The 55,027-nt window shown below is 64.4% G+C and carries 54 protein-coding genes (2 of these 54 only partly in view); 31 read left to right on the forward strand and 23 right to left on the reverse strand.

The features are described 5' to 3' along the window. Positions 1–768 carry the 5' portion of a thermonuclease family protein gene (locus ABNP31_RS24555; protein ID WP_085663465.1) on the reverse strand. 54 nt of this gene lie to the left of the window's left edge, so 768 of the gene's 822 nt are visible here — the first part of the coding sequence; it begins with the start codon at positions 766–768; the stop codon falls past the left edge of the window. A 2-nt stretch (positions 769–770) separates the two neighbouring features. After that, entirely contained in the window at positions 771–986 is a 216-nt protein-coding gene (gene rpmE, locus ABNP31_RS24560) for a 50S ribosomal protein L31 (RefSeq protein WP_003257833.1), read from the reverse strand. Between the two features lie 167 nt (positions 987–1,153). Between rpmE and ABNP31_RS24565 the strand changes: the two genes are divergently transcribed. From ABNP31_RS24565 to ABNP31_RS24575, 3 genes are all read left to right on the forward strand, one after another. Continuing rightward, positions 1,154–3,373 carry a primosomal protein N' gene (locus ABNP31_RS24565; protein ID WP_238067028.1) on the forward strand — a complete coding sequence of 740 codons (2,220 nt, stop codon included), beginning with the start codon at positions 1,154–1,156 and terminating at the stop codon, positions 3,371–3,373. A gap of 229 nt (positions 3,374–3,602) precedes the next feature. Further along, positions 3,603–5,339 carry an arginine--tRNA ligase gene (argS, locus tag ABNP31_RS24570; protein WP_013974613.1) on the forward strand — a complete coding sequence of 579 codons (1,737 nt, stop codon included), beginning with the start codon at positions 3,603–3,605 and terminating at the stop codon, positions 5,337–5,339. 1 nt (position 5,340) lies between these two features. Then, positions 5,341–6,039 carry an SPOR domain-containing protein gene (locus tag ABNP31_RS24575; protein ID WP_025340965.1) on the forward strand — a complete coding sequence of 233 codons (699 nt, stop codon included), beginning with the start codon at positions 5,341–5,343 and terminating at the stop codon, positions 6,037–6,039. 144 nt (positions 6,040–6,183) lie between these two features. On the opposite strand, the gene ABNP31_RS24580 is transcribed toward ABNP31_RS24575, so the two are convergent. Further along, positions 6,184–6,603 (reverse strand): TM2 domain-containing protein, encoded by a 420-nt coding sequence (locus ABNP31_RS24580; RefSeq protein ID WP_350012846.1) that lies wholly within the window; start codon positions 6,601–6,603, stop codon positions 6,184–6,186. A 166-nt stretch (positions 6,604–6,769) separates the two neighbouring features. Here ABNP31_RS24580 and ABNP31_RS24585 point away from each other — a divergent pair, with 166 nt between their 5' ends. Next, positions 6,770–7,405, forward strand: coding sequence for a C40 family peptidase (locus tag ABNP31_RS24585; protein ID WP_085663462.1), 636 nt, complete (start codon positions 6,770–6,772; stop codon positions 7,403–7,405). A gap of 127 nt (positions 7,406–7,532) precedes the next feature. Here the strand turns inward: ABNP31_RS24585 and ABNP31_RS24590 are convergent, their stop codons facing one another. Then, a complete protein-coding gene (locus ABNP31_RS24590; RefSeq protein WP_085663461.1) occupies positions 7,533–8,531 on the reverse strand; it encodes a type IV pilus twitching motility protein PilT in 999 nt (332 codons plus the stop codon). A gap of 65 nt (positions 8,532–8,596) precedes the next feature. Here ABNP31_RS24590 and ABNP31_RS24595 point away from each other — a divergent pair, with 65 nt between their 5' ends. From ABNP31_RS24595 to ABNP31_RS24635, 9 genes are all read left to right on the forward strand, one after another. Next, positions 8,597–9,283, forward strand: coding sequence for a YggS family pyridoxal phosphate-dependent enzyme (locus ABNP31_RS24595; protein WP_085663460.1), 687 nt, complete (start codon positions 8,597–8,599; stop codon positions 9,281–9,283). Positions 9,284–9,321: 38 nt separating this feature from the next. After that, a complete protein-coding gene (gene proC, locus ABNP31_RS24600; RefSeq protein WP_085663459.1) occupies positions 9,322–10,140 on the forward strand; it encodes a pyrroline-5-carboxylate reductase in 819 nt (272 codons plus the stop codon). Positions 10,141–10,150: 10 nt separating this feature from the next. Then, the gene (locus ABNP31_RS24605; RefSeq protein WP_013974619.1) at positions 10,151–10,741 is read left to right on the forward strand and encodes a YggT family protein; all 591 of its coding nucleotides are present in this window, start codon (positions 10,151–10,153) and stop codon (positions 10,739–10,741) included. Positions 10,742–10,840: 99 nt separating this feature from the next. Then, positions 10,841–11,980 (forward strand): homoserine O-succinyltransferase MetX, encoded by a 1,140-nt coding sequence (gene metX / locus ABNP31_RS24610; protein ID WP_085663458.1) that lies wholly within the window; start codon positions 10,841–10,843, stop codon positions 11,978–11,980. Between the two features lie 7 nt (positions 11,981–11,987). After that, positions 11,988–12,608, forward strand: a complete 621-nt coding sequence (gene metW / locus ABNP31_RS24615; RefSeq protein WP_015272149.1) for a methionine biosynthesis protein MetW — start codon at positions 11,988–11,990, stop codon at positions 12,606–12,608. A gap of 22 nt (positions 12,609–12,630) precedes the next feature. Continuing rightward, positions 12,631–13,065 (forward strand): DUF4426 domain-containing protein, encoded by a 435-nt coding sequence (locus ABNP31_RS24620; RefSeq protein WP_025340971.1) that lies wholly within the window; start codon positions 12,631–12,633, stop codon positions 13,063–13,065. After that, the gene (gene rdgB, locus ABNP31_RS24625) at positions 13,062–13,658 is read left to right on the forward strand and encodes an RdgB/HAM1 family non-canonical purine NTP pyrophosphatase (protein ID WP_003257822.1); all 597 of its coding nucleotides are present in this window, start codon (positions 13,062–13,064) and stop codon (positions 13,656–13,658) included. Before ABNP31_RS24620 ends, rdgB begins: the two co-directional genes overlap by 4 nt. Continuing rightward, positions 13,655–14,830 carry a radical SAM family heme chaperone HemW gene (hemW, locus tag ABNP31_RS24630; protein ID WP_085663457.1) on the forward strand — a complete coding sequence of 392 codons (1,176 nt, stop codon included), beginning with the start codon at positions 13,655–13,657 and terminating at the stop codon, positions 14,828–14,830. Before rdgB ends, hemW begins: the two co-directional genes overlap by 4 nt. Positions 14,831–14,839: 9 nt before the next feature. Further along, positions 14,840–15,166: a DUF3392 domain-containing protein gene (locus ABNP31_RS24635; RefSeq protein WP_003257821.1), complete on the forward strand. Its 327-nt coding sequence runs from the start codon at positions 14,840–14,842 to the stop codon at positions 15,164–15,166. A gap of 798 nt (positions 15,167–15,964) precedes the next feature. On the opposite strand, the gene trmB is transcribed toward ABNP31_RS24635, so the two are convergent. The 4 genes from trmB to ABNP31_RS24655 all read right to left on the reverse strand — a co-directional run bounded on the left by trmB (position 15,965) and on the right by ABNP31_RS24655 (position 18,220). Then, positions 15,965–16,687 (reverse strand): tRNA (guanosine(46)-N7)-methyltransferase TrmB, encoded by a 723-nt coding sequence (gene trmB, locus ABNP31_RS24640; protein WP_013974624.1) that lies wholly within the window; start codon positions 16,685–16,687, stop codon positions 15,965–15,967. Between the two features lie 9 nt (positions 16,688–16,696). Further along, the gene (locus tag ABNP31_RS24645) at positions 16,697–17,491 is read right to left on the reverse strand and encodes a thiazole synthase (protein WP_013974625.1); all 795 of its coding nucleotides are present in this window, start codon (positions 17,489–17,491) and stop codon (positions 16,697–16,699) included. A 53-nt stretch (positions 17,492–17,544) separates the two neighbouring features. Then, the gene (gene thiS, locus ABNP31_RS24650; RefSeq protein ID WP_003257817.1) at positions 17,545–17,745 is read right to left on the reverse strand and encodes a sulfur carrier protein ThiS; all 201 of its coding nucleotides are present in this window, start codon (positions 17,743–17,745) and stop codon (positions 17,545–17,547) included. 103 nt (positions 17,746–17,848) lie between these two features. Then, on the reverse strand, positions 17,849–18,220 hold the full coding sequence (locus ABNP31_RS24655) for a DUF423 domain-containing protein (protein WP_015272153.1): 372 nt from the start codon (positions 18,218–18,220) through the stop codon (positions 17,849–17,851). Positions 18,221–18,284: 64 nt separating this feature from the next. On the opposite strand from ABNP31_RS24655, the gene mtgA reads away from it, so the two are divergent. Next, positions 18,285–18,995, forward strand: coding sequence for a monofunctional biosynthetic peptidoglycan transglycosylase (mtgA, locus tag ABNP31_RS24660; protein WP_085614596.1), 711 nt, complete (start codon positions 18,285–18,287; stop codon positions 18,993–18,995). 181 nt (positions 18,996–19,176) lie between these two features. Here mtgA and rpoH read toward each other — a convergent pair whose 3' ends face one another. From rpoH to ftsY, 4 genes are all read right to left on the reverse strand, one after another. Continuing rightward, on the reverse strand, positions 19,177–20,031 hold the full coding sequence (rpoH, locus tag ABNP31_RS24665) for an RNA polymerase sigma factor RpoH (RefSeq protein WP_003249083.1): 855 nt from the start codon (positions 20,029–20,031) through the stop codon (positions 19,177–19,179). 111 nt (positions 20,032–20,142) lie between these two features. Further along, the gene (gene ftsX / locus ABNP31_RS24670; protein WP_013974629.1) at positions 20,143–21,165 is read right to left on the reverse strand and encodes a permease-like cell division protein FtsX; all 1,023 of its coding nucleotides are present in this window, start codon (positions 21,163–21,165) and stop codon (positions 20,143–20,145) included. Further along, positions 21,162–21,833: a cell division ATP-binding protein FtsE gene (gene ftsE, locus ABNP31_RS24675; RefSeq protein WP_013974630.1), complete on the reverse strand. Its 672-nt coding sequence runs from the start codon at positions 21,831–21,833 to the stop codon at positions 21,162–21,164. The genes ftsX and ftsE overlap by 4 nt, the downstream gene beginning before the upstream one ends. Positions 21,834–21,835: 2 nt before the next feature. Continuing rightward, positions 21,836–23,362: a signal recognition particle-docking protein FtsY gene (gene ftsY, locus ABNP31_RS24680; RefSeq protein ID WP_085663456.1), complete on the reverse strand. Its 1,527-nt coding sequence runs from the start codon at positions 23,360–23,362 to the stop codon at positions 21,836–21,838. Between the two features lie 230 nt (positions 23,363–23,592). Here ftsY and ABNP31_RS24685 point away from each other — a divergent pair, with 230 nt between their 5' ends. The 6 genes from ABNP31_RS24685 to ABNP31_RS24710 all read left to right on the forward strand — a co-directional run bounded on the left by ABNP31_RS24685 (position 23,593) and on the right by ABNP31_RS24710 (position 30,897). After that, positions 23,593–24,948, forward strand: a complete 1,356-nt coding sequence (locus tag ABNP31_RS24685; RefSeq protein WP_025340974.1) for a M16 family metallopeptidase — start codon at positions 23,593–23,595, stop codon at positions 24,946–24,948. Then, positions 24,941–26,431, forward strand: a complete 1,491-nt coding sequence (locus tag ABNP31_RS24690) for a M16 family metallopeptidase (RefSeq protein ID WP_025340975.1) — start codon at positions 24,941–24,943, stop codon at positions 26,429–26,431. The genes ABNP31_RS24685 and ABNP31_RS24690 overlap by 8 nt, the downstream gene beginning before the upstream one ends. Further along, complete coding sequence (gene rsmD, locus ABNP31_RS24695; RefSeq protein WP_025340976.1) at positions 26,431–27,033, forward strand: 16S rRNA (guanine(966)-N(2))-methyltransferase RsmD; 603 nt, start codon at positions 26,431–26,433, stop codon at positions 27,031–27,033. Before ABNP31_RS24690 ends, rsmD begins: the two co-directional genes overlap by 1 nt. A gap of 131 nt (positions 27,034–27,164) precedes the next feature. Next, positions 27,165–28,448 carry a M16 family metallopeptidase gene (locus ABNP31_RS24700; protein ID WP_238067030.1) on the forward strand — a complete coding sequence of 428 codons (1,284 nt, stop codon included), beginning with the start codon at positions 27,165–27,167 and terminating at the stop codon, positions 28,446–28,448. Positions 28,449–28,519: 71 nt separating this feature from the next. Beyond that, complete coding sequence (locus ABNP31_RS24705) at positions 28,520–29,845, forward strand: M16 family metallopeptidase (protein WP_350012847.1); 1,326 nt, start codon at positions 28,520–28,522, stop codon at positions 29,843–29,845. A 59-nt stretch (positions 29,846–29,904) separates the two neighbouring features. Beyond that, positions 29,905–30,897 (forward strand): hydrolase, encoded by a 993-nt coding sequence (locus tag ABNP31_RS24710; protein WP_085664346.1) that lies wholly within the window; start codon positions 29,905–29,907, stop codon positions 30,895–30,897. Between the two features lie 140 nt (positions 30,898–31,037). Here ABNP31_RS24710 and ABNP31_RS24715 read toward each other — a convergent pair whose 3' ends face one another. Next, positions 31,038–31,892, reverse strand: coding sequence for a sulfurtransferase (locus ABNP31_RS24715; protein WP_350012848.1), 855 nt, complete (start codon positions 31,890–31,892; stop codon positions 31,038–31,040). 47 nt (positions 31,893–31,939) lie between these two features. Next, complete coding sequence (locus ABNP31_RS24720) at positions 31,940–32,605, reverse strand: TetR/AcrR family transcriptional regulator (protein ID WP_025340981.1); 666 nt, start codon at positions 32,603–32,605, stop codon at positions 31,940–31,942. A 151-nt stretch (positions 32,606–32,756) separates the two neighbouring features. On the opposite strand from ABNP31_RS24720, the gene ABNP31_RS24725 reads away from it, so the two are divergent. The 5 genes from ABNP31_RS24725 to ABNP31_RS24745 all read left to right on the forward strand — a co-directional run bounded on the left by ABNP31_RS24725 (position 32,757) and on the right by ABNP31_RS24745 (position 37,254). Continuing rightward, the gene (locus ABNP31_RS24725) at positions 32,757–34,187 is read left to right on the forward strand and encodes a coniferyl aldehyde dehydrogenase (RefSeq protein ID WP_350012849.1); all 1,431 of its coding nucleotides are present in this window, start codon (positions 32,757–32,759) and stop codon (positions 34,185–34,187) included. A 10-nt stretch (positions 34,188–34,197) separates the two neighbouring features. Further along, positions 34,198–34,683, forward strand: a complete 486-nt coding sequence (locus tag ABNP31_RS24730) for a twin-arginine translocation pathway signal protein (protein WP_350012850.1) — start codon at positions 34,198–34,200, stop codon at positions 34,681–34,683. Positions 34,684–34,703: 20 nt separating this feature from the next. Beyond that, the gene (locus tag ABNP31_RS24735) at positions 34,704–36,302 is read left to right on the forward strand and encodes a GMC family oxidoreductase (protein WP_350012851.1); all 1,599 of its coding nucleotides are present in this window, start codon (positions 34,704–34,706) and stop codon (positions 36,300–36,302) included. Positions 36,303–36,414: 112 nt separating this feature from the next. Continuing rightward, on the forward strand, positions 36,415–36,894 hold the full coding sequence (gene coaD / locus ABNP31_RS24740; protein WP_014861498.1) for a pantetheine-phosphate adenylyltransferase: 480 nt from the start codon (positions 36,415–36,417) through the stop codon (positions 36,892–36,894). Positions 36,895–37,002: 108 nt separating this feature from the next. Further along, a complete protein-coding gene (locus ABNP31_RS24745; protein WP_013974644.1) occupies positions 37,003–37,254 on the forward strand; it encodes a YfhL family 4Fe-4S dicluster ferredoxin in 252 nt (83 codons plus the stop codon). A 168-nt stretch (positions 37,255–37,422) separates the two neighbouring features. Here ABNP31_RS24745 and mutM read toward each other — a convergent pair whose 3' ends face one another. Beyond that, complete coding sequence (gene mutM, locus ABNP31_RS24750; RefSeq protein WP_010955661.1) at positions 37,423–38,235, reverse strand: bifunctional DNA-formamidopyrimidine glycosylase/DNA-(apurinic or apyrimidinic site) lyase; 813 nt, start codon at positions 38,233–38,235, stop codon at positions 37,423–37,425. Between the two features lie 3 nt (positions 38,236–38,238). Next, positions 38,239–39,057: an HDOD domain-containing protein gene (locus ABNP31_RS24755; protein WP_350013434.1), complete on the reverse strand. Its 819-nt coding sequence runs from the start codon at positions 39,055–39,057 to the stop codon at positions 38,239–38,241. Between the two features lie 191 nt (positions 39,058–39,248). Here ABNP31_RS24755 and ABNP31_RS24760 point away from each other — a divergent pair, with 191 nt between their 5' ends. From ABNP31_RS24760 to ilvD, 3 genes are all read left to right on the forward strand, one after another. Beyond that, positions 39,249–39,788, forward strand: a complete 540-nt coding sequence (locus ABNP31_RS24760) for a type 1 glutamine amidotransferase domain-containing protein (RefSeq protein WP_013974647.1) — start codon at positions 39,249–39,251, stop codon at positions 39,786–39,788. Positions 39,789–39,880: 92 nt separating this feature from the next. Then, entirely contained in the window at positions 39,881–41,077 is a 1,197-nt protein-coding gene (locus tag ABNP31_RS24765; protein ID WP_238067036.1) for a class I SAM-dependent rRNA methyltransferase, read from the forward strand. A 271-nt stretch (positions 41,078–41,348) separates the two neighbouring features. After that, positions 41,349–43,190, forward strand: coding sequence for a dihydroxy-acid dehydratase (ilvD, locus tag ABNP31_RS24770; RefSeq protein ID WP_025340988.1), 1,842 nt, complete (start codon positions 41,349–41,351; stop codon positions 43,188–43,190). Positions 43,191–43,947: 757 nt separating this feature from the next. Here the strand turns inward: ilvD and ABNP31_RS24775 are convergent. Continuing rightward, positions 43,948–45,003 carry a phosphorylcholine phosphatase gene (locus ABNP31_RS24775; protein ID WP_025340989.1) on the reverse strand — a complete coding sequence of 352 codons (1,056 nt, stop codon included), beginning with the start codon at positions 45,001–45,003 and terminating at the stop codon, positions 43,948–43,950. A gap of 244 nt (positions 45,004–45,247) precedes the next feature. On the opposite strand from ABNP31_RS24775, the gene ABNP31_RS24780 reads away from it, so the two are divergent. Further along, positions 45,248–46,639 (forward strand): L-cystine transporter, encoded by a 1,392-nt coding sequence (locus tag ABNP31_RS24780; protein ID WP_085664338.1) that lies wholly within the window; start codon positions 45,248–45,250, stop codon positions 46,637–46,639. A gap of 34 nt (positions 46,640–46,673) precedes the next feature. On the opposite strand, the gene ABNP31_RS24785 is transcribed toward ABNP31_RS24780, so the two are convergent. Next, positions 46,674–47,192 (reverse strand): dihydrofolate reductase, encoded by a 519-nt coding sequence (locus ABNP31_RS24785; protein ID WP_085664337.1) that lies wholly within the window; start codon positions 47,190–47,192, stop codon positions 46,674–46,676. A 111-nt stretch (positions 47,193–47,303) separates the two neighbouring features. Here ABNP31_RS24785 and ABNP31_RS24790 point away from each other — a divergent pair, with 111 nt between their 5' ends. Together ABNP31_RS24790 and ABNP31_RS24795 are read left to right on the forward strand one after the other, a co-directional pair. Continuing rightward, positions 47,304–48,695 (forward strand): DUF2868 domain-containing protein, encoded by a 1,392-nt coding sequence (locus ABNP31_RS24790; RefSeq protein WP_350012852.1) that lies wholly within the window; start codon positions 47,304–47,306, stop codon positions 48,693–48,695. Next, positions 48,688–50,052, forward strand: a complete 1,365-nt coding sequence (locus ABNP31_RS24795; RefSeq protein WP_350012853.1) for a GTPase/DUF3482 domain-containing protein — start codon at positions 48,688–48,690, stop codon at positions 50,050–50,052. The genes ABNP31_RS24790 and ABNP31_RS24795 overlap by 8 nt, the downstream gene beginning before the upstream one ends. 125 nt (positions 50,053–50,177) lie before the next feature. On the opposite strand, the gene ABNP31_RS24800 is transcribed toward ABNP31_RS24795, so the two are convergent. The 5 genes from ABNP31_RS24800 to ABNP31_RS24820 all read right to left on the reverse strand — a co-directional run. Then, positions 50,178–50,726 carry a phosphonate degradation HD-domain oxygenase gene (locus ABNP31_RS24800; protein ID WP_350012854.1) on the reverse strand — a complete coding sequence of 183 codons (549 nt, stop codon included), beginning with the start codon at positions 50,724–50,726 and terminating at the stop codon, positions 50,178–50,180. 133 nt (positions 50,727–50,859) lie between these two features. Continuing rightward, positions 50,860–51,885, reverse strand: coding sequence for a putative 2-aminoethylphosphonate ABC transporter substrate-binding protein (locus ABNP31_RS24805; RefSeq protein WP_085592463.1), 1,026 nt, complete (start codon positions 51,883–51,885; stop codon positions 50,860–50,862). 18 nt (positions 51,886–51,903) lie between these two features. Further along, positions 51,904–53,628, reverse strand: a complete 1,725-nt coding sequence (locus ABNP31_RS24810; RefSeq protein WP_350012855.1) for a putative 2-aminoethylphosphonate ABC transporter permease subunit — start codon at positions 53,626–53,628, stop codon at positions 51,904–51,906. 1 nt (position 53,629) lies between these two features. Next, a complete protein-coding gene (locus tag ABNP31_RS24815; protein WP_025340998.1) occupies positions 53,630–54,688 on the reverse strand; it encodes a putative 2-aminoethylphosphonate ABC transporter ATP-binding protein in 1,059 nt (352 codons plus the stop codon). 219 nt (positions 54,689–54,907) lie between these two features. Further along, positions 54,908–55,027: the 3' end of a LysR family transcriptional regulator gene (locus ABNP31_RS24820; RefSeq protein WP_238067041.1), read on the reverse strand. It continues 750 nt past the right edge of the window; only the last 120 of its 870 coding nucleotides appear in the window; its start codon lies off the right edge, out of view — the gene reads right to left on this strand; its stop codon occupies positions 54,908–54,910.

Genomic DNA, 55,027 nt, shown 5'->3' on the forward strand with positions numbered 1-55,027 from the left:
TCGCTGCCCGGGCTTGAGGCCGCCCTTGCGGGAACGATCCAGCACCCAGCCACGCGCCTCGACCTGGCGTCCCTTGAGGTTATCGAAGAAGCTGGCGGGGAAGTTGCGCTGCAGACGAGCGGGAACCTGCAGCACCACCGCACTGTCCAGGTTCAGCCAGACCCCGCCACGGTTGCGCTCCACGTCTTCGATGCGGCCCGCAATGACCGCGAAACCCGACTGCCGGACATCCCCGGCACGCACCACCGGCGAACGACGCCACAGCCCGGAGCCAGCCTTGCGCGCAGCCTGCTCGGCAAGCTGCTGGCAAGCGCTGAGGCGCACATTTGGGGCAACCGCGACGCGATAGCCCAAGCCCTCGCTGAGCAGCTGTGCTTCGATATTGTCGCCATTGCGGCCGTAGATATGCGCCAGCGTGCGGCCGTATTTGTCCTTGGCCTCTACGCCCGGCTCCAGCCCGACACGCCCGTCGCTGGCCTTGACCAAGGCCTGCAAACGCTGCCTGGCGGCCTCGGCATAGGGCTCGCTGGTGCGCCCGTTACGGCCGATTTCCGGGGCATTGATGCCGATCAGTCGCACGCTGCGGCCATCGACCAGACGCAAGGTATCGCCATCGACCACCTGGCGCACCGCCACCTGCTGAGGGCTGCCTGGTAGCGGGCAGAACGCCAGGGCCGGGAAATGCCAGATGACGCCCATAAAAAAGGCGCCCACAAGGGGCGCCTTTTTTTGCAGCAATGCGAAACCCGAGGGGTTCGCCATGCGCATGATTACTTCTTGGTACCGAACATACCGAAGCGATCGGCGAACTTCTGTACGCGACCACCGGTGTCCAGGACTTTCTGCTTACCGGTGTAGAACGGGTGGCACAGGTTGCAAACGTCGATCGCCAGGGTGCTGCCCAGGGTCGAACGGGTTTCAAACTTGTTGCCGCAGCTGCAGGTGACTGCAACTACTTCGTAGTTCGGATGAATATCTGCTTTCATGGTCACTTCCTCGAGCTGCGTGCCGCCACCCAACACCAATTGTTGAATACCGCACGTAATTAGGCGGCGAATAATACCAGAGCATCACGCCAACGCAAGTTGTCGCTTGCACCGACCGTCGTCTGCTAGGCTCGCCAGTCTTTGAAACGCCCTCCGAGACTTTCCGCGTGTCCGACGTCATCCTGCGCCTTGCCCTGCCCTCCCCGCTGCGTCGCCTGTTCGACTACAAGGCGCCGGCAAGCATGGCGCGCCAGGCCTTGACCCCGGGCATGCGCATTCGCGTGCCATTCGGCCGCCGCGAAATGATCGGCGTGCTGGTGGAGGTGTGCGAGCAGAGCGAAGTGCCCGCCGACAAGCTCAAGCCGGCCAGCGCCCTGCTCGACCCGGTGTCGCCGATCCCGCCGTCGCTGTTCAAGTTGTGCCTGTGGACCGCCCAGTACTACCAGCACAGCCTGGGTGACACCCTGAGCTGGGCCTTGCCGACCCTGCTGCGCCAGGGCGAACCCGCCGAGATGCGCCAGGAGCGCTTCTGGCACGTCGCCCCCGGCGCCCGCCTGGAAGACCCGCGCATCGCCCGCGCACCACGCCAGCGCGATGCCCTCAAGACCTTGGCCCAGCACCCGCACGGCGTGGCCCACAGCTTGCTGGCCAAGCTCAACCTGAACAAGGACAGCCTCGACCTGCTGCTGGCCAAGGACCTGGTGCAGATCGAGGTCCGCCGCCACCTGCCGTCGCTGCGCCACGAACACTGGCTGGCACAGCCGGAACTGCCGCTCAACGAAGAGCAACGCGACGCCTTCGACGCCGTGCGCGAAGGCTTTGGCGGCTTCGGCGCCTTCCTGCTGGCCGGTGTCACCGGCAGCGGCAAGACCGAGGTGTACCTGCAGCTGATCCGCGAAACACTGGAAGCCGGCAAGCAGGCCCTGGTGCTGATCCCGGAGATCAACCTCGGCCCGCAGACCCTGGCCCGCTTCGAGCAACGCTTCAACGCCCGCATCGCCCTGCTGCATTCGGCGGTGAACGACCGCGAACGCCTGGATGCCTGGCTGGCAGCCCGGGACGGCGAGGCCGACATCATCATCGGCACCCGCTCGGCGCTGTTCACGCCGATGAAGAACCCCGGTCTGATCATCATCGACGAGGAGCACGACGGTTCCTATAAACAGCAGGAAGGCCTGCGCTACCATGCCCGCGACCTGGCACTGGTGCGCGCCCACCAGGAAAACGTCCCGATCCTGCTCGGTTCTGCCACGCCATCGCTGGAAACCCTGCACAACGCCCTGACCGGTCGCTACCGCCTGCTGCGCATGAACCAGCGCGCCGGCGGTGCCCGCCCGCCACGCATGCTGCGCCTGGATGTGAAGAGCCTGCCGCTGGACAGCGGCATCAGCGGCCCACTGCAGCAGGCCATCCGCCAAACCCTGGAAGCGGGCCAGCAAGTACTGGTGTTCCTCAACCGCCGCGGTTTCGCCCCGACCTTGCTGTGCCACGATTGTGGCTGGCTGTCCGAATGCCCGCGCTGCGATGCGCGCATGACCGTGCACCAGCGCTCCGGCGTGCTGCGTTGCCACCATTGCGGCTATGACGAGAGCCTGCCGCAGCAGTGCCCGCAGTGCAACCACGTTGACCTGCGCCCGGTCGGCGCCGGCACCGAGCGTGCCGAGGAACGCCTGAAAGTGCTGTTCCCGGATTACCCGATCCTGCGTGTGGACCGCGACAGCACGGCGCGCAAGGACGCCATGCACAACCTGTTCAGCACCATCCAGCGCGGCCAGCCGAGCATCCTCGTCGGCACCCAGATGCTCGCCAAGGGCCATCACTTCCCGCGGGTGACCCTGGTGGCTATCCTCGATGCCGATGGCGGGCTGTTCTCCGGCGATTTCCGCGCCAGCGAACGCATGGCACAGCTGATCGTGCAGGTTGCCGGGCGGGCCGGGCGGGCCGAGGAACCCGGCAAGGTCATCATCCAGACCCACCTGGCCGACCATCCGCTGCTGGTGCAGCTTACCGAGCAGGGCTACTTCGCCTTCGCCGAGCAGGCCCTGGACGAACGCCGCGCCGCCGGGCTGCCGCCTTACTCGCACCTGGCGCTGCTGCGCGCCGAAGCGCACAAGCCCGGGCAGGCCGAAGGTTTCCTCGACGAGGCCTGCGCCGCCGCCGAGCGCCTGGTGGCCGAACAGCGCCTGCCCGGCATCGAGTTGCTGGGGCCGGTACCAGCACCGATGGAGCGCCGCGCCGGGCGCTTCCGCGCGCAACTGTTGATACAGGCCAATACGCGGGCGCCTTTGCATCGACTGATCAGCGCCTGGTTGCTAGTGTTGGAGCAGATGCCGAGCGGGCGCCAGGTGCGGTGGTCGCTGGATGTCGATCCAGTCGACCTGTACTGACGTTGGGGCTGCTCTGCAGCCCATCGCGGCACAAGGCCGCTCCTACACGGGGGCGCGTAACGCCTGTAGGAGCGGCCTTGTGTCGCGATGGGCCGCAAAGCGGCCCCGGCATTCTCAAGGCAAGCAACCCCCAAAGGTTGGCAACCCGCCCCCAGCCACGGATAATGCCCAGTTTTTCCACCTGCGCATCCAAGCGCTCCACCGCGCTTGCGGTCGAAAAGAGATCCCCATGAAAGACACCATTCGCCAGCTGATCCAGCAAGCCCTCACCCAACTCGTCACCGACGGTGTGCTGCCTGAAGGGCTGTCGCCGGCGATCCAGGTGGAAAACGCCCGGGACAAGACCCACGGCGACTTCGCCAGCAACATCGCCATGATGCTGGCCAAGCCGGCCGGCATGAAGCCGCGCGACCTGGCCGAGAAACTGATCAATGCCCTGCCGGCCAGCGCCGACATCAGCAAGGTCGAGATCGCCGGCCCCGGCTTCCTCAACTTCTTCCAGAACACCGACGCCCTGGCCAACCGCCTGGATGCCGCACTGGCCGACGCCCACCTGGGCGCGCGCAAGGCCGGCCCTGCGCAAAAGGTTGTGATCGACATGTCGGCACCCAACCTGGCCAAGGAGATGCACGTCGGCCACCTGCGTTCGACCATCATCGGTGACAGCGTGGCGCGCGTGCTGGAGTTCCTCGGCGATGACGTGATCCGCCAGAACCACGTGGGCGACTGGGGTACCCAGTTCGGCATGCTGCTGGCCTACCTGGAAGAAAACCCGATCACCAGCGACGAGCTGTCGGACCTGGAGAACTTCTACCGCGCCGCCAAGAAACGCTTCGACGAGTCCGAAGAATTCGCCACCCGCGCCCGCGGCCTGGTGGTCAAGCTGCAGGCCGGCGACCCGGACTGCATGGCCCTGTGGACGCGCTTCAAGGACATTTCGCTGTCGCACTGCCAGAAGACCTACGAGCTGCTCAACGTCAAGCTGACCATGGCCGACGTGATGGGTGAAAGCGCCTACAACGACGACCTGGCCAACGTGGTCGCCGACCTCAAGGCCAAGGGCCTGCTGGTCGAAGACCAGGGCGCGCAGTGCGTGTTCCTCGACGAGTTCAAGAACAGCGAAGGCGAACCACTGCCGGTGATCGTGCAGAAGGCCGACGGCGGCTACCTGTACGCCACCACCGACCTGGCTGCCGTGCGCTACCGCAGCAACGTGCTCAAGGCAGACCGCGCCCTGTACTTCGTCGACCAGCGCCAGGCCCTGCACTTCAACCAGGTGTTCGAAGTTGCACGCCGCGCAGGCTTCGTCGGCCACCCGATGCAGATGGAGCACATGGGCTTCGGCACCATGAACGGCGCCGATGGCCGCCCGTTCAAGACCCGTGACGGCGGCACCGTGAAGCTGATCGACCTGCTCACCGAGGCCAAGGAGCGCGCCTACGCGCTGGTCAAGGAAAAGAACCCGAGCCTGGCCGACGAAGAGCTGCGCCACATCGGCGAAGTGGTTGGCATTGGCGCAGTGAAGTACGCCGACCTGTCCAAGCACCGCACCAGCGACTACAGCTTCAACTTCGAGCTGATGCTCAACTTCGAAGGCAACACCGCGCCTTACCTGCTGTACGCCTACACCCGCGTGGCCGGCGTATTCCGCAAACTGGGCAAGGGCTTCGATGAAGTCGACGGCAACATCGTGCTGCAGGCTGCCCACGAGCAAGACCTGGCCGCGCGCCTGGCGCAGTTTGGCGAAATCCTCAACAACGTCGCCGACAAGGGCACGCCGCACGTGCTGTGCAGCTACCTGTACGACCTGGCCGGCCTGTTCTCCAGCTTCTACGAGAATTGCCCGATTCTTGCCGCCGAAACCCCGCAGCAGCAGCAGAGCCGCCTGCGCCTCGCGGCGCTGACCGGCCGCACTCTCAAGCAAGGTCTGGAACTGCTCGGCCTGGAAACCCTGGAGCGCATGTAAGTTGGCTGCCAAGAAAAAACCCGCACCCAAACGCGGCGCCAGCCGCCAGACGGCGCCGGCCAAGCAGCCGATCCCCGGTTGGGTATGGCTGGCGGTTGGCCTGACCGTAGGCGCGTTCATCGTGTTCCTGATGAAGCTCGAGCCCGGTGGCGAAGACATCAAGCGCACCAAGCCCGAGCAGCAGAAGGCCGAGAAAGTGGCCGAAGCCGGCAAGCCGGCGCAGGCCACCCCGCAGCAGCCGGTGAAGCCGAAGTACGACTTCTACACGCTGCTGCCGGAGTCGGAGGTGATCGTGCCGCCGGAGGCCGTGCCAGAGAAGACGCCACCCGTCCCGGCCCAGCCGGTGACCCCGGTGACGCCGGCTGAAGCGGCGAAAATCGACACGGCGCGAGCCCAGGCGGCGCTGATGGGCCAGACCCCGCCACCGGCACCACCGGTGATCAAGCCGGCGGCAACCACCCAGTTCTTCCTGCAAGCCGGTTCGTTCCGCAAGCAGGCCGATGCCGACAAGGTGCGCGCGCAGATCATCCTGCTGGGTCAGTCGGTGAAGGTGGAGTCGGGCACGGTCAAGGACGAAACCTGGTACCGCGTACTGGTGGGCCCGTTCAGCAACCGCGAGCAGCTGACCGGGGCGCAGAAGCAACTGGCTGGGGCAGGTTTCAGCAACCTGCTGCTGCAACAGCGGCAGACCCGTCAGTAACCTGCGTTTGCGGCCCTGTGGGAGCGGCCTTGTGTCGCGAAAGGTCCGCAAAGCGGCCCCAGGATTTCAGCGGTGCTGCTGAGCATGCTGGGGCTGCTTTGCAGCCCTTTCGCGACACAAGGCCGCTCCCACAAGGGCTGTGCGTCAACCCCGCCCCGCATTCCGCTCGGAAACCTGGCTGTTCAGCGTCCAGAAGTCATACAGCACCCCCACCAGGAACAGCCCGCCGGTAAAGAAGTAGATGATCGCGGTGATCCACTTGCCCTGATACAGCCGGTGCAACCCAAACACCCCGAGGAAGGTCAGCAGGATCCAGGCGATGTTGTAGTCAATGCGCCCGGACTGGAACCTGAAGTCGGCTTCACGGTCCATGGACGGGATCAGGAACAGGTCGATCAACCAGCCGATGCCCAGCAGGCCCAGGGTGAAGAACCAGATGGTGCCGGTTACTGGCTTGCCGTAATAGAAACGATGCGACCCGGTAAAGCCGAAAATCCATAGCAGGTAGCCAATGGTCTTGCTGTGGGTGTCGTGAAACGGCGCCCCCTGTTGATAACTGTTCATTCATAGCCCCCGTGGGTTATCCGAAAATTTTCTAAGAAAAAATGTGACTTTCTTGTCGCAGGCCGACGTACGGCACCTGGACAATCGACCAACGGATCAAAGATTGATCAAAAAGCTGTTATAAAGTTGCGCGCCCAACACATAACTATTCATAAGAGCTTCATCTATGCCGCCTTTACTCAAGACATGGCTGACCCTCTGCCTATTATTGCCCCTGGCCGCCCACGCCACCAATCGTGAGCAACGTCTTCCCAATGGTTTTACCGGCTACACCACCAATGCCTCGGTAAGACACGCACCGGTCAAGCAGACCGCGCTGCGCACCCGCCCAAGCAATGCCGCCAGCAGCCGCAGCGTGCCCGGTGTACCGGTCGCCGCCATGTCGCCGAAGCAGAGCAGCGATGTGCTCAGCCGTGCGGTGAATGTGCTCGGCACCCCTTATGTCTGGGGCGGCAGCAGCCCGAAGAAAGGCTTCGACTGCAGCGGGCTGGTCAAATACGCTTTCAACGACGTCGCCGACGTCGACCTGCCGCGCACCTCCAATGCCATGGCCCAGGGCCACGGCGTCAAGGTAGCCAAGGGTGACCTGAAGCCAGGTGACCTGATTTTCTTCAACATCAAGAGCCGCCGGGTGAACCACGTTGCCATCTACCTGGGCAACGACCGCTTCATCCATGCTCCACGCCGTGGCAAGCGGGTAAGCATCGACACCCTGAGCAAGCCTTACTGGCAGAAGCATTACGTGGTGGCCAAGCGAGTGCTGCCGAAAGAACAGCAGCAGCTGAACCTGGCCAAGCGCTGATCTGATCGGCGCTCTCCTGTCCGGGCCTCTTCGCGGGTAAACCCGCTCCCACAGGTACACCACAGCATTCGAAGGCTGTGTTATCCATGTGGGAGCGGGTTTACCCGCGAAAGGGCCAGCACAGGCACTATAGATCGCTGATCAGCCCCCTCTCCTTCAACCCCCGCATCGCCCCTTCCATCGTCCGCATCCCGTCCGCACCACCCGCCTGCATCACCGAACACAACTGCGCCATCCGCCCTTCCCGAACCAGGTTACGCACCGCTGGCGTCACCACCAGCACTTCCCGCGCAGCAACCCGCCCACCGCCCGCACGCCTGACCAGCACCTGCGCCACCACCAGGCGCAACGACTCGGCCAGCATCGCCCGCACCAGCGGCTTCTCTTCGGCAGCGAACACCTCCACCAACCGGTCAATACTGCTCACCGCCGAACGCGTATGCACGGTCGCCAGCACCAGGTGTCCGGTCTCGGCCGCGCGCAAGGCCAGGCGAATGGTTTCCAGGTCGCGCAGCTCACCGATCATGATCACATCCGGGTCCTGACGCAGGGCACTGCGCAGCCCCTGGGCGAACCCACCACAATGGCGGCCGACCTCACGCTGGTTGACCAGGCTGCGCTGGCTACTGTGGATAACTTCGACAGGGTCTTCGAGGGTGATGATATGCAGAGCCCGACCGCGGTTCAGCTGGTCAAGCAGTGTCGCCAAGGTGCTGGTCTTGCCGCTGCCGGTCGGCCCACCCACGAGGATCAAGCCATCGCTGCATTGCGCAACAGCTTGAAACACATCCCCCAGGTCGAGTTCATCGAGCGTGGCGATATGCCCCGGGATCAGGCGGAAGGTGGCCGCAGGGCCATGCAACTGGCGAAACAGGTTCAGCCGAAAGCGCCCCAGCACCGGCAATTCCAGCGCCAGGTCCAGCTCATCACCCTGGGCCCACTGTCGGCGCTGGTCTTCATCCAGCATGGGTGCCATGCCCTCGGTCAAGGCGGCAGGGCCCAAGGTCGGCAGGGCCATGCGCTGCAGCTCGCCATCCAGGCGCAGCATCGGTATCTGGCCCGCCGCCAGGTGCAGGTCGGAAGCCCCCGCATCCACGGCCCGGGCCAACAGGTCGGTCACATCCATGAGACTCCCCAAAGGCCTTCAAGTAGGTAGAATGCCGCAAACCCCACAGCCGCCGGCATCAGTCCATGTCCACCCTAGCAGACAACCTTTCCGCTATTTCCGCCCGAATCGCCGGCGCTGCCCAGGCTGCCGGGCGTGATCCGGCCAGCGTCCAGTTGCTGGCCGTGAGCAAGACCAAGCCAGCCAGCGCCATCCGCGAGATCCACGCCGCCGGCGTGTGCGATTTCGGGGAAAACTACCTACAGGAAGCGCTGACAAAGCAGCAGGCACTCGGCGACCTGCCCTTGATCTGGCACTTCATCGGCCCCATTCAGTCGAACAAGACCAAAGCCATCGCCGAGCATTTCGACTGGGTACATTCCGTGGACCGCCTGAAAATCGCCCAACGCCTCTCGGAGCAGCGCCCGGCCGGGCTGGCGCCACTGAACATCTGCCTGCAGGTGAACGTCAGCGGCGAAGACAGCAAGTCCGGCTGCGCCCCCGCCGACCTGCCGGCCCTGGCCAAGGCGGTAGCCGCGCTGCCCAACCTGCGCCTGCGCGGGCTGATGGCCATCCCAGAACCCACTGATGACCGCGCCGCCCAGGAAGCCGCCTTCGCCACCCTGCGCCAGTTGCAGGAAGGCCTTGGCCTTGGCCTGGACACCCTTTCCATGGGCATGAGCCACGACCTGGAAGCGGCCATTGCACAGGGTGCGACCTGGGTGCGTATCGGTACCGCCCTGTTCGGTGCCCGCGACTACGGGCAGCCCTGATTCCATGCTTTACTCACTCTTTCCCACAAGGACCTGACATGAGCAAGACTCGTATTGCCTTCATCGGCGCCGGCAACATGGCCGCCAGCCTGATCGGTGGTCTGCGTGCCCAGGGCCTGGACGCCTCGCAGATCCGCGCCAGCGACCCGGGCGCCGAGACCCGCAGCCGCATCCAGGCCGAGCACGGCATCGAAACCTTCGAGAACAACGCCCAGGCCATCGATGGTGCCGACGTCATCGTCCTGGCGGTCAAGCCCCAGGTCATGAAAGCCGTGTGCCAAGCCCTGCAACCGAACCTGCAGGATGGCCAGCTGATCGTTTCCATCGCTGCCGGCATCACCTGCGCCAGCCTGCAAAGCTGGGTCGGCGCTCGCCCTGTGGTGCGCTGCATGCCCAACACCCCGGCACTGCTGCGCCAAGGCGTCAGCGGCCTGTACGCCACCGCGGAAGTATCCAGCGAACAACGCCAGCAGGCCGAGCAACTGCTGTCGGCCGTGGGCACCGCCCTGTGGCTGGAGCAGGAACAGCAACTGGACGCCGTGACGGCTGTCTCCGGCAGCGGCCCGGCGTATTTCTTCCTGCTGATCGAAGCCATGACCGCGGCCGGCGAAAAACTTGGCCTGCCACGTGAAACCGCCTCACAGCTGACCCTGCAGACAGCGTTGGGCGCCGCACGCATGGCGGTTGCCAGCGATGTCGACGCTGCCGAGCTGCGCCGCCGTGTCACCTCGCCTGCCGGCACTACCGAAGCGGCGATCAAGTCGTTCCAGGCCAGCGGCTTCGAAGGCATCGTCGAACAGGCGCTGCAGGCTGCGGCTACACGTTCCGCCGAGCTGGCCGAACAACTGGGCAAATAAGGAGCCTTAGATGAATGCACTGTCCGGCGCCGCGATCTTCGTGGTGCAAACCCTGGTCAGCCTGTATCTGGTGATCGTCCTGCTGCGCTTCGTCCTGCAGCTGGTCAAGGCCAACTTCTACAACCCGCTGTGCCAGTTCGCCGTGCGCGCCACACAACCGCTGCTCAAGCCGATCCGCCGGGTCATCCCAAGCGTTGGTGGGCTGGATACCTCGTCGCTGCTGTTGTCGGTGGTCATCCAGGCGTTGCTGATGGCTTTCGTGCTGATGGTCACCTACGGCACCTTCGGTGACATCCTGCACCTGCTGATGTGGGCCATCATCGGTATCACCTCGCTGTTCCTGAAGATTTTCTGGGTCGCGATGATCGTCATGGTGATCGTATCCTGGGTTGCTCCCAACAGCCACAATCCGGCGGCCGAGCTGGCCTACCAGATCAGCGAACCGGTGCTGGCGCCGTTCCGCCGCATCGTGCCCAACCTGGGCGGCATGGACATCTCGCCGATCTTCGCCTTCCTCGCGATCCAGGTGATCCAGTCGTTTGTCATGCCGCCGCTGGCCGCCTATGCCGGCATGCCACAAGAGCTGTGGCGGATGATCTGAGCCTCACCTGACCCTGGTTGCTTCCAGCGACAAGCCTCTGCTTGCCGCTGGGGGTAGCGCTCTTTAGACTTACGCCTCCGTCAAGCGTGAGCAGGGTCGATGTCCACTGTCTTTCCCGAAGATTCCGTCGGTCTGGTAGTACCGCAAACCGCCCGGTTCGATGAACCGCTGGCACTGGCTTGTGGCCGCTCCCTGGCCAGTTACGAACTGGTCTACGAGACCTATGGCACCCTGAACGCCAGCGCGAGCAACGCCGTGCTGATCTGCCATGCGCTTTCCGGCCACCACCATGCCGCTGGCTACCATGCCACCACCGACCGCAAGCCGGGCTGGTGGGACAGCTGCATCGGCCCTGGCAAGCCGATCGACACCAACCGCTTCTTCGTGGTCAGCCTGAACAACCTGGGCGGCTGCAACGGCAGCACCGGCCCCAGCAGCATCAACCCGGCCACCGGCAAGCCCTATGGCGCCGACTTCCCGGTGCTGACCGTGGAAGACTGGGTGCACAGCCAGGTGCGCCTCGCCGAGCGCCTGGGCATCCAGCAGTGGGCCGCCGTGGTCGGTGGCAGCCTGGGTGGCATGCAGGCGCTGCAGTGGACCATCAGCTACCCCGAGCGCGTGCGCCATTGCGTCGACATCGCCTCGGCGCCCAAGCTGTCGGCACAGAACATCGCCTTCAACGAAGTGGCACGCCAGGCCATCCTCACCGACCCCGAATTCCACGGTGGTTCGTTCCAGGACCAGGGCGTGATCCCCAAGCGCGGCCTGATGCTGGCGCGCATGGTCGGCCACATCACCTACCTGTCGGATGACTCGATGGGTGAAAAATTCGGCCGCGAGCTGAAGAGCGACAAGCTCAACTACGACTTCCACAGCGTCGAATTCCAGGTCGAGAGCTACCTGCGCTACCAGGGCGAGGAGTTTTCCGGGCGCTTCGACGCCAACACCTACCTGCTGATGACCAAGGCGCTGGACTACTTCGACCCCGCCGCCGCCCAGGGTGGCGACCTGGCGGCCACCCTGAGCCACGTCAAGGCGGATTACTGCATCATGTCGTTCACCACCGACTGGCGCTTCTCCCCGGCCCGTTCGCGCGAGATCGTCGACGCCCTGATGGCCGCGCGCAAGAACGTCTGCTACCTGGAGATCGACTCGCCTTACGGGCACGACGCCTTCCTGATCCCCACGCCTCGCTACATGCAGGGTTTCTCGAACTACATGAACCGCATTGCCATCTGAGGACAGCATGAGAGCCGATCTGGAAATCATCCACGACTGGATCCCCGCCGGTAGCCGGGTACTCGACCTGGGCTGCGGCAGCGGCGAACTGCTGGCCTCGCTGCGCGACCGCAAGCAGGTCACCGGCTATGGCCTGGAGATCGACGCCGACAACATCGCCGCCTGCGTGGCCAAGGGCGTCAACGTCATCGAGCAAGACCTGGACAAGGGCCTGGGCAACTTCGCCAGCAACAGTTTCGACGTGGTGATCATGACCCAGGCCCTGCAGGCCGTGGAGTACCCCGACCGCATCCTGGACGAGATGCTGCGCGTGGGCCGCCAGTGCATCATCACCTTCCCCAACTTCGGCCACTGGCGTTGCCGCTGGTACCTGGCGACCAAAGGCCGCATGCCGGTTTCGGACTTCATGCCGTACACCTGGTACAACACGCCAAACATCCACTTCTGCACCTTCGCCGACTTCGAAGAGCTGTGCCACGAGCGCCGCGCCAAGGTGCTAGACCGCCTGGCGGTCGACCACTTGCACCGCAACGGGTGGGGTGGCCGGCTTTGGCCTAATCTTCTAGGTGAGATCGGCATCTACCGCGTCAGCAGCCCGGGCCTGCAAGAACATCAGCTCGCGGTCTGACGCCCACCGGAGGAATCACCCCATGCGTCGCCTAGCCCTGTTCCTGATCAGCCTGTGCCTGGCCCTGCCGGTACTGGCTGCCGATGCTGCCCGTCCCGAGCGCAAGGAAGTGTTTGGCGACGTGACGGTGCACTACAGCGCGTTCACCTCGAGCATGCTGACACCGGAGGTGGCCGCAGCCACCGGCTTGGTACGCAGCAAGAACCAGGGCGTACTCAACATCGCCGTGCTCAAGGCCAACAAGCCCGCCACGGCGGTGGTCAGCGGCACGGTCAAGGATCTGACCGGGCGCAGCAGCCCGCTGTCATTCAAGCAGATCACCGAACAGGGCGCGGTGTACTACATCGCCCAGTTCAAGATCGACCAGCCAGAAACCGTCACCTTCGACCTGAATATCGAAACCGGCGGCATCAGCAACTCCCTCAGCTTCAATCAGGACGTTTTCCCAGGCGAATGATGAATTTCCAGCAACTCGTATTGGCCAGCCACAACGCCGGCAAACTCAAGGAACTCCAGGCCATGCTCGGCGCGTCCGTGCAACTGCGCTCGATCGGCGAGTTCAGCCAGGTCGAGCCGGAAGAAACCGGCCTGTCGTTCGTCGAGAATGCCATCCTCAAGGCGCGCAACGCCGCACGCATTTCCGGCCTGCCGGCCCTGGCCGACGATTCGGGCCTGGCGGTGGACTTCCTCGGCGGCGCGCCGGGCATCTACTCGGCGCGCTATGCCGACGGCAAGGGTGACGCGGCGAACAACGCCAAGCTGCTCGAAGCACTGAAAGACGTGCCTGAAGCCGAGCGCGGCGCACAGTTCGTCTGCGTCCTGGCACTGGTGCGCCATGCCGACGACCCGCTGCCGATTCTGTGCGAAGGCCTGTGGCACGGGCGCATCATGTTCGAGGCCAGTGGCGAGCACGGCTTTGGCTACGACCCGCTGTTCTGGGTACCGGAGCGCAGCTGCTCCAGCGCCGACCTGGCCCCTGTGGACAAGAACCAGCTCAGCCACCGCGCCCGCGCCATGGCCCTGCTGCGCCAACGTCTGGGCCTGGCATGATCGAAACGCTGTCCACCCCCGGCGCGGCGGGCTTCACCAGCCTGCCGCCGCTGGCGCTGTACATCCACATCCCGTGGTGCGTACGCAAATGCCCTTACTGCGACTTCAACTCCCACGCTGCCGGGCCTGAACTGCCGGAAGATGCCTACGTCGCCGCCCTGCTGACCGACCTCGACCAGGAACTGGCCGCCGTGCAAGACCGGCCGATCAGCTCGATCTTCTTCGGCGGCGGCACCCCCAGCCTGTTCAGTGCCGACGCCCTTGGCCGACTGCTGCGTGGCGTAGAGCAACGCATCCCGTTTGCGCCGGACATCGAAATTACCCTGGAGGCCAACCCGGGCACTTTCGAGCAGGACAAGTTCAAGGCCTACCGGCAAACCGGTATCAATCGTCTGTCCATCGGTGTGCAGAGCTTCCAGCCAGCCAAACTGCAGGCGCTGGGGCGCATCCACAATGGCGATGAAGCGGTCCGCGCCGCCGGCATGGCACGCGCCGCCGGCTTCGACAACTTCAACATGGACCTGATGCACGGCCTGCCCGACCAGTCGCTCGACGACGCGCTGGGCGACCTGCGCCAGGCCATCGACCTGGGGCCGACGCATTTGTCGTGGTACCAGCTGACCGTGGAGCCGAACACGGTGTTCTGGAACCAGCCGCCCGAGCTGCCCGAGGACGACATCCTCTGGGATATCCAGGAGGCCGGCCAGGCACTGATGGGCGAACACGGGTTCCGCCAGTACGAGGTCTCGGCCTATGCCCAGGCGGGGCGTGCTGCCCGGCACAACCTCAACTACTGGCGCTTTGGCGACTTCATCGGCATCGGCGCTGGTGCCCACGGCAAGCTGACCTTCGCCGACGGGCGCATCCTGCGCACCTGGAAAACCCGCCTGCCCAAGGACTACCTGAACCTGGCCAAGCCGTTCAAGGCCGGCGAAAAGCTGCTGCCAGTCGACGAGCTGCCGTTCGAGTTCCTGATGAACGCCCTGCGCCTGATCGATGGGGTGGAAGCCGAACTGTTCACCCAGCGCACCGGTTTGCCGCTGGCACAACTGCGCGAGGCACGCCGCGCTGCCGAACAAAAGGGCCTTTTGCAGGTCGAACTGGATCGGCTGGTGGCCACGCCGAGGGGCCAGTTGTTCCTCAATGACCTGCTGCAGTATTTCTTGACCTAAGGATGACCCATGGATCTGGTACTTGATCTGCTCGCGACGGTTTCTCGCTGGAGCCGCAGCAACCTGTCGGAGATTTCACTGGCCTTGGTAGGCTGCCTGCTGGTGCTGTTCGGCACCGATATCAAGGGCTGGGTGGAACAGCGCCTGGGCGGCCTGGCGGGCGCCCTGCGCGTACCGTTCATGGCTTTGCTGGTGATGATCGGCAGCGGTGCGGCGCTGATCTATGCCACGCCTTGGGTGGTGAAAGGGCTGAGCCAGTTCAACAACTACGCGCTGGCGCCAGTGTTGCTGGTAGTACTGGTGCTGATCGGGGTGGTGGCGGATCGACGGGGCTGAGCCACGGCCTTGCACTGAACCTTGCAGGAGCGGCCTTGTGTCGCGATGGGCCGCAAAGCGGCCCCAACAATTGCTGCCTCACCGCTGACATCCTGGGGCCGCTACGCGGCCCATCGCGACACAAGGCCGCTCCTACAATGACCGCGTAATCTGGCGAGTACAGAGATGGGTTGTAAAAGCTGCCCCGGCGAACCAGGGCAGCCCTACCACCTGACTAGCCCTTACTGGACATCATCGAAGTGATCGCGCATGAAGTCCCGAACGGTCTTGAGCACAGTCAAGATCCGGATGAACGTCCAAACGCGGCTCAGCGCATCAAGCAAACGCTTCATATGCCTTGGCCTCCGTGTTGGCGGGCCAATCTTCCAGCATCTAACCGGTACTTCGATGCCTTCGAAAACTGTGTGAGAGTCTTCTGTGAAGTGGCCAGGTCAATGGCCCTTCGAAGAGGTGCACCGGCACGGTTCTCAGGCCGTGTCGAAGGGGCCGGAAAGCAGAATTCTTCTCCTACCCGGCCCATCACTGATTCATCCACACAGGAGCAGCGCGATGATACTTGGAATGCTCACCCAAGACTGTTAACCGCTCCGACACACGTGATGCCGGATATTTCTGAGCATTGACGTTCCCCCGCTACGCTGCCTATGATCAGCCAACTGTGTGAGGGTTTTCTGTGAAACCTCAGAGCGAAGGATTCTCAGTCCTGTCGCTCACATAAAAAAACCGCCCTTCTCAAGGCGGTTTTTTTTCGCCTGCATTTCTGCAGGCATCGGCATATCGAAAGGCCGTATCAGCCGGTCAATCCACCTTCTCGAACTTCAAATCCCAAACCCCGTGCCCCAGCCGCTCGCCACGGCGTTCGAACTTGGTGATCGGGCGTTCTTCCGGGCGTGGCACGTAAGTACCGTCGGCCGCACGGTTGCGATAGCCCGGGGCAGCGCTCATCACTTCCAGCATGTACTCCGCATACGGTTCCCAGTCGGTGGCCATGTGGAACACGCCACCGGGCTTGAGCTTGCGCCGTACCAGTTCGGCGAACTCCAGCTGGACGATGCGGCGCTTGTGGTGGCGCGCCTTGTGCCATGGGTCGGGGAAGAACAGCATCAGGCGGTCGAGGCTGTTGTCCGCCACGCAGCGGTTCAGCACTTCGATGGCATCGCAGTCATATACCCGCAGGTTCTTCAGGCCCTGGGTCAGCACGCCGTTGAGCAGCGCGCCAACACCCGGGCGGTGTACTTCCACACCGATGAAGTCCTGTTCAGGCGCGGCAGCAGCCATTTCCAGCAGGGAATGGCCCATGCCGAAGCCGATCTCCAGGGTGCGCGGCGCCGAGCGGCCGAACACCTGGTCGTAGTCCACCGGGCTGTCGGCCAGCGGCAGGATGTACAGCGGGCCGCCCTGCTCCAGGCCACGTTGCTGGCCTTCGGTCATGCGCCCGGCGCGCATCACGAAACTCTTGATGCGGCGGTGCGGGCGGGCTTCGCCGTCGGGGGTGATCGGCGTATCGTGCGATTCAGTCATCAGGGGCTCTTACTTGATCAGACCATCCAGCGGCGAAGAGGCGCTGGCATAGAGTTTCTTCGGCATACGGCCGGCCAGGTAGGCCATGCGACCGGCGACGATGGCGTGCTTCATGGCCTCGGCCATCAGCACCGGCTGCTGGGCGTGGGCGATGGCCGAGTTCATCAGCACCGCTTCGCAGCCCATTTCCATGGCGATGGTGGCGTCGGACGCGGTACCCACGCCAGCATCGACCAGCACCGGAACCTTGGACTCTTCCAGGATGATCTGCAGGTTGTAGGGGTTGCAGATACCCAGGCCGGTACCGATCAGGCCAGCCAGCGGCATGACCGCGATGCAGCCGGCTTCGGCCAGCTGGCGGGCGATGATCGGATCGTCGCTGGTGTAGACCATCACGTCGAAACCATCCTTGACCAACACTTCGGCGGCCTTGAGGGTTTCGATCACATTGGGGAACAGGGTTTTCTGGTCAGCCAGTACTTCCAGCTTGACCAGGTTGTGGCCATCCAGCAGTTCGCGGGCCAGGCGGCAGGTGCGCACGGCTTCGACCGCGTCGTAGCAGCCAGCGGTGTTCGGCAGGATGGTGTAGCGGTCCGGTGGCAGCACATCGAGCAGGTTCGGCTCGCCCGGGTTCTGGCCGATGTTGGTGCGGCGCACGGCAACGGTGACGATCTCGGCACCCGAGGCTTCGATGGCCAGGCGGGTTTCTTCCATGTCACGGTACTTGCCGGTACCGACCAGCAGGCGCGACTGGAAAGTACGCCCGGCCAGGGTAAAGGGCTTGTCGCTACGAACGTTGCTCATGGTTGTTCCTCGGGAAAAGGTTGCTGGGCTTGCAGGTGAATCGCCGGCCGGAATCAGCCGCCACCGATGGCGTGGACCACTTCGACCTGGTCGCCGTCGTTCAACAGCGTGCTGTCGTGCTGGCTACGCGGCACGATATCCAGGTTAAGTTCCACCGCGACGCGGCGCCCGGTCAGCTCCAGGCGGGCCAGCAGGGCCGCGACGCTTTCGCCAGCGGGCAATTCGTAAGGTTCACCGTTCAGTTGAATGCGCATGCGCACGGCCACCATTGTTCTTTGGGGGCCCGCATTCTAGCGCTGAACCGCCCTGCAACCCAAGGGCGCTGCACGCCATTAGTCGCGATTGTGGACCACTCGGTCAACCGAGCCGCCAGGCTGCCAGGCCCAGGCACAGCCAGCCGGCGAGGAAGCACAGGCCACCAATCGGGGTGATGATGCCGAGCTTGCCCAGGCCGCTGAGGGTCAGCAGGTACAGGCTACCGGAGAACAGCACTATCCCCACGGCAAACAGGCCGCCAGCCCAGCCGACCAGGCGCCCTGGCAGGTGCACCGAGAGCACGGCGACAGCGAAGATCGCCAGGGCATGCACCAACTGGTAGGTCACACCAGTCTGAAAGATCGCCAGATAGTCGGCCGTCAGCCGGCTTTTCAGGCCATGGGCAGCGAAAGCGCCCAGAGCGACACCGGTGAAGCCGAAAAAGGCGGCAAGCATCAGGAAGCTGCGAAGCATGGGACGACTCCTTGGATCGGGTCTGTATAATGGCCCCTTCCACCCGTACGGCCAAGCCATCGTCATGCTGCCAACCCTTCTCCGCCGCCTCTCCCGCGCCCTGCTCTGGTTCGCTGCCGGCAGCATCGTGCTGGTGCTGGTGTTCCGCTGGGTGCCACCACCCGGTACGGCGCTGATGGTCGAGCGCAAGGTGCAGTCCTGGGTGAATGGCGAGCCGATCGACCTGCAGCGCGACTGGGAGCCGTGGGAGAACATCTCCGACGACCTCAAGGTCGCGGTCATTGCTGGCGAGGACCAGAAGTTCGCCAACCACTGGGGCTTCGACATCCCGGCTATCCAGGCGGCGCTGGCCTACAACGAGCGCGGCGGCAGCATTCGCGGTGCCAGCACCCTGACCCAGCAGGTGGCCAAGAACCTGTTCCTGTGGTCCGGGCGCAGCTGGTTCCGCAAAGGGCTGGAGGCCTGGTTCACCGCGTTGATCGAGCTGTTCTGGTCGAAAGAGCGGATTCTCGAGGTCTACCTGAACAGTGCCGAATGGGGCAAAGGTGTGTTTGGCGCCCAGGCGGCAGCGCGCTACCACTTTGGCATCGATGCGAGCAGGCTTAGCCGCCAGCAGGCGGCGCAGCTGGCGGCGGTGCTGCCGAGCCCGATCAAGTGGAGCGCCAGCCGGCCGAGCGCCTATGTGGCCAGCCGGGCCGGCTGGATTCGCCGGCAGATGAGCCAGCTGGGTGGGCCCAGCTACCTGATGCAGCTCGACACTTCGCGCAAACTTTGAGCCTTTGGGGGCTGCTGCGCAGCCCATCGCGACACAAGGCCGCTCCTACAGGGGATCGCAGTCTCTTGTAGGAGCGGCCTTGTGTCGCGAAAGGGCCGCAAAGCGGCCCCAAAATCCCCCGGCCAAAAAAAGCCGCTCACCCTACGCGGGCCAGCGGCTTTTCCTTGCAGCCAGGGCTCGATCAGGCCGCGATCAGCGCCTTGACCTTGTTCATCGCATTCTTCTCCAGCTGGCGAATCCGCTCAGCCGAAACGCTGTACTTGTCCGCCAGCTCATGCAACGTGGCCTTCTCTTCCGCCAACCAGCGCTGGTAGAGAATGTCGCGGCTACGCTCGTCCAGCCCTTGCAGTGCTTCGTGCAGGTTGCTGGTGGAGTTGTCGCTCCAGTCGGCATCCTCCAGCTGCACCGCCGGGTCGTAACGGTGGTCTTCCAGGTAATGCGCAGGCGACTGGAAGGCACTGTCGTCGTCAGCTTCCGCTGCCGGGTCGAACGCCATGTCCTGGCCGCTGAGGCGGCTTTCCATCTCGCGCACTTCACGCGGCTCCACGCCCAGGCTTTCCGCCACGCGGTGCACTTCGTCGTTGTTCAGCCAGGCCAGACGCTTCTTCTGGCTGCGCAGGTTGAAGAACAGTTTGCGCTGGGCCTTGGTGGTGGCCACCTTGACGATGCGCCAGTTGCGCAGGATGAACTCGTGGATCTCTGCCTTGATCCAGTGCACGGCGAACGACACCAGGCGCACGCCCATTTCCGGGTTGAAGCGCTTGACGGCTTTCATCAGGCCGACGTTGCCTTCCTGGATCAGGTCGGCCTGGGCCAGCCCGTAGCCGGCATAGCTACGGGCGATATGTACGACGAAACGCAGGTGGGCCATCACCATTTGACGAGCGGCCTCGACATCCTGCTCATAATAGAGACGCTCGCCCAGATCACGCTCCTGCTCGACAGTCAGCAGCGGGATGCTGTTGACCGTGTGCACGTAGGCTTCCAGGTTTGCACCGGGTACCAGGGCATAGGCAGGTTGCAAAGATGTGGTCATTCAAGAACCTCCGACTTACAGAACTCACGCCTTGTGGGCGCTGCCAACATTGACCTGGAACGACGGTACAAGTTCCATAGTGAAGAATTTGTCAATGCTGGCACGTAAAAACTATCGCGGCGCCAGCTCGTTCAAATGGCGGGCCACTGCGATCCATGCACCGATATACCCCAACAGCACCGCTCCGATCAAGAGCGACAGACCATCGGACGCCGGCACCCCGCCCAGGGCGAAGTCGCTGCCGTACAGCCCGGAAAGCCCTACCACCGCCTCGTTCAGCCAGTTCAGGCCAAACGCCAGGATGCCCCATGCGATCACCCCTGCACCCAGGCCATACAGCGCGCCCATGTACAGGAAAGGCCGACGTACGTAGGCATCCGTGCCACCGACCAGCTTGATCACTTCGATCTCGGTACGGCGGTTTTCAATGTGTAGACGAATTGTGTTACCGATTACTAACAGCAGGGCGGAAATCAGCATCACGGCCAGGCCAAAGACAAACCGGTCACCCAGTTTGAGGATGGCCGCCAGGCGCTCGACCCAAACCAGGTCAAGTTGCGCCACTTCCACCCGCGGCAGCTCCGACAGGCGCTGACGCAATGCTTCCAAGGCCGGCTTGTCGACTTCGGTAGGGGTCACCACCACCACGCCAGGCAGCGGGTTGTCAGGCAGTTCACGCAGGGCTTCGCCCAGGCCGGACTGCTGCTGGAACTCCTCCAGCGCCTGCTCTCGGCTGACATACTGCGCGTCGGCCACGCCAGGCATGCCCTTGATCTCGTCGCGTAGCGCCTCGCCTTCGCGGCTGCCTGCATCGAGCTTGAGGTACAGCGAAATCTGCGCGGCGCGCTGCCACGAGCCGCCAAGCTTTTCGACGTTCTTCAGCAGCAGCGACAGGCCCATGGGCATGCTCAGCGCCACCGCCATCACCAGGCAGGTGAAGAAGCTGCCGATCGGCTGCTTGCCCAGCCGGCGCAGGCTGTCGGCCATGCTGGCACGGTGGCTTTCCAGCCAGGCATGCAGAAGCGTGCGGAAATCCGGGCCGTCATCGTCGTCGTGCTTTTTCTTCGCCGGTTGCGGGTCGGCCGGTTTCGGCGCAACCCGTTCGGAAACCTTCGGCGTACGTGTAGTGCTCATTGCCCGGCCTCCCCATCGCCGATCAAGCGGCCGCGCTGCAAGGTCAGCATGCGGTGGCGCATGCGCGCAATCAGTGCCAGGTCGTGGCTGGCGATCAATACCGTGGTACCCAGGCGGTTGATGTCCTCGAACACCCCCATGATCTCCGCGGCCAGGCGCGGGTCGAGGTTACCGGTGGGTTCGTCGGCCAGCAGCAGGGCTGGCTGGTGAACGATGGCGCGGGCGATGCCCACCCGTTGCTGCTGCCCGGTGGACAGGTCGGCCGGGAACAGCTCGCCCTTGTCGGCCAGCGACACTCGCTCCAGCGCCGAGTCCACGCGCTTGGCGACTTCAGCCTTGGACAGGCCGAGAATCTGCAGCGGCAAGGCGATGTTGTTGAACACCGTGCGGTCGAACAACAGCTGGTGGTTCTGGAACACCACGCCGATCTGCCGGCGCAGGAACGGGATCTGCGAATTGCTGATCTGGCCCAGGTCCTGCCCGGCCAGCATCAGCTTGCCGCTGGTCGGGCGCTCCATGGCCAGCAGCAGGCGCAGCAAGGTGCTCTTGCCCGCGCCCGAGTGGCCGGTGACGAACAGGAATTCGCCCCGGCGCGCCCGGAAACTCAGCTCATGCAAACCCACATGACCATTGGGATAGCGCTTGGCAACCTGTTCGAATCGGATCATGTTCAGTCTCGCTCGGCGAACAGAGCCTTGACGAACGGCTCGGCTTCGAAGGTACGCAGGTCGTCGATGCCTTCACCGACACCGATGAAGCGGATCGGCAGCTTGAACTGCTTGGCCAGGGCGAAGATCACCCCGCCCTTGGCAGTGCCGTCCAGCTTGGTCAGGGCCAGGCCGGTCAGTTCGACGCTCTGGTTGAAGTACTTGGCCTGGCTGATGGCGTTCTGGCCGGTGCCCGCATCGAGTACCAGCAGCACCTCGTGCGGCGCCTCGGCGTCGAGCTTGCCGATGACCCGGCGGACCTTCTTCAGCTCTTCCATCAGGTTGTCTTTGGTGTGCAGGCGGCCAGCGGTGTCGGCGATCAGCACGTCGACGCCACGGGCCTTGGCGGCCTGTACGGCATCGAAGATCACCGAAGCGGAGTCGGCGCCAGTGTGCTGGGCGATCACCGGGATCTGGTTACGCTCGCCCCACACCTGCAGTTGCTCGACCGCAGCGGCACGGAAGGTGTCGCCAGCAGCCAGCATCACTTTCTTGCCTTCGAGCTGCAGCTTCTTGGCCAGTTTGCCGATGGTGGTGGTCTTGCCGGCGCCGTTCACACCAACCACCAGGATCACATAGGGCTTGTTCTGCGCCTGTACCACCAGCGGCTGCTCGACCGGGCGCAGCAGCGCAGCCAGTTCTTCCTGCAGCGACTTGTACAGGGCATCGGCGTCGGCCAGCTGCTTGCGGGCAACCTTCTGGGTCAGGTTCTGGACGATGGTGGAAGTGGCTTCCACGCCAACGTCGGCGGTCAGCAGTCGGGTTTCGATTTCGTCGAGCAGGTCGTCATCGATGACTTTCTTGCCCAGGAACAGGCTGGCCATGCCCTCGCCGATGCTGGCGCTGGTCTTCGACAGGCCCTGCTTGAGGCGGGCGAAGAAGCCGGGCTTGGCCTGCTCGGCCTGCGCGGCGACCGGGGCTGCAGCCACAGGGGCAGCAAGCTCTGGTGCAGGGCGCTCCGGGATGGCGGGCGGCGCTTTCGGCGCCAGATCCGGCACCAGGGCCACAGGCTCTTCAGCAACCGGCAGCACCAGGTTGCTGACCGGCGCGACCGGCTCGACGACCGGGGCCGCCTCGACAGGGGCTGGCTCGACCGGGGCCGCCTGCAAGGGCATGGACGCGACCGGCTGCGGTGCAGGTGCCACCAGCGGCTGGGACGCGACCGGCTCGGGTTCAGGGGCCTGCAACGGTTGGGAAGCAACCGGTTCGGGGACAGGGGCCTCGACCACCGGGGATTGGACGGGTGCGGCGACCTGCTGCGGTTCTGTCAGCTGTGGGGCCGCAGGGGCCTGAACGGGCTCAGGGGCCTGTGGCGCTTCGGCGGTAGAACCCTCGACCGGAGCGGTTGCAGGCTGCTCGACGGCTGGTAGTTCATTCGCGGGCACGCCCGCTTCCACAGGTTGCTGCGGTTTCTTGCGAAACCAGCTGAACAGGCCTTTCTTCTCACCAGCCTCGGCCGGCGCTTTTTTGTCGTCGTTGGAACCAAACATGGAAGACGGCTATCTCAGGGTAGCGATGGGCCAGCTATGGCGCATCGGGAATTCTCTCTACGCAGAACAGACTATCTTGAAGCCGGCTGGTTCATGCGCAACGTTTTGTCTTAGTGTCCTGCGGGCCAGAACGGCGACAGGCATGGTCGCCAGGCAACCGGATCAGTATCCTAGCACCTCCTGGCCCGCCGACGCTAAACCAGCGGGCCGCCGAACAGGTTAAACACCGTATGAATGCTCTAGCCCGCCGCGCCGCTGGCCTGTTGCTCGGCACGCTCTGCCTGCCGCTCGCGGCCTTCGCCGCCGATGTGCAACCCACCCACGAATTCATCCTCGACAACGGCCTGAAAGTAGTCGTGCGCGAGGACCACCGCGCCCCGGTGGTGGTCTCGCAGATCTGGTACAAGGTTGGCTCCAGCTACGAAACCCCGGGCCAGACCGGCCTTTCCCACGCGCTGGAACACATGATGTTCAAGGGCAGCGCCAAGGTCGGCCCCGGCGAGGCCTCGCGCATCCTGCGTGACATTGGCGCCGAAGAAAACGCCTTCACCAGCGACGACTACACCGCCTATTACCAGGTGCTGGCGCGCGACCGCCTGCCGGTGGCCCTGGAACTCGAGGCCGACCGCCTGGCCAGCCTGCGCCTGCCCGCTGACGAATTCAGCCGTGAAATCGAGGTGATCAAGGAAGAACGCCGCCTGCGCACCGACGACCAGCCCAACTCCAAGGCGTTCGAGCTGTTCCGCGCCATGGCCTACCCGGCCAGCGGCTACCACACCCCGACCATCGGCTGGATGGCCGACCTGGAGCGCATGAAGGTCGAGGAACTGCGCCACTGGTACGAATCCTGGTACGCCCCCAACAACGCTACCCTGGTGGTAGTCGGCGATGTCACCGCCGATGAGGTCAAGGGCCTGGCGCAGAAGTACTTCGGCAGCATCCCCAAGCGTGCCGTGCCGCCGGCCAAGTTGCCGCTCGAACTGGCCGAACCAGGCCAGCGCCAGCTGACCCTGCACGTGCGCACCCAGTTGCCGAGCCTGATCTACGGTTTCAACGTACCTGGCCTGTCCACCGCCAAGGACCCGCGTACGGTGCATGCCCTGCGCCTGATCTCGGCGCTGCTCGACGGCGGCTACAGCGCCCGCATGCCGGCACGCCTGGAACGTGGCCAGGAGCTGGTGGCCGGTGCTTCTTCCAGCTACAACGCCTTCACCCGCGGCGACAGCCTGTTCCTGATCTCGGCCACGCCGAACGTGCAGAAGCAGAAAACCCTCGCCGATGTCGAGAAAGGCGTCTGGCAGCTGCTGGATGAGCTCAAGACCACCCCACCCAGCGCCGAAGAGCTGGAGCGCGTACGCGCCCAGGTCATTGCCGGCCTGGTCTACGACCGCGACTCCATCAGCAGCCAGGCCACTACCATCGGCCAGCTGGAAACCGTCGGCCTGTCCTGGAAGCTGATCGACAGCGAGCTGGACGAGCTCAAGCGCGTTACCCCGCAGGACATCCAGAACGCCGCGCGCACCTACTTCACCCGCGAACGCCTGAGCGTTGCCCATGTACTGCCCGAGGAGTCCGCTCATGAGTGATCGCCGCGCACCACGCCCAACCCTGCTGGCCACGGGCATCCGCGCCCTGGCGCTGGCGGCGGTGCTGGCCGCCCCGGCCATGGCCGACAACGCCGCCAAGGCCGACAGCAACGCGGCACGCCCGGCCAACACCTTGCAGTCGCTGGCCGAGCTGGATGGCAAGGCGCCCAGCCGGCGCCAGTTGAACATCCAGCACTGGAACACCGCCGAAGGTGCCCGGGTACTGTTCGTCGAGGCTCGCGAACTGCCGATGTTCGACCTGCGCATCACCTTCGCCGCCGGCAGCAGCCAGGATGGCGGAACGCCAGGCCTGGCTGCCCTGACCAACGCCATGCTCAACGAAGGCGTGGCCGGCAAGGACGTGACTGCCATCGCCGAAGGCTTCGAGGGCCTGGGCGCCGACTTTGGCAACGGCTCCTACCGCGATATGGCCGTGGCCTCGCTGCGCAGCCTCAGCGCCAAGGACAAGCGCGAACCGGCGCTCAAGCTGTTCGCCGAGGTGGCTGGCAAGCCGACCTTCCCCGAAGACGCCCTCAAGCGCATCAAGAACCAGATGCTGGCCGGCTTCGAGTATGAAAAGCAGAACCCCGGCAAGGTCGCTGGCAAGGCCCTGTTCGCCAAGCTCTACGGCGACCACCCCTACGCCCACCCGAGCGACGGCACCGCCGAAAGCATCAGTGGCATCACCCTGGCACAGCTGCGCGCCTTCCACGCCAAGGCCTACACCGGCGGCAACGCAGTCATCGCCCTGGTCGGCGACCTCAGCCGCGCCGAGGCCGAAGCCATCGCCGCCCAGGTATCAGCTGGCCTGCCCAAGGGCCCCGCGCTGGCCGCACCGGCCCAACCCGGCGAAGCCAAGGCAGGCCTGACCCACATCGACTTCCCGTCCAAGCAGACCCACCTGATGCTGGCCGAACTCGGCATCGACCGCCAGGACCCGGACTGGCCGGCCCTGTCACTGGGCAACCAGATCCTCGGCGGCGGTGCGTTCGGCACCCGGCTGATGAGCGAGGTGCGTGAAAAGCGCGGCCTGACCTACGGCGTGTACTCGGTGTTCAGCCCGATGCAGGTGCGCGGGCCGTTCATGATCAACCTGCAGACCCGTGCCGAACTCAGCGAGGGCACGCTCAAGCTGGTGCAGGATATTCTCGCCGACTACCTCAAGGCCGGCCCCACCCAGCAGGAGCTGGACGATGCCAAGCGCGAACTGGCCGGCAGCTTCCCGCTGTCCAATGCCAGCAACGCCAGCATCGTCGGCCAACTGGGTGCCATTGGCTTCTACAACCTGCCGCTGACCTGGCTGGAGGACTTCATGCAGCAGTCCCAGGCCCTCACCGTCGAGCAGGTAAGAACGGCCATGAACAAACACCTGTCAGCCGATAAACTGGTGATCGTCACCGCTGGCCCGAAAGTGCCGCAAAAACCGCTGCCAGCACCCACTGACAAGCCCTCCGAGCAGCCGCTCGGGGTACCGGAGCACTAATGCCAAGATCCACCCCTCCCGCCCGCCCGCAACCGGGCCAAAGCAAGGGCCAGGGCCACCTGCGCATCATCGCCGGCGAATGGCGCAGCCGCCGTCTGGCGGTGCCGGAAGGCGAAGGCCTGCGGCCAACGCCCGACCGCGTGCGCGAAACCCTGTTCAACTGGCTGGCGCCCTATATCGAGGGTGCCCGCGTGCTGGACGCCTTCACCGGCAGCGGCGCCCTGGTGCTCGAAGCCCTGTCCCGCGGGGCCGAGGACGCCGTCGCGCTGGACAGCAACCCGGCGGCCATCGCCAACCTGAAGAACAACCTCGAGATCCTGCGCTGCCCGCGCGGGCAAATCTTGCAGACCGACGCCCTGCGCTATCTGCAAGGCCCGGCCAAGCAGCAGTTCGACGTGGTGTTCCTCGACCCGCCGTTCCACCAGGACCTGCTGGCCGACACCTGCAACCTGCTGGAACAGAACCAGTGGCTGCGCGAGCAAGCGTGGGTCTACACAGAAAGCGAGGCTGCCCCGTCGACCTTGCAACTGCCAGGTAACTGGCGCCTGCATCGAGAGAAAAAGACCGGCCAGGTACATTACGCGCTCTGGCAGCGGGGCTAATTATTTAAAGCAGGTGCAGCACCCTTGTCGCTGAAGCTGTTCGGGTTCACATCAACCAGAGCACTTCAGCGATGACCTCACCACCTACTTCGCCACCCGACCTGGGCCAGGTCTCTGCAGGGCTTGCCGCCTTGTCCTGCACCACTACCTCGCCATTGCAGCACTTCACGCTGGAAAACGGCCTGTCCGTTTACTTGCGAGAAAATCACAAGACATCTCTGGCCGCAGTCCAACTCTGGTACCACATAGGCTCAAGCCATGAGCCTGCCGGCCACACGAACCTGTCTCACGTACTGGAGCACCTGATCTTCGCAGGCAGCAGCAAACTGCCCGCCGGCCAATACAGCCGGGTGATCGCACGCATAGGGGGCAATGCCAATGCCTCCACCCACCTGGACGCCACCTCCTATGAAATCTCGCTACCGGCCAGCCGCCTGCCCATAGCGTTGGAAATCATGGCCGATGCCATGAGCACCGCAACCTTCGGCCAAGCGGAGATGGAAAGGGAGATAAAGGCGGTGGAGGACGAGCGCCGGCTCAAGCTGGACGTCCAGCCCGACCAACAGGCATACGATCAGCATAACGCTCTGGCCCATGGCACCAGCCCTTATGCAGGCCCGAGCTTCGGTTATCCGGCAGACCTGGACAGCATCGACCTGGCGGCGCTGCGAACCTGGTACAGGTCCTGGTATCAGCCCAACAACGCAACGCTTGTGGTAGTCGGCAGCGTTGACCTGCCAACGCTCCGGCAGCATGTGGCGCGTTACTTCGCAGGCGTGCCGAAAGCGCCTGTCGCCGACCGGCCTGTTCCACGCCATGACACTCAACTGCAGGCCCGCAGCCACACCGTAAGCCTGCCAGGGTTACGCGAGGGGCTGTTCATGTCATTCAACGTTCCAGGCCGAGCAACAGCCCCCGACGCCGGGACATCGCTTGCCCTGACCCTGCTTTGCGACTTGCTTGGCGCAGGTTTCAGCTCCCGGCTGTACAGCGACCTGGTACGGGACAGGCGCCTGCTTACAGGTGTGCGAGTGTCCTACGAGCCCTTGGTACGTGGCGACACACTGTTGACGATTTCAGCCTACGTGAACACCACCCACGCCACACCGGAAGACGCCGCCCAAGCCGTTTACGAGCATGTGCAGGCGCTGCGCAGCGTTGCCTTGCCGGAAGCAGAGCTGCAACGCGCCAAGTTGCGCATGCTCGCCCGACGGCTATTCGACCTTGACGCGCTCACCGCCCAGGCAGACGAGCTGGGCGCCGCTGCCGCCGCCGGTTTGCCAGCATCGGTGATTGACGAGGACTTCCCTCTCATCCGGGACCTCGACAGCGCGACAGTGCAACAGGTGGCGGTTGCCTATCTGGGGCGCGAACGGCTGACCACAACCTACCTTCGGCCAGGAGTGCCAGCATGAGCCCAGACAACTTGACGACCACCCGACCAACGCTATGCGACGGCCCAACTACCGACACCGCGTTGGAGGCCATGGCCAACCTGGAATCGGCCAAGGAAATCGAGCTTGGCCAGGTACCGCCCCTGCAAGCCGCCGCCAAATGTTGGCAAACCGCCGGCGGCGCAAAGGTCAGCTTCATCGCAGACCATGACCGCCCGATGTTCGACCTGGCCTTGCGCTTTCGAGCCGGCAACGTGCTTGACGGTGCCAACCCAGGCCTGGCTGCAGTTACCCTGTACAGCCTCGACCAAGGGACCGGGGAGCTCGATGCAGCACAGTTTGCCGAGCAGCTGGCCGGGTACGGGGCCATCCTCGGCAGAAGGATCACCGATGACAGTGCGGTCATCACACTCCGCTGCCTGAGCTTGCCCGCGCTACGCGCCAGCGTGATGCAACTGTTCACCCAGATGCTGGCATATCCTGCTTTCAAGGAGCCTGACGTGGCGAAAATCCGGGAGCGGCTGGCTTTCAACCGGGTCCGACAGGCCAGCCACCCACTGGTACGGCTTACCAACACCACGATGGCTCATGTTTTCCGTGATCATCCGTACGCTGCCAGCGCCACCACGACGGCCAGTGGCACCGTCAATGTCGAGCAGATCAGGGACTTCCACCAGAAGGCTTACTCGGCGAACAATCTGGATATTGGCCTGGTGGGGGACCTGAGCCGCGAAGACGCGGAGCAACTGATCGACGAACTCACCCGTGCCCTGCCGCAGGAGTGGGCCGCCGCCGCCCCGCCGCCACTCCCCGAACACCTGCCACTCGTGCAGCACCTGACCGCCGCCGGCAGCGCCACCCGGGCACTGTTGACGTTGTCCTCGAAAGCTTCGCCAAGCAGCCCGCTATTTCCGGCCTTGACGCTGCTCAACGTGATACTTGGCACCAGCTATGAATCACGCCTGACGCAAGAGTTGCGAACCCTGCGCAGCCTGACCTACGCCATCTACTCCGACCTCAACCCGCTGGATGCGGCATGCCTGCTGCAAATTCATTGGGACATCGCCCCGCAGTACCGGGATGCGGCAGCGGCCCTGGTGTCGGGGATTGTCGCGTGCCTGCGCGAACGAGGCCCAAGCCAGGCAGAGTGCGACATCGCTGTGAACGAAATTGCGGCCAAGCTGCATCACGACCTTGCAGACAGCGCCAAACTGGCCAGAGCACTTGCGACTTACAGCCACCAAGGGCTGCCAGGCGATCACCTTGCCACTTTTCTTGACAGGCTACAGTCGCTCACGCCTGCGAACCTGCGTGAAGCCGGGCAGGTGTGGTTGGGCAACGCGACGCAAGTGCTGGTGACCGTAGGCCCCGAGTCAGTGCAGCTGCCACTGCCGGAAACAATGAAGGACGACCAATAGCGCAGGTACATCGGGGTTTTTCCATGGCATTCTAGGCACGCACAACATGAGTCGCCCACATGCCCAGCCCCAGCGCAACGTTCCGTCCAGCCCTCGGCCTTGCCAATCCCCACTTGCAAACCTTGTGGGGACCATTGTGGCGAAAACTGCCAGAGCTGCAGCGCAACCGCGAGCGGCTATGGCTGGCCGATGGCGACTTCATCGACCTGGACTGGCATGGCCCGCACCAGCCCCACGCGCCGTTGGTGCTGGTGCTGCACGGTTTGACCGGCTCCTCCCACTCGCCCTACGTCAAAGGCTTGCAGCAAGCGCTGCAAGGCCGCGGCTGGGCCAGCGTGGCGGTGAACTGGCGCGGTTGCTCGGGCGAGCCCAACCTGCTGCCACGCAGCTACCATTCCGGCGCCAGCGAAGACCTGGCCGAAATCGTCAGCCACCTGCGTGCCCAGCGCCCGTTGGCGCCGTTGTATGCGGTGGGTTATTCGCTGGGGGGCAATGTGCTGCTGAAATACCTGGGCGAAAGCGGTGTCGCCAGCCAGTTGCAGGCTGCGGTAGCGGTGTCGGTGCCGTTTCGCCTGGACCACTGCGCCGACCGCATCGGCCAGGGCTTTTCAAAGGTGTACCAGGCGCATTTCATGCGCGAGATGCTGGCTTATGTGCAGCTCAAGCAGCGGCACTTCCACGACAAGGGCCAGCATGAAGGGCTGGCGACGCTGCAACGGCTGGGGCCGTTGGCCAACCTGCGCACGTTCTGGGATTTCGACGGCAAGGTCACCGCACCACTGAACGGTTTTCGCGATGCGCACGACTACTACCGCCGCTCATCGAGTCATTTTTTCCTCGGCCAGAACCGCACGCCGACGCTGATCATCCACTCCAGCGATGACCCTTTCGTCTCCGGCCACAGCCTGCCAACGGCCCGCGAACTGGCGCCGCAGACCCGCTTCGAACTGCACAGCCGCGGCGGCCATGTGGGCTTTGTCGATGGCAGCCTGCGCAACCCGGGCTATTACCTGGAGCGGCGGATTCCACAGTGGTTGGTGGAGGGCACATAAGCGATTGTTTTGCAGGAACCCTGTGGGAGCGGGCGCGCCCGCGAACACCGGCGCAGCCGGTGCCAGCCACCGCGTTGCATGCTTCGCGGGCTCGCCCGCTCCCACAGGGCCTGGGCGATCTCCTACAGGATTTGACCGGCTTACTCGCCAGTGGCTACGCCATGCTGCGGATCGTTGATCCACTCACTCCACGACCCGGCATACAGCTTGCCCAGCGGGTACCCGGCCAACGCCAGGGCAAACAGGTTATGACACGCCGTCACCCCTGACCCGCAATACGCCACCAACTGCTCCGGCGCCCGCCCGGCCAGCTTTTCGGCAAAGCGCTGTTTTAGCTGGTCCGGCTGCAGAAAACGCCCATCAGCCCCCAGGTTATCGGTGAACGCCGCGCACTGCGCCCCCGGAATATGCCCCGCCACCGGGTCGATCGGTTCCACTTCGCCACGGAAACGCGGCAAGGCACGCGCATCGATCAAGGTCAGGTCTGCGTTACCCAAGCGCTTGGCCAGGTGCTCGGCATCGATCAGCAGCTTGCCGTCCGGCTCACCGTTGAAGGTGCCTTCCCGCTTGAGCGGCGGGTCCAGGCTGAGCGGCAGGTGCGCCGCATGCCAGGCCCTCAGGCCACCGTCGAGGATCGCCACGCCGCTGCGCTTGCCCAGCCAGGCCAGCAGCCACCAGGCACGGGCAGCAAAAGCGCCAGGGCCGTCGTCGTACAGCACCACCTCGCTGTCATCGTCCAGGCCCCACTCTCGCAGGCTCTCGACCAGCCCGCGCGCATCCGGCAACGGGTGGCGCCCGGTGCGCCCCTTGCTCACCGGCCCGCTGAGGTCACGCTCCAGGTCGGCAAAATGCGCCCCGGCAATATGCCCCTGGGCATAGCTGCGTTGGCCATAGTCCACATCCTCGAGGGCGAAGCGGCAGTCGAGGATCACCAACTTGGGCGAGCCCAGACGCTCGGCCAACTGCTGCGGGGTGATCAATTGCGCAAGGGGCATGACAATCTCCTGATCGATGGCACTATCGATAGCACTGAGGCCCTGGGTTAGTGCTCCAGGGCCTGGTTGAACGGTACATGGAATTCCTGGCACAGGGCGTCCACGGCATTGCGGGCGTTGTCGGTGACGAAACCGAGCTCCAGCACCAGTACCTGGTAGACGCCGCGCTTGAAGGCTTCTTCACCCAGGTGCGCGGAATGCTCCCGCGTGGTGCTGAGAAAACGTACCCAGGACGTCAACACGATCCAGGCGTTGATGGTCAGCGATTCGATCTGCGCTGGTGCCATGGCCAGGATGCCCGCCTCGACGAAGCCGCGGTAGATCGCCTGGCCCTGGCGCAGGCAGCGCTCGGAAAAGCGCCGATAACGGGCGGCCAGTTCCGGGTCGCTGTCCAGCAGGTGCTCCAGGTCGCGGTGCAGAAAACGGTAGTTCCACATCGCCGCCAGCAGGGCCTTGAGGTAGAAGCGCTTGTCCTCCACGGTCGCCGCGCGGCCTTGCGGCGGGCGCAGGAAGCTGTCCACCAGCTCTTCGTACTGGCTGAACAGCAAAGCGATGATCGCCTGCTTGTTGGGGAAGTGGTAATACAGGTTGCCGGGCGAAATTTCCATGTGCGCGGCAATGTGGTTGGTACTGACGCTGCGTTCGCCCTGCTGGTTGAACAGCTCGAGGCTGTTCTGCACGATGCGCTCTCGGGTCTTCATGCGCGGGGCCATGCTCAGCTCCCAGTCTGCGGGCCTTCATCAAAGGGTCATCTTACGGCGTATTGGCGGTGGAATGCACCGCTCGACAACGCGGAAAAATTCGCACCATCGTACAAATTAGAGTATAGGCTCTAGGGATTCCCTGCCCGGACTCGACGCCGCCATGAACTCGCCCAGTGCCTTGCCCCCTGTGCAATCCGACCTCGACCTTGCGGCGACGTTCGCCACCCAGCGCCAGGCCTTTGCCGACAACCCCCTGCCAGCGGCGACGCAGCGGCGCCAATGGCTGAAAAGCCTGCGGGAAGCCTTGCTGGCCGGCCAGGCCGAACTGATCGAGGCAATCGGCCAGGACTTTGAGGGGCGCAGCGCCGACGAGACCCTGCTGGCCGAGCTGCTGCCCTCGGTGCAAGGCCTGCGTCACGCCGAAAAGCACCTGCAGCGCTGGATGCGCGCCAGCCGGCGCAAGGTCGGCCTGGCCTTCCAGCCGGCCAGCGCTCAGGTGCGCTACCAACCCCTGGGCGTGGTCGGCATCATCGTGCCGTGGAACTACCCGCTGTTCCTTGCCATCGGCCCGCTGACCTGCGCCCTGGCCGCCGGCAACCGGGTAATGCTCAAGCTCAGCGAAGCCACGCCTGCCACTGGCCTGGCGCTCAAGCAACTGCTGGAGCAGGTGTTCCCCACCGATCTGGTCAGCGTGGTGCTCGGCGAGGTCGAGGTAGGCCAGGCCTTTGCCCGCTTGCCGTTCGATCACCTGCTGTTCACCGGCGCCACCAGCGTGGGGCGCCAGGTAATGCTGGCTGCGGCGCACAACCTGACCCCCGTCACCCTGGAACTGGGTGGCAAGTCGCCGGCCATAGTCTCTGCCGACGTACCGCTGGACAGCGCCGCCGAGCGCATCGCCTTCGGCAAGACCCTCAACGCTGGCCAGACCTGCGTCGCCCCTGATTACGTGCTGGTGCCACGCGAGCGCCTGGAGGCCTTCAGCGACGCCTACCAGCGTGCCGTGCTCCGGCTGTACCCGCGCATCGCCGGCAACCCCGACTTCACCGCCATCATCAACCAGCGCCAGCTGCAGCGCTTGCAACATCTACTGGACGATGCCCACGCCAAAGGTGCGCAGGTACTCGACCTGTACCCCGGTGAAACCCGCCAGGGCCGGCGCCTGCCACCCCACCTGCTGCTGGGGGTGAACGACAGCATGCAGGTGATGCAGGACGAAATCTTCGGCCCATTGCTGCCGCTGGTGCCCTACGACAGCCTCGAGCAGGCACTGGCCTACATCAACCAGCGCCCGCGCCCGCTGGCGCTTTACTACTTCGGCTATGACCGCGCAGCCCAGGAGCAGGTGCTGCGCCACACCCACTCCGGCGGAGTGTGCCTGAACGACACCCTGCTGCACGTGGCCCAGGATGACTTGCCGTTCGGCGGCATCGGCCCTTCAGGCATGGGCCATTACCATGGCCATGACGGTTTCCTGACCTTCAGCAAGGCCAAGGCGGTGCTGGCCAAGCAACGCTTCAACGCTGCCCGGCTGATCTACCCGCCTTATGGCAAAGCCTTGCAGCGCCTGGTCTTCAAGCTTTTCATCCGCTGAGGGCCGGCCCATGCACCGCCGCGAACTGCTGCGCTTCAGCCTTGGCGCCAGCGTCTTTCTGGCCGGTACCAGCCTGGTCGGCTGCAGCGCACAGACAGCCGCAACGGGTTACCAGGTACTGCGCGACGACGACCTGCCGCTGCTACGCGCGCTGATCCCGGTGGTACTGGCCGGCACCCAGGCCGCCGAGACACTGGTGCTGCATAGCCTCGACCACAAGCTGGCGGCGCTATCGCCGGAAATGCTCAAACTCACCCGGCAGTTGTTCGACGTGCTCAACCTGCCGCTCACCCGCGGCCCCCTGACCGGTGTCTGGGGCGCCTGGGAGCAAGCCGGCGCCGCGCAGGTCACGGCCTTCCTGCAACGTTGGCAGGACAGCTCGCTGAACCTGCTGCGCATGGGCCACGCCTCGCTGCTGCAGTTGCTGCAGATGGCCTGGTACGAGCGCCCCGAATCCTGGGCCGCCTGCGGCTACCCCGGGCCACCGAAAATCTGAAAACAACAAGAGCAGCGCCAATGCCTGTACCCGACCCGTTTCGCCAAGGCCTGGAAAGCGGCTGGATCACCCACGACGCCTCGCGCCTGGAGCACGACCTCACGCTGGAAGCCGACGTTGCCGTGATCGGCAGCGGTGCCGGTGGCGCTACCAGCGCGCAAATGCTCAGCACTGCCGGCTTCAAGGTGCTGCTGATCGAAGAAGGCCCGCTGAGGACCAGCAGCGATTTCCACCTGCTGGAAAACGAAGCCTATGCCAGCCTGTACCAGGAAGGCCTGGGCCGCATGAGCAAGGACGGCGCCATCACCATCCTCCAGGGCCGCGCCGTGGGCGGCACCACGCTGGTCAACTGGACCTCGAGCTTTCGCACGCCGCCACAGACCCTGGCGCACTGGGCCGCAGCCCACAACGTGAGCGGCCTGGGCGAGAAGCAGATGCGCCCCTGGTTCGAGCGCATCGAGCAGGAACTGGGCATCACCCCCTGGGCCCTGCCACCGAACGCCAACAACGACGTGCTGCGCCGTGGCTGCGAACAGCTGGGCTACCGCTGGGCGGTGATCCCGCGCAACGTGCGCGGCTGCTGGAACCTGGGCTACTGCGGCATGGGTTGCCCGGTGAATGCCAAGCAGTCGATGCTGGTCACGCGTATTCCCGCCACCCTCGAACAAGGCGGCGAGCTGCTGTACCTGGCTCGGGCCGAGCGCTTCGAGCACAACGGCGAGCGCATCCAGGGCCTGTCATGCCAGGCGCTGGATAGCCAGGGCATACACGCCACAGGCCGGCAGGTCCGCATTCGCGCGCGTCACTACATCCTTGCCGGTGGCGGCATCAACAGTCCGGCCCTGCTGCTGCGTTCCGACGCGCCCGACCCGCATGGCCGCCTGGGCAAACGTACCTTCCTGCACCTGGTCAACTTCAGCGCAGCACGCTTCAACGACCGTATCGACCCCTACTATGGCGCCCCGCAGTCCATCTACAGCGACCATTTCCAATGGCAAGGCGGCAGCGACGGCCCGGTTGGCTACAAGCTGGAAGTACCACCGCTGCACCCGGCCCTGGCCAGCACCCTGCTGGGCGGGCACGGCCACGAGAATGCCCGGCGCATGGCCGAACTGCCACATACCCACGTGATGCTGGCGCTGCTGCGTGACGGCTTCCACCCACAAAGCCAGGGCGGGGCCGTGGAGCTGCGCGGCGATGGCTCACCGGTGCTCGATTACCCGGTCACCGACTACCTGCGCGACGGCCTGCGCCGCGCCTACCGCAGCATGGCGCAGATCCAGTTCGCCGCCGGCGCCACCCAGGTCACCCCCGTGCACAGCGATGCCAGCGCCGCGTCCAGCCTGGAGCAGGCCTTGGCCATGATCGACCAGTTGCGCCTGGAGCCGTTCCGCACGCGCCTGGGCAGCGCTCACGTGATGGGTGGCTGCGCCCTCGGCGACGACCCGCGCCAGGCGGTATGCGACAGCCTTGGCCGCCATCACCAGCTGGAAAACCTGTCGGTTCACGACGGCTCGCTGTTCCCCACCAGTATCGGCGCCAACCCGCAACTGTCGGTGTATGCCATCAGCGCCAGGCTCACCGAAGCGCTGGTCGCCCGCCTGGCACACAGCGCATGACAAGGAACAGGCCCCCTGTCTATAGTGCCATCAGCCGGCCGCATGACTTGGCCGGGGCGCCGTCGCTGCGCTACCATCCGACTCCCCAACGCACTCCAGCCAGGATGACGCGATGAACCGAGTGTTGTACCCGGGTACTTTCGACCCCATTACCAAAGGCCATGGCGACCTGGTCGAGCGCGCCTCGCGGTTGTTCGACCACGTGATCATCGCGGTGGCGGCCAGCCCGAAGAAAAACCCGCTGTTCCCGCTGGAACAACGGGTGGAGCTCGCCCGTGAGGTCACCAAGCACCTGCCCAATGTCGAAGTCATCGGCTTCTCCTCGCTGCTGGCGCATTTCGCCAAGGAACAGGGCGCCAACGTCTTCTTGCGTGGCCTGCGTGCGGTGTCCGACTTCGAGTACGAGTTCCAGCTGGCGAACATGAACCGGCAACTGGCCCCCGACGTCGAGAGCCTGTTCCTCACGCCTTCGGAGCGCTACTCGTTCATTTCCTCGACCCTGGTCCGGGAAATTGCCGCGCTGGGCGGTGATATCAGCAAGTTCGTCCACCCGGTGGTGGCCGAGGCGCTGACCGAACGCTTCAAGAAGTGACCTTTAGCGGCTGATCATCGCGCCCGCGTGCACTGCGGGCGCGAATGCGGCACAATTGTGCCCACTGCGTTGAACATGCCCGGGCGCAGAGCCCCGGCCGGAGTCCCCATGTCCCTGATCATCACCGACGATTGCATCAACTGCGACGTCTGCGAACCCGAGTGCCCGAACGAGGCCATCTCCCAAGGCGAAGAGATCTACGTGATCGACCCTAACCTGTGCACCCAGTGCGTGGGCCATTACGACGAGCCGCAATGCCAGCAGGTCTGCCCGGTCGACTGCATCCCGCTGGATGAAGCGCACCCGGAAACCGAAGAAGAGCTGATGGCCAAGTACCGCCGGATTACTGGCAAGGCCTGATCGCTGCCTGAACGCCTCCACGCGGTCCCTGTGTGGGAGCGGCCTTGCGTCGCGATGGGGCGCGAAGCGGCCCCAGGATTCCAGCTTCGCAGCAGAAACTGCCGGGGCCGCTGTGCGGCCCTTTCGCGACGCAAGGCCGCTCCCACAAGAGGTACCGCGTAACTAGCCTCAGCGCTGGCAGCGCGGGCAATACACACTCGCCCTCTGCCCCAGCTTCACCTCGCGCAACTCCGTGCCACACACCTTGCACGGCTGCCCGCCCCGCCCGTACACGAACAATTCCTGCTGGAAGTACCCCGGCTGCCCATCGCCACCGATGAAGTCGCGTAGCGTGGTGCCGCCCTGCTCGATCGCCGCCGCCAGCACGCGCTTGATCTCGATCGCCAGCTTCAGGTAACGCGCCCGGGAAATCCCGCCCGCTTCCCGACGAGGGTCGATGCCGGCGGCAAACAGCGCCTCGGTGGCGTAGATGTTGCCCACCCCCACCACCACCGCGTTGTCCATGATGAACGGCTTGACCGCCATCGACCGCCCACGGGACAGCTGGAACAGCCGCTCGCCGTCGAACAGGTCGGTCAGCGGCTCCGGCCCCAGGCGCAGCAGCAGTTCGTGGTTGAGCGGGTCCAGGCTCCACAGCATCGCGCCAAAGCGGCGCGGGTCGGTGTAGCGCAGCATCAACCCCGACTCCAACTCGATATCCACGTGCTCATGCTTGGCCGCCGGCAAGCCCAGCTCGACCAGGCGAAGGTTGCCCGACATGCCCAGGTGACTGATCAGGGTGCCGACCTCGGCATTGATCAACAGGTACTTTGCGCGCCGCTCGACACTGACGATGCGCTGCCCCGACAGGCGCACATCCAGGTCTTCCGGAATCGGCCAGCGCAGGCGCCGGTCACGCACCACCACCCGGCTGACGCGCTGGCCTTCCAGGTGGGGCGCAATACCGCGCCGGGTGGTTTCTACTTCTGGCAATTCCGGCATGTGTCAGTGCCCGCCCATCTCGCGAATGTTCTGCTTGAGGTTCTCGAAATCGTATTCCGACAAGCCAATGTAATCGAGCACCAGCGGGCCAACCACACTCCATTCGTGGTCCACGGCCTGGCTGCCCAGCACCCGGTACGATGCGCAGATGTGCTCGGCCATCTTCAGCACCGCCAGCAGGTTTTTCAGTTGGCTCTGGGTATTGCGCGCGCTCTCGTCGCGGAATACCGCCAGGGCGTTGTGGTGGTTGGCAATGGCCGCGCTGAGGTGCTCGGGCAGGCGCCAGGACTTGGCCGTGAAATAGCCGACCACCGAATGATTGGTGTTGAACGCGCGGTTTTCGGTGTCAACCACGCGAGTTTCCTCGTCGGCCTTGGCATAGGCGTCCTCCAGCACATCCATATAGTCGGGGAAGCGCTTGAGCATCAGCGGCACGCCACAGTCATGGAACAGGCCCAGGGTATAGGCCTCGTCTGCCGCCTGGATGCCGGTGCGCTTGGCCAGAGTGAGGCAGGTCATCGCCACGTCCTGGGCAGTGTCCCAGAAGCGGTTGAGGGTAACGATGGTCTCGTCGGTCATTTCACCCTTGATCGACTGGGCGTTGATCAGGTTGATGATCGAACGGCTGCCCAGCAGGTTCACCGCGCGCTGGATCGAACCGATCTTGTTGGAAAGGCCGAAATGCGGGGAATTGACCAGCTTGAGCAAGGCGCCCGACAGGCCCGGGTCCTGGGAAATCAGCTTGGCGATGGTTTCCAGGTCCGGGTCAGGCATGTACTGCTCGAACTGCAGGTCGACCATTATCTGCGGTTGCGGCGGGATGGTGATGCCTTGCAAGGCTTGCTGGATCTGTTCGGCGCTGAGTTCTTGGGACATACGTGCACACTCGTTTGGGACCGGCGATTCTAACCCTCCAGACCGGAAATGGACCAACCACTGAATCGTTGCGCCGGAACTTTACTCTATCCATGCGGGCCTCTCTCTCATATTCATCAAGGAAAGGAGAAAGGCCCATGAGTGCAGAACTGAACGGCAAGCGAGTGGCTTTCCTGGTCACCGACGGCTTCGAGCAAGTGGAACTGACAGGCCCTCGCGAGGCCCTGGAACAGAGCGGCGCGGTGGTGGACATCCTCAGCGACAAAGAGGGAACGGTACGCGGCTGGAACCACGACCAGCCGGCTGACGCATTCGCCGTGGACGCAACCTTCGAAAGCGCCCACCTGGACCTCTACGATGCCCTGGTGCTGCCCGGTGGCGTGCAAAACTCTGACACGATTCGGTTGATTCCCGCTGCGCAGAAACTGGTGAAAAGCCACGATTCGGCTGGCAAGCCGCTGGCGGTGATCTGTCATGGTGGCTGGTTGCTGGTGTCCTGCGGGTTGGCCAAGGGCAGGCGGCTGACCAGCTACAAGACCCTGCAGGACGACATCCGCAATGCCGGCGGAGACTGGGTGGATGAAGAAGTGGTGGTCGATGGCAACCTGATCACCAGCCGCCAGCCCGATGACATTCCGGCGTTCAACCGGCAGCTGATCAAGGCATTGGCAGCCTGACGTCATCTCATGGCCGACGCGAGGCTGCTCCTGCAAGGGACGAGTGCCCAGGCAACAGGCTATAATCCCGCTCTTTTTCCCGGAGCGACGTCATGTCCCTGCCCAGCCTACGCCTCAAAGCCAATGCCGACCGCCGCCTGCGCGCCGGCCACCTGTGGGTCTACAGCAACGAAGTCGACGTCAGCGCGACCCCGCTGCAAGGCTTCCAGGCCGGCCAGCAGGCTGTTCTCGAGGCGGCCAACGGCAAGCCGCTGGGTATCGTCGCACTGAGCCCGAACAACCTGATCTGCGCCCGCCTGCTGTCGCGCGACGCCAAGCTGCCGCTGGACAAGTCGCTGCTGGTGCACCGCCTGAACGTCGCCCTGTCGCTGCGCCAGCGCCTGTTCGACCAACCGTGCTACCGCCTGGTCTATGGCGATTCCGACCTGTTGCCAGGCCTGGTGGTCGACCGCTTCTTCGACATCCTCGTGGTGCAATTGGCCTCCGCCACCATGGAAGCGCACAAGGACGACGTGATTGCAGCCCTGGTACAGGTGCTCAAGCCAAGCGGCATCCTGTTCAAGAACGACTCCTCCGCGCGTGACGCCGAAGGCCTGCAGCGCTATGTCGAGACCGTCTATGGCGAAGTGCCGGACTGGGTGCCGCTGGAAGAAAACGGCGTCAAGTTCGAAGCCCCGGTACGCGAAGGCCAGAAGACCGGCTGGTTCTACGACCACCGCATGAACCGTGCACGCCTGGCGCCGTACGTGAAAGGCAAGCGCGTGCTCGACCTGTTCAGCTACATCGGTGGCTGGGGCGTGCAAGCCGGTGCCTTCGGCGCCAGCGAAGTGTTCTGCGTCGATGCCTCGAGCTTTGCCCTGGACGGCGTCGAGCGTAACGCCGCGCTGAACGGCATCAGCGAGAAACTGACCTGCATCGAAGGCGATGTATTCGAGGCCCTGCGCGAACTGAAGGCCGCCGAAGAGCGCTTCGACGTGATCATTGCCGACCCACCCGCCTTCATCAAGCGCAAGAAAGACCTGAAGAACGGCGAAGCGGCCTACCGCCGCCTGAACGAGCAGGCCATGCGCATGCTGACCAAGGACGGCATCCTGGTCAGTGCCTCGTGCTCGATGCACCTGCCCGAGGACGACCTGCACAACATCCTGCTGACCAGCGCCCGTCACCTGGACCGCAACCTGCAGTTGCTCGAACGCGGCGGCCAAGGCCCGGACCACCCGGTGCACCCGGCCATCGCCGAAACCCGCTACATCAAGAGCATCACCTGCCGGTTGCTGCCAAACAGCTGATATCCGCTAAAAAGGGCCGCCAAGCGGCCCTTTCCTGCTGCAATCTCCCCGCCAGCTATCCACATCTGCATTCCCTCGCCGCGCCAGCGGTGTAGAATCGGCCTATTCATCGCCAGTCATCCCCGGCGGGTTTATGAGCTCTGCCCAAGCACGCGGCGATCCCGCGAGGTCTTCGGCCCCATCCGTGCCAGTGGCAACCGGCCTGCGGTACAAAGGACAAGAGAAGCTCACTCCCCTTTTTGTGACCTGATTAAGCCGCCAGGAGTGTTTCATGCCTGATTATCGTTCCAAGACTTCCACCCAAGGCCGCAACATGGCCGGCGCCCGTGCCCTGTGGCGCGCCACCGGGATGAAGGACGAAGACTTCAAGAAACCGATCATCGCCATCGCCAACTCGTTCACCCAGTTCGTCCCGGGCCACGTGCACCTGAAGGACCTGGGCCAGCTGGTCGCCCGCGAAATCGAACGCGCCGGTGGCGTGGCCAAGGAATTCAACACCATCGCGGTCGATGACGGCATCGCCATGGGCCACGACGGCATGCTCTACTCGCTGCCAAGCCGCGAGATCATCGCCGACGCCGTGGAGTACATGGTCAACGCCCACTGCGCCGACGCCATCGTGTGCATCTCCAACTGCGACAAGATCACCCCCGGCATGCTGATGGCCGCCCTGCGCCTGAACATCCCGGTAATCTTCGTCTCCGGCGGCCCGATGGAAGCCGGCAAGACCAAGCTGGCCAGCCACGGTCTGGACCTGGTCGACGCCATGGTCATTGCCGCCGACTCCTCGGCTTCCGACGAAAAAGTCGCCGAATACGAGCGCAGCGCCTGCCCGACCTGCGGTTCGTGCTCCGGCATGTTCACCGCCAACTCGATGAACTGCCTGACCGAAGCCCTGGGCCTGGCCCTGCCGGGCAACGGTTCGACCCTGGCCACCCACGCCGACCGCGAGCAGCTGTTCCTCACCGCCGGCCGCACCATCGTCGAGCTGTGCAAGCGCTACTACGGCGAGAACGATGAGTCGGTACTGCCGCGCAACATCGCCAACTTCAAGGCGTTCGAGAACGCCATGATGCTCGACATCGCCATGGGCGGCTCGACCAACACCATCCTGCACCTGCTGGCCGCCGCCCAGGAAGCCGAGGTGGCGTTCGACCTGCGCGACATCGACCGCCTGTCGCGCAAGGTGCCGCAGCTGTGCAAGGTTGCGCCGAACATCCAGAAATATCACATGGAAGACGTGCACCGTGCCGGCGGCATCTTCAGCATCCTCGGCTCGCTGGCCCGTGGCGGCCTGCTGCACACCGACCTGCCGACCGTGCACAGCCGCAGCATGGAAGAAGCCATCGCCAAGTGGGACATCACCCAGACCGATGACGAAGCCGTGCACACCTTCTTCAAGGCCGGCCCTGCCGGCATCCCGACCCAGACGGCATTCAGCCAGTCGACCCGTTGGGAATCCCTGGATGACGACCGTGAGAACGGCTGCATCCGCAGTGTCGAGCACGCCTATTCGCAGGAAGGCGGCCTGGCCGTGCTGTACGGCAACATCGCGCTGGACGGCTGCGTGGTGAAAACCGCCGGTGTCGACGAGTCGATCCTGGTGTTCGAAGGCACCGCGAAGATCTTCGAGAGCCAGGACAGCGCCGTACGCGGCATCCTCGCCGACGAAGTGAAGGCCGGCGACATCGTGATCATCCGCTACGAAGGCCCGAAAGGTGGCCCGGGCATGCAGGAAATGCTGTACCCGACCTCGTACCTGAAGTCCAAGGGCCTGGGCAAGGCTTGCGCCCTGCTCACCGACGGCCGCTTCTCGGGCGGCACCTCGGGCCTGTCGATCGGCCATGCCTCGCCGGAAGCCGCCGCTGGCGGCGCCATCGGCCTGGTGCGCGACGGCGACAAGGTGCTGATCGACATCCCGAATCGTTCGATCAACCTGCAGGTCAGCGACGAAGAGCTGGCCGAGCGCCGTGTCGAGCAGGACAAGAAGGGCTGGAAACCGGCTGAAGTACGCCCACGCAAGGTGACCACCGCGCTGAAGGCCTATGCCCTGCTGGCGACCAGTGCCGACAAGGGCGCTGTGCGTAACAAGGCGATGCTGGAAGGGCTGTGAGGCTCTGACGGTATGAATGAAGAACCGGCGCCCTGGGCGCCGGTTTTTTATGCCTGTAAGGGCCCTTTCGCGGGTAAACCCGCTCCCACAGGTACAGTGCCTGGCTCAAAGGCTGCGGAGTCCTTGTGGGAGCGGGTTTACCCGCGAAGAGGCCTCTCCCACAGGTACAGCGCCTGGCTCAAAGGCTGCGGAGTCCTTGTGGGAGCGGGTTTACCCGCGAAGAGGCCTCTCCCACAGGTACAGCGCCTGGCTCAAAGGCTGCGGAGTCCTTGTGGGAGCGGGTTTACCCGCGAAGAGGCCTCTCCCACAGGTACAGCGCCTGGCTCAAAGGCTGCGGAGTCCTTGTGGGAGCGGGTTTACCCGCGAAGAGGCCTCTCCCACAGGTACAGCGCCTGGCTCAAAGGCTGCGGAGTCCTTGTGGGAGCGGGTTTACCCGCGAAGAGGCCTCTCCCACAGGTACAGCGCCTGGCTCAAAGGCTGCGGAGTCCTTGTGGGAGCGGGTTTACCCGCGAAGAGGCCTCTCCCACAGGTACAGCGCCTGGCTCAAAGGCTGCGGAGTCCTTGTGGGAGCGGGTTTACCCGCGAAGAGGCCTCTCCCACAGGTACAGCGCCTGGCTCAAAGGCTGCGGAGTCCTTGTGGGAGCGGGTTTACCCGCGAAGAGGCCTCTCCCACAGGTACAGCGCCTGGCTCAAAGGCTGCGGAGTCCTTGTGGGAGCGGGTTTACCCGCGAAGAGGCCAGCACAGGCACCACATGGCTTACTGAATCTGCTCCGGCGTCACGATCACCCAGTTCTTGTCCGCCGTCACCGGCAGCCCTTCCTTGGCCTGCGCCGCGGCATTCCTGGCAATCATCCCGTTCATCTGGTCCATGTACTTGGCCTTGCGGTTTATCCACAGGTGGATGCCACCTTTGCCCACATCCACCCCATGAAACTGCATGTAGCCGTCGCTGGTCGGCGTATCGCCCCCCACCAGCACCGGTTTCTTCCACTCATCGATATAGGTCAGGATCGCCGCCTGCTTGCCTGCCATCCAGGTGGCCGGGGTCCACAGGTACGGGGTCAGCTCCAGCCCCACGTTGGCCTTGGCATCATAGTGCCCGGCGCTGATCTGCTTGCGCGCGGTGGTCAACTGGCCGCTGGCGCGGTCCTTCAGCAACAGGCTCACGCCAATCACATTCTGCGGTTTCACGTTGTAGCCGTACTTGGGGTCCGACGCGACCATGCGCACCAGCTCCTCGGAAGCAGCGGAAATCACATAGACCTCGATACCGTTCTCCATCAGCTTGTTGTACAGCTCGGCCTGGCCCTTGAAGACCTTGGGCGGCTGTACCTCGATGGCCTTGACCTGGTCCCCTTCGTAATAGGTGGCCGGGATCGGTTTGCCGGAGGCCATCAGCTCATCCACCTGCACCTTCAGCTCCTGCAGGGTAAAGCCGGAGAACACCTGGGCCACCCACGGGTAGCAGACCATGTCGTCCACTTCGCACAGCCGGTAGTAGTAACTGAACAGGCTTTCCTTGTGCTCGGCGGTGTCCTTGAACGGCATCAGCTTCAACGAGGGGTCGAGCTTGTCGCGGCTCAGCAGGCCCTTGTTTTCCATGAACGGCAGCAAGGCCTCTTCAAGGTCGTAGCGGTAACTGGTGTTGTCCATGTCGAAGACAGCGTAGTTACCCTTGTTGGCATTGGCGGCAATCATGCCGTCGAGCTGCCTGGCTGCCTCGGCGGGCCAGTGCTTGAGCTCGGTGGCGAAGGTTTCGATACTGAACAGCAGGGACAGGCCGATGGCGACGGCTTTCGGAGCGAACTTCATGTACGAATCTCCTGAAATGACCCCGAAACGCTAGTGCAACAATCCCTGCCGGCAGCCCTTGATAACGACCTCCATGCAGCTGCAAACGCCGTGTTCATTGCAATCCGCGACACGCCGTTATTCCATAAACGACTATGCACATTCCATTTGGGTATAAATTCGTTTGTTTTCAGCCTGTTAGCATTTCCGTTCGCAATCGCTCACAGAGGCGATGCCTCTTCTGCTTTTTTCTGCTGGAGCTTCAATGAACCTGCCGCTGTCCCTTAACCTGCTGGCGTTCCTGGCCCTGTTGCTGGGCCTGGCACAAACCCGCCGCACCGACTGGAGCCTGGCCAGGAAAGTATTGCTGGGCCTGGTGCTGGGCGTAGTGTTCGGCCTGATCCTGCATACCGTCTATGGCGCTGGCCACCCCGTACTCAAGGCCACCATCAGCTGGCTCGACCTGGTCGGCAACGGCTACGTCGGCCTGTTGCAGATGATCGTAATGCCGCTGATCTTCGCCTCGATCCTCAGTGCCGTGGCTCGCCTGCACAATGCCTCGTCACTGGGCCGCATCAGTGTGCTGAGCATTGGCACCCTGCTGCTGACCACCGCCATCGCCGCGTTGATCGGCATCGTCCTGACCAACCTGTTCGGCCTGAGCGCCGAAGGCCTGGTGGCCGGCGCGCAGGAAAGCGCGCGCATGCAGGTTATCCACAGCGACTATGCCGGCAAGGTCGCCGACCTAAACATCCCGCAATTGCTGCTGTCGTTCATCCCCAGCAACCCGGTAGGTGACCTGGCACGGGCCAAGCCGACCTCGATCATCAGCGTGGTGATCTTTGCCGTGTTCCTCGGCCTGGCCGCGTTGCAGCTGATCAAGGACGATGCCGAGAAAGGCGAACGCGCGCTGTCGGCCATCGACACCCTGCAGGCCTGGGTGATGCGCCTGGTGCGGGTGGTGATGAAGCTGACCCCGTATGGCGTACTGGCGCTGATGACCAAGGTGGTGGCCAGCTCGAACATGGAAGACATCCTCAAGCTGGGCAGCTTCGTGGTGGTGTCGTACCTGGGCCTGGCCCTGATGTTCGTGGTGCACGGCGTTATCCTCGCCGCCACCGGCGTGAGCCCGCTGCGCTTCTTCCGCAAGGTGTGGCCGGTGCTGACCTTCGCCTTCACCAGCCGCTCCAGCGCCGCCAGCATTCCGCTGAACATCGAAGCGCAAACCCGCCGCCTGGGCGTACCGCAGTCGATTGCCAGCTTCAGCGCATCGTTCGGTACCACCATTGGCCAGAACGGCTGCGCCGGCCTCTATCCCGCCATGTTGGCGGTGATGGTGGCGCCGGCGGTGGGCATCGATACCTTCGACCCGCTGTGGATCGCCACCCTCGTGGCCATCGTCACCTTGAGTTCGGCAGGTGTTGCCGGCGTAGGTGGCGGTGCGACTTTCGCCGCGCTGATCGTGCTGCCGGCCATGGGCTTGCCGGTGGAGCTGGTGGCGTTGCTGATTTCGGTGGAGCCGCTGATCGACATGGGCCGCACGGCGTTGAACGTGAACGGTTCGATGACCGCAGGGGTGGTGACCAGCCAACTGCTGAAAGAGACCGACAAGGATGTGCTGGCTGGCGATGAACATGCCGAGCTGAGTCATACTTAAAAATCAAAGGGGCCGCTATGCGGCCCCAAATTGATCAGCGACGATCCCAAACTTCAAAATGGTAACTGGGTGCGTCAGTTTCAGCAGGCTGGGGATCTTGGGAAATAATCTTCCATTTGGAATCGTCGACCTTGGGAAACCACGCATCTCCTTCTGGAGCATAGTCAACCTGGGTCAGGTACATCCGGTCCACTAGCTCCTGCTCTAGGGCTTGCCCATAGAGTTGGGCGCCGCCAATCAGCATAAGCTCATCCACCCCATTTTCTCTTGCCCAGCTATCTGCCCGTTCAATAGCTTCAGCCAGAGAGGGTAGGACTTCCGCCCCATCGAGCTTCAGGCCCGCCTGGCGGCTTACAACGATGTTCAAGCGCCCCGGCAAAGGACGGCCAAGAGAGTCCCATGTCTTACGCCCCATGATGATGGGCTTACCCATCGTTTGAGCTTTGAAAAATTTAAAATCCCCCGGCAAATGCCAGGGCATGCGGTTATCGATGCCAATTACACGGTTCGCACCAATGGCAGCAATCAGGCAGAGGGGAAGTGGTTTTTTCATGCTGGCGAGAATACCAAACAACCCGGTGAAGATATCTAGCTAACTGTCGAGATCTATCTAGCGAAGCTCACAATTTTCCGTGTGGGTTATGCTTCTGCCCTGACCTGTGCAATGGAAGACCTTGTGACCGCACCGACTTCACTGGACAAGCGCTGGCTCACCGAAGCGGTACGCCTGCGCGAGGAACATGCCGGCCCCCTGGAGGACCAGGAAGCCAACCGCCGCGCCCGCCAGGCAGGCGGTGACCTGGCGGCCCGCATCGAAACCCGTGCCCTGTTCCTGGCCGAACGCGACGGCATCAGCACCGCCCTGCGCCACTGGAAACAGGGCGCACGCCTGGCTCTGCTGGCCTTGCTGGTGCTGGCCATGCTCAGCGGCGCAGGGTTGGCACTGGCCGCCTTGGGCGACGGGCAGCGCCCGGTGAATGTGTTCTGGGCCCTGGGCAGCCTGCTCGGCCTGAACTTGCTGATGCTGCTGGGCTGGGCCATCGGCTTTGCACTGAGCGGCGAGCATGGCGCGGGGCTGGGCCGCCTGTGGCTGTGGCTGAGCGAACGCTTTGCCCGTGACGCCAAGGCCGCGCACCTGGCACCGGCGCTGCTGGTGCTGCTGCAACGCCAGCGCCTGAACCGCTGGCTGCTCGGCCTGCTGGTGCATGGCCTGTGGCTGCTGGCGATGATCACCGCACTGGGCATGCTACTGGCCTTGCTGGCAACCCGGCGCTATGGCTTTGTCTGGGAGACCACCCTGCTCGCCGCCGACCCGTTCATCCACCTGACCCAAGCCTTGGGCGCGCTGCCCTCGTTACTGGGCTTCACGGTACCCGACGAGACCATGATCCGCGCCAGTGGCGACAGCCAGCCGGCCCTGGACCTGGCGCGCCAGGCCTGGGCCAGCTGGCTGCTTGGCGTGGTGCTGGTGTACGGCCTGCTGCCGCGTCTGCTGCTGGCCGGGCTGTGTCTGTGGCGCTGGCGTCAAGGCCGCCAACACCTGGCGCTGGACCTCAGCCTGCCCGGCTACGCACAGCTGCGTGAAGCGCTGATGCCACGCAGCGAACGCATCGGCGTCCAGGATGCCGCGCCCGAGGCCTTGCCGCAGTTTGCCGCTGGCCAGCTGGAAAGCGGCAGCAGCGGTGCCCTGCTGGTCGGCCTGGAGCTGGACGACCAGCACCCCTGGCCACCCGCCCTGCCGAAAAGCGTGACCAGTGCCGGCGTGCTCGACAGCCGCGAATCGCGCAACCGCCTGCTCGAACAGCTCAGCCGTTTTCCGCCGGCACGCCTGGCCATCGCTTGCGACCCGCGCCGTTCGCCCGACCGCGGCAGCCTGGCGCTGCTCGCCGAGCTGGCACGCAATGCCGGCGCCACCCGCATCTGGCTACTGCAGGCCGCACCGGGCGAGGCCCTGGACGCCCAACGCCTGGGCGACTGGCACGACGCCCTCGACCGCCTTGGCCTGGCGCATGCCGATACCTCGCCGCTGACCTGGCTGGAGCATGGCCATGACTGAGCCGCTGAAACTGGCCGTGGTCGGCCACACCAACGTCGGCAAGACCTCGCTGCTGCGCACCCTGACCCGTGACGTCGGCTTTGGCGAAGTCTCCCACCGCCCCAGCACCACCCGCCATGTGGAAGGTGCGCGGCTGTCGGTGGACGGCGAACCCTTGCTCGAACTGTACGACACCCCGGGCCTGGAAGACGCCATCGCCCTGCTCGACTACCTCGAACGCCTGGAGCGCCCGGGCGAGCGCCTGGACGGCCCGGCCCGCCTCGAGCGCTTTCTGCAAGGCAGCGAGGCACGCCAGCGTTTCGAGCAGGAGGCCAAGGTGCTGCGCCAGCTGCTTGCCAGCAATGCCGGCTTGTATGTGATCGACGCCCGCGAACCGGTGCTGGCCAAATACCGCGACGAACTGGAAGTGCTGGCCAGTTGTGGCAAGCCGCTGCTACCGGTGCTCAACTTCGTCGCCAGCCACCAGCACCGCGAGCCGCAATGGCGTGAAGCCCTTGCCAGGCTTGGGCTTCACGCGTTGGTGCGGTTCGACAGCGTGGCCCCGCCAGAGGATGGCGAGCGCCGGTTGTACGAAAGCCTGGCCCTGCTGCTGGAAGACGCCCGCCCGGCCCTGCAGCGGCTGATCGACGACCAGCAGGCACAGCGCCTGGCGCGTCGGCACAGCGGCAAGCGCCTGATTGCCGAGCTGCTGCTGGACTGCGCCGCCTGCCGGCGCAGCGTCGAGGCCGAACCGGCTGCCGAAGCCCAGGCCATCGAGGCATTGCGGCAAGAGGTGCGCCAGCGCGAGCAGCGCTGTGTCGAGGCACTGCTCAAGCTGTATGCCTTCCGCCGCGAGGACGCCCATGCCAGCGACCTGCCGTTGCTGGATGGCCGTTGGGGCGATGACCTGTTCAATCCCGAAACCTTGAAGCTGCTGGGCGTGCGCCTGGGCAGTGGTGTGGCCGCCGGTGCTGCGGCGGGTGCCGGGGTGGACCTGCTGGTCGGCGGCCTGACACTGGGGGCTGCCGCCCTGGCCGGGGCGATTGCCGGCGGCGCGCTGCAGACGGCGCGCAACTATGGGTCGCGGTTGATGGGCAAGCTCAAGGGCAAGCGCGAGCTGACGGTGGACGACACGGTGTTGCGCTTGTTGGCCTTGCGTCAGCAGCAGTTGATGGTGGCGCTGGAAAACCGCGGGCATGCGGCGCAGGATAGCATTCGGCTGGGGGAGCTGGATGAGAAGGCCTGGCGGGAGGGCAAGTTGCCGGAGGCGCTGAGCAAGGCGCGGGCGCATCCGCAGTGGTCCACCCTCAACCCTGGGGCGAAGCTGAACCAGGCTGAGCGGCAGGAACAGCTGGAGGCGCTGGTTTCACAGTTTTGATCAAGCAGGTCTGGCCTCTTCGCGGGTAAACCCGCTCCCACAGGTATCTCAAATTCCTTGAGATGTGCACTATTCCTGTGGGAGCGGGTTCACCCGCGAAGAGGCCCGCACAGGCAGCCCACATCTCAAAGTAATGCCAAAGCCTTCCGCTTCAACCCATCCAGGTCAATCACCGTCACCCCGACCACCTTGGCCCGCTCATCCCACTCCCTCATCCGCAAGCTCACCTCGAACAGCGGGTCCCGCTCGAACAAATCCGCCTCGTCCTCGCTCATCACGCCCCCCTGATACTCCAAGGTCCGCCTGCTCGCTTCACTCAACCGCTGGTAATACCCAGGCTGGCGCAAAGTCAGGTAGCGCTTGGCCTCCACGTGATACTGCACCAGCCGTGCCATGCGTTCGCCGAAACCACAGCGGCGTAAATACTCGGCGCCGATGCGCTCATGGCTGACCACGCCATAGCCGCCCATGCTGGCGTCACCGCCGCACAGGTGGCCGATGTCATGGAAGAACGCCGCCAGCACCACTTCGTCGTCGAAGCCTTCGGCCATGGCCAGTTGCGCGGCCTGGGACATGTGTTCGAGCTGGGTGATAGCTTCGCCGATGTAGTCGTCACTGCCGTGGCGTTCGTACAGCGCGAAGGTGCTGTCGATGATCTGGGCTGGGGTGGGCATCACTGTTTATTCCTGGCTGGATTGCAGCAGTGGCTTCTTCGCGGGCATGCCCGCTCCCACAAGGATCGCACACAGCTGAACGACTGCGCGGTACCTGTGGGAGCGGGCGAGCCCGCGAAGAGTCCGGTGCAGGCTACTGCTGAGCCACCTTCTCCGACTTGCCGTCATAGCGCTTGCGCCACTCGGCCAGGATCTGGTCACGGTTCTTCGAGGCCCAGGCAAAGTCGTTCTTGATCAGGCGCTGTTCATAGTCCGCCGGCAGTTCGGTCTGCGGCTTGGCAATACCCGGGGCAGCCAGCACGGCGAAGTTCTCCTTGTACAGCTCCATGGCCGCCGGGCTTGCCGAGAAATCAGCCAGGCGCTTGGCCGCATCCGCTTTTGGCGAACCCTTGATCACCGCAGTCGCCTCGATCTCCCAGCCCAGGCCTTCCTTCGGCAGCACGATGTCCAGCGGCGCGCCCTGGCGCTTGAGCTGCACGGCCGGGTACTCGAACGAGATACCGATCGGGAATTCACCCGCTGCGGCAAGCTTGCACGGCTTGGAGCCGGAATGAACGTACTGGCCGATGTTCTGGTGCAGTGCATCCATGTACGCCCAACCCTGTGGCTCGCCAAAGGTCTGCAACCAGGCACTGACATCCAGGAAGCCGGTGCCGGACGAGGCCGGGTTCGGCATGACGATCTTGCCCTTGTACTCAGGCTTGGTCAGGTCCTGCCAGCTCACCGGCTTGCTCAGGCCCTGCTTCTCGGCCTCGATGGTATTGAAGCAGATGGTCGCGGCCCACACGTCCATACCGACCCAGGCTGGTGGGTTGGCAGCATCGCGGTAATTGGCGGCAATCTTGCCCAGGTCCTTCGGTGCGTAGGCTTCGAGCATGCCGTTCTGGTCGAGGATGGCCAGGCTGGAAGCAGCCAGGCCCCACACTGCGTCGGCTTGCGGGCGGTCTTTCTCGGCCAGCAGCTTGGCGGTGATGATGCCGGTGGAGTCACGAACCCACTTGATCTCGATGTCCGGGTTGGCCTTCTCGAAGGCCTGCTTGTAGCTCTTCAGCTGTTCGGCTTCCAGGGCGGTGTAGACCGTCAGCTGGGTACCAGCGGCCGAAGCCTGCAGGCTGAACACGGCGGAAACGGCAGCGGCAAGTGCAAGGTGCTTGTACATGGGTAGGTTCCTTACAGGTCAGACGGTCGCGGCGCGTTGGCGCCAGGCTTGGGAGCGGCGCAGCAGGCCGCGTGAGGCTGCGGCCAGCAGCAGTGAAGCGCCTGCACTGGTCAGCAGGATCAGGGTGGACATGGCGGCGGCACCACCGACGTTGCCGGCGTCATCCATGTTCAGCACGGCGACGGCAGCCAGGATGGTGTCGGGGCTGTACAGGAAGATCGCCGCCGACACGGTGGTCATCGCCGAGACGAACAGGTAGCGGATGATGTCCAGCAGCGCCGGCAGGCAGATCGGCACGGTCACCCGCAGGAAGTGCCTGTACAGCGGCGCCTTCAGCGACAGCGCGGCAGCCTCGAACTCGCCGTCGAGCTGGCGCAGGGCGGTGGTCGCAGTCATCTGCGCGGTGGTCAGGTAGTGGGCGATGGTGCACACCACCAGCAGCCCCATGCCGCCGTAGAACACATGCAGCGGGTTGCCGTTCAGGTTGAAGAAGAATACGTAGCCCAGGCCCAGCACCAGGCCCGGCACGGCCATGGGGATGAAGCTGAGCAGGCGCAGCGCCTGGTTGAGCAGGCGTTGGCCCTGGGTCTTCTCCATCAGGTAGGCGCCGGTGAAGATCACGATGCTGCCGATCAGCGCGGTGCCGATGGCCATGGTCACGCTGTTGCGGTAGGCCAGCCAGCCACCACCGGCGGTGTCCTCGAACATGTAGTGACGCAGCGACAACGACAGGTTGTAGGGCCAGAAAGTGACCAGCGACGAATACACCGCCATGCCGATCACCAGCAGCAATGCCGCGCACACCAGCAGCACGATCGCCAGGAAGCAGGCATCACGGCCCCGCGACGGCTTGGGCTCGAACACTTGGGCACGGCCGCTCATGGCCTCGCCCTGGCGCCGGCGCAGCCAGGCATCGACGGTAAAGCTGAACAGCGCCGGCAACAGCAGCACCATGCCGATCAGCGCGCCGCGGCCGAACTGCTGCTGGCCGACCACAGCCTTGTAGGCTTCCAGGGCCAGCACCTGATAGTCGCCGCCGACCACGACCGGTACACCGAAGTCGGTGATGGTCAGGGTGAACACCAGGCAGAACGCTGCGAATACTGCCTGGCGCGTGGCCGGCCAGGTGATGCTGGTGAACGCTCGCCAAGGGCCGGCACCCATGCTGGACGCTGCGTCGAACAGGCGTGCATCGGCCAGCGATAGCGCCGACAGCAGGATCATCAGGGCATGCGGGAAGGTGTAGATGGCCTCGCCCAGCACAATGCCCCAGAAGCCATAGATGTTGTCGCTGAGCAACCCGCGCAGCAGCCCCTGGTTACCGAACAGGTAGACCAGGGCGATGGCCGGCAGCATTGACGGCGCCAGCAGCGGCAGCAACGAAATCCCCCGCCACAAGCCTTTGCCCGGAATCAGCGTGCGTTGCAGGGCATAGGCGAACAGGTAGGCCTGCGGCACCACGATGGCTGCCACCGTGAAGGCCACCGACAGACTGTTGCCCAGCAGCCAGTGGAAGTTTTCACTGGCGAACAGTTCGCGGGCCGCCAGCAGGCCGCCACCCTGGCCCGCTTCTGCGCTGAAGCCGCGCCAGAAGATCGCCAGCAGCGGCATCAGCACCGCCAGCACCAGAAGGATCAGCAGCAGGCTCTTGCCGCCGACGACAAACAACCGGTCGCCCAGGGCGACGCCAGCACGCGGCGTGGCCTTGGCCTGGCTCAGCGGCAGGGACATTGGCGCGGCCATCTCAGGCAAACACCTGCAGGCTCTGCGGCGGCAGCGCCACCCAGATGTCCTGCGAGCCCAGCCGCGGCATGGCCTCGGGGGCCAGCTCCGCCAGCAGTGCATGGCCAGGCAGCGCCTTGAGCTCGAAGCTCATGCGGCAGCGGTTACCGAGGAAGGTGATTTCACGGACCATGGCCGGGAACAGGTTTTCTTCGTGCACCGCCGGGTTGACCGTGATCGCCTCCGGGCGGCAGAACAGCCGGCCGCTGCTGGGTCGGGCCGAACCTGGTGCCAGACGCATGTTCATGCCACCGACCTGGGCATGGCTGTCACTGCTGCGCTGGAACGGCAACCAGTTGCCCTGGCCGACGAACTCGGCAACGAACGGCGTGGCCGGCTGGTCATAGATTTCCTGCGGGGTGGCGTACTGCTCGACCTGGCCGTTGTTCATCACCGCAATGCGGTCGGCCATCAGCATGGCCTCGTCCTGGTTGTGAGTGACCATCAGCGTGGTGATACCCAGCTGGCGCTGCAGCTGGCGCAGTTCGGTGCACAGGTGCTCGCGCACCCGGGCATCCAGCGCCGACATCGGCTCGTCCAGCAGCAGCAACGACGGCGACGGTGCCAGCGCACGGGCCAGGGCCACACGCTGCTGCTGGCCACCGGAAAGCTGACCGGGGTACTTCTTCTCGCTGCCGGCCAGGCCCACCAGTTCGAGCATTTCGGCCACTCGCTGGCGAGCCTGCTCGCGGCCACTGCCAGTCAGGCCATAGGCGATGTTGGCTTCGACGGTGAGGTTGGGGAACAGCGCGTAGGACTGGAACAGGATGCCGTAGTCACGGGCCTGGGGTGGCAGCTCCGAGATATCGCGCTCGCCGATGTACAACGTACCGCGGTCCTGGCGCTCCAGGCCGGCGATGCAGCGCAGCAACGTGGTCTTGCCGCAGCCGGACGGCCCGAGCAGGCACACCAGTTCGCCGGCGGCGATGTCCAGCGAGACATCGTTCAGCGCCGTGAAGGCGCCGAAGCGCTTGTGGATGTTGCGCACTTTCATCTGTGCGCCGGGGGTGGTGTGGTTCATGGCAGGGCCTCATCGAAGAGATGGGGGCCATGCTAGGAAGGCTGTGCGAAGGTTCTGTGGCTTTAGGGCAAAAGCGGGTGATAGTGGTATAGGCAGATTTTGTAGTGGCCTTCGCGGGCCTCTTCGCGGGTAAACCCGCTCCCACAGGGATCGCGCCGCATCTGAAGGCTGTGCAGTACCTGTGGGAGCGGGTTTACCCGCGAAGAAGCCAACACAAATCTAGAACTGTGAACCGGCCACTTCCTGCGCCACCCCAAGGAAGGCCGCCGGCAACCGGGCCTGGCGCCGCTCCTTCAGGCAATACAGGTACTCATGCATCACCGGCGCGTTCTCCAGCGC

Origin of the sequence: Pseudomonas asiatica (assembly GCF_040214835.1) — a bacterium.
In the GTDB taxonomy this organism is placed as follows: domain Bacteria; phylum Pseudomonadota; class Gammaproteobacteria; order Pseudomonadales; family Pseudomonadaceae; genus Aquipseudomonas; species Aquipseudomonas putida_Z.

What these genes read in the sequence shown, in the direction of transcription:
- rpmE (WP_003257833.1), bottom strand. Translation starts at nt 986, where the DNA reads ATGAAAGCAGATATTCATCCGAACTACGAAGTAGTTGCAGTCACCTGC.
- argS (WP_013974613.1), top strand. Translation starts at nt 3,603, where the DNA reads ATGAAAGACACCATTCGCCAGCTGATCCAGCAAGCCCTCACCCAACTC.
- ABNP31_RS24580 (WP_350012846.1), bottom strand. Translation starts at nt 6,603, where the DNA reads ATGAACAGTTATCAACAGGGGGCGCCGTTTCACGACACCCACAGCAAG.
- ABNP31_RS24585 (WP_085663462.1), top strand. Translation starts at nt 6,770, where the DNA reads ATGCCGCCTTTACTCAAGACATGGCTGACCCTCTGCCTATTATTGCCC.
- ABNP31_RS24590 (WP_085663461.1), bottom strand. Translation starts at nt 8,531, where the DNA reads ATGGATGTGACCGACCTGTTGGCCCGGGCCGTGGATGCGGGGGCTTCC.
- ABNP31_RS24595 (WP_085663460.1), top strand. Translation starts at nt 8,597, where the DNA reads ATGTCCACCCTAGCAGACAACCTTTCCGCTATTTCCGCCCGAATCGCC.
- proC (WP_085663459.1), top strand. Translation starts at nt 9,322, where the DNA reads ATGAGCAAGACTCGTATTGCCTTCATCGGCGCCGGCAACATGGCCGCC.
- ABNP31_RS24605 (WP_013974619.1), top strand. Translation starts at nt 10,151, where the DNA reads ATGAATGCACTGTCCGGCGCCGCGATCTTCGTGGTGCAAACCCTGGTC.
- metX (WP_085663458.1), top strand. Translation starts at nt 10,841, where the DNA reads ATGTCCACTGTCTTTCCCGAAGATTCCGTCGGTCTGGTAGTACCGCAA.
- metW (WP_015272149.1), top strand. Translation starts at nt 11,988, where the DNA reads ATGAGAGCCGATCTGGAAATCATCCACGACTGGATCCCCGCCGGTAGC.
- ABNP31_RS24620 (WP_025340971.1), top strand. Translation starts at nt 12,631, where the DNA reads ATGCGTCGCCTAGCCCTGTTCCTGATCAGCCTGTGCCTGGCCCTGCCG.
- rdgB (WP_003257822.1), top strand. Translation starts at nt 13,062, where the DNA reads ATGATGAATTTCCAGCAACTCGTATTGGCCAGCCACAACGCCGGCAAA.
- hemW (WP_085663457.1), top strand. Translation starts at nt 13,655, where the DNA reads ATGATCGAAACGCTGTCCACCCCCGGCGCGGCGGGCTTCACCAGCCTG.
- ABNP31_RS24635 (WP_003257821.1), top strand. Translation starts at nt 14,840, where the DNA reads ATGGATCTGGTACTTGATCTGCTCGCGACGGTTTCTCGCTGGAGCCGC.
- trmB (WP_013974624.1), bottom strand. Translation starts at nt 16,687, where the DNA reads ATGACTGAATCGCACGATACGCCGATCACCCCCGACGGCGAAGCCCGC.
- ABNP31_RS24645 (WP_013974625.1), bottom strand. Translation starts at nt 17,491, where the DNA reads ATGAGCAACGTTCGTAGCGACAAGCCCTTTACCCTGGCCGGGCGTACT.
- thiS (WP_003257817.1), bottom strand. Translation starts at nt 17,745, where the DNA reads ATGCGCATTCAACTGAACGGTGAACCTTACGAATTGCCCGCTGGCGAA.
- ABNP31_RS24655 (WP_015272153.1), bottom strand. Translation starts at nt 18,220, where the DNA reads ATGCTTCGCAGCTTCCTGATGCTTGCCGCCTTTTTCGGCTTCACCGGT.
- mtgA (WP_085614596.1), top strand. Translation starts at nt 18,285, where the DNA reads ATGCTGCCAACCCTTCTCCGCCGCCTCTCCCGCGCCCTGCTCTGGTTC.
- rpoH (WP_003249083.1), bottom strand. Translation starts at nt 20,031, where the DNA reads ATGACCACATCTTTGCAACCTGCCTATGCCCTGGTACCCGGTGCAAAC.
- ftsX (WP_013974629.1), bottom strand. Translation starts at nt 21,165, where the DNA reads ATGAGCACTACACGTACGCCGAAGGTTTCCGAACGGGTTGCGCCGAAA.
- ftsE (WP_013974630.1), bottom strand. Translation starts at nt 21,833, where the DNA reads ATGATCCGATTCGAACAGGTTGCCAAGCGCTATCCCAATGGTCATGTG.
- ftsY (WP_085663456.1), bottom strand. Translation starts at nt 23,362, where the DNA reads ATGTTTGGTTCCAACGACGACAAAAAAGCGCCGGCCGAGGCTGGTGAG.
- ABNP31_RS24685 (WP_025340974.1), top strand. Translation starts at nt 23,593, where the DNA reads ATGAATGCTCTAGCCCGCCGCGCCGCTGGCCTGTTGCTCGGCACGCTC.
- ABNP31_RS24690 (WP_025340975.1), top strand. Translation starts at nt 24,941, where the DNA reads ATGAGTGATCGCCGCGCACCACGCCCAACCCTGCTGGCCACGGGCATC.
- rsmD (WP_025340976.1), top strand. Translation starts at nt 26,431, where the DNA reads ATGCCAAGATCCACCCCTCCCGCCCGCCCGCAACCGGGCCAAAGCAAG.
- ABNP31_RS24705 (WP_350012847.1), top strand. Translation starts at nt 28,520, where the DNA reads ATGGCCAACCTGGAATCGGCCAAGGAAATCGAGCTTGGCCAGGTACCG.
- ABNP31_RS24710 (WP_085664346.1), top strand. Translation starts at nt 29,905, where the DNA reads ATGCCCAGCCCCAGCGCAACGTTCCGTCCAGCCCTCGGCCTTGCCAAT.
- ABNP31_RS24715 (WP_350012848.1), bottom strand. Translation starts at nt 31,892, where the DNA reads ATGCCCCTTGCGCAATTGATCACCCCGCAGCAGTTGGCCGAGCGTCTG.
- ABNP31_RS24720 (WP_025340981.1), bottom strand. Translation starts at nt 32,605, where the DNA reads ATGGCCCCGCGCATGAAGACCCGAGAGCGCATCGTGCAGAACAGCCTC.
- ABNP31_RS24725 (WP_350012849.1), top strand. Translation starts at nt 32,757, where the DNA reads ATGAACTCGCCCAGTGCCTTGCCCCCTGTGCAATCCGACCTCGACCTT.
- ABNP31_RS24730 (WP_350012850.1), top strand. Translation starts at nt 34,198, where the DNA reads ATGCACCGCCGCGAACTGCTGCGCTTCAGCCTTGGCGCCAGCGTCTTT.
- ABNP31_RS24735 (WP_350012851.1), top strand. Translation starts at nt 34,704, where the DNA reads ATGCCTGTACCCGACCCGTTTCGCCAAGGCCTGGAAAGCGGCTGGATC.
- coaD (WP_014861498.1), top strand. Translation starts at nt 36,415, where the DNA reads ATGAACCGAGTGTTGTACCCGGGTACTTTCGACCCCATTACCAAAGGC.
- ABNP31_RS24745 (WP_013974644.1), top strand. Translation starts at nt 37,003, where the DNA reads ATGTCCCTGATCATCACCGACGATTGCATCAACTGCGACGTCTGCGAA.
- mutM (WP_010955661.1), bottom strand. Translation starts at nt 38,235, where the DNA reads ATGCCGGAATTGCCAGAAGTAGAAACCACCCGGCGCGGTATTGCGCCC.
- ABNP31_RS24760 (WP_013974647.1), top strand. Translation starts at nt 39,249, where the DNA reads ATGAGTGCAGAACTGAACGGCAAGCGAGTGGCTTTCCTGGTCACCGAC.
- ABNP31_RS24765 (WP_238067036.1), top strand. Translation starts at nt 39,881, where the DNA reads ATGTCCCTGCCCAGCCTACGCCTCAAAGCCAATGCCGACCGCCGCCTG.
- ilvD (WP_025340988.1), top strand. Translation starts at nt 41,349, where the DNA reads ATGCCTGATTATCGTTCCAAGACTTCCACCCAAGGCCGCAACATGGCC.
- ABNP31_RS24775 (WP_025340989.1), bottom strand. Translation starts at nt 45,003, where the DNA reads ATGAAGTTCGCTCCGAAAGCCGTCGCCATCGGCCTGTCCCTGCTGTTC.
- ABNP31_RS24780 (WP_085664338.1), top strand. Translation starts at nt 45,248, where the DNA reads ATGAACCTGCCGCTGTCCCTTAACCTGCTGGCGTTCCTGGCCCTGTTG.
- ABNP31_RS24785 (WP_085664337.1), bottom strand. Translation starts at nt 47,192, where the DNA reads ATGAAAAAACCACTTCCCCTCTGCCTGATTGCTGCCATTGGTGCGAAC.
- ABNP31_RS24790 (WP_350012852.1), top strand. Translation starts at nt 47,304, where the DNA reads ATGGAAGACCTTGTGACCGCACCGACTTCACTGGACAAGCGCTGGCTC.
- ABNP31_RS24795 (WP_350012853.1), top strand. Translation starts at nt 48,688, where the DNA reads ATGACTGAGCCGCTGAAACTGGCCGTGGTCGGCCACACCAACGTCGGC.
- ABNP31_RS24800 (WP_350012854.1), bottom strand. Translation starts at nt 50,726, where the DNA reads ATGCCCACCCCAGCCCAGATCATCGACAGCACCTTCGCGCTGTACGAA.
- ABNP31_RS24805 (WP_085592463.1), bottom strand. Translation starts at nt 51,885, where the DNA reads ATGTACAAGCACCTTGCACTTGCCGCTGCCGTTTCCGCCGTGTTCAGC.
- ABNP31_RS24810 (WP_350012855.1), bottom strand. Translation starts at nt 53,628, where the DNA reads ATGGCCGCGCCAATGTCCCTGCCGCTGAGCCAGGCCAAGGCCACGCCG.
- ABNP31_RS24815 (WP_025340998.1), bottom strand. Translation starts at nt 54,688, where the DNA reads ATGAACCACACCACCCCCGGCGCACAGATGAAAGTGCGCAACATCCAC.